The following is a 56357-nucleotide window of genomic DNA, read 5'->3' as shown; positions in this document are numbered from 1 at the left end:
GCCCGTGGGGGCGGGCGACGGGAGAAGACCGTCCTCGCCACCAAGCTCTACGGCGACATGGGCGACTGGCCCAACGACGGCAAGCTCAGCGCGTTGAACATCAGGCGCGCGCTCGACGCGAGCCTCACGCGTCTGCAGACCGACCACATCGACCTCTACCAGTTCCACCACGTCGATCGTGAGACGCCGTGGGACGAGATCTGGCAGGCGATGGAGGTCGCGGTCCAGCAGGGCAAGGTCCTCTACGTCGGCAGCAGCAACTTCGCCGGCTGGCACATCGCGCAAGCCCAGGAGGCTGCGAAGACGCGACACGTCACCGGTCTCGTGAGCGAGCAGTCGATCTACAACCTGATCGTCCGCGACGTCGAACGCGAGACGTTGCCGGCCGCGCGTCACTACGGCCTCGGGATGATCCCGTGGTCGCCGCTCAACGGCGGTCTGCTCGGAGGCGTCATCGAGAAGACCGAAGAGGGGTCGCGCCGACTCGAGGGCCGGAGCGCCGACTACGTCGCCGAGCACCGCGACCAGCTCGAGGCCTACGAGGCCTTCGCCCGCGAGCTCGGACACGCCCCGGGCGAGGTGGCCCTCGCCTGGTTGCTGCACCAGCCGGGCGTCACCGGGCCGATCACCGGCCCGCGGACCATGGCGCAACTGGAGTCGGCCGTCGCGGCCGTCGACGTGGAGCTGGACGAGGCCGCGCTGGCGCGGCTCGACGAGATCTTCCCCGGGCACCAGACGTCGCCCGAGGACTACGCGTGGTGAACCGGAGGACGACATGAAGACCAGGACCATCGGAGACGTGACGGTCAGTGCCATCGGCCTGGGCGGCATGCCCTTGTCGATCGAGGGCCGACCGGACGAGAGACAGGGCATCGCCACGATCCACGCCGCACTCGAGCAGGGCATCACCCTGATCGACACGGCCGATGCCTACCACCAGGCCGGCAAGGACGAGGTCGGCCACAACGAGTCGCTCATCGCCAAGGCGCTGAAGAGCTACCACGCCGACACGGACCAGGTGCTCGTCGCGACCAAGGGCGGTCACCTTCGACCCGAGGCCGGGGCCTGGGCACAGAACGGCGATCCGTCTTATCTCAAGGAGGCCGCCAAGGCCTCGGCGAAACGGCTCGGCGTGGAGACCATCGGGCTGTACCAGTTCCACCGACCGGACCCGGCGGTGCCCTATGCCGACTCGATCGGGGCGCTGGCCGAGCTGCTCGACGAAGGCGTCATCCGCATGGCGGGCATCTCGAACGCCACGCCCGACCAGATCCGTGAGGCCAACGACGTCCTGGACGATCGTCTGGTCTCGGTGCAGAACCAGTACTCGCCCGCGTTCAGGTCGAGTGAGGCGGAACTCGTGCTGTGCGACGAGATGGGGATCGCGTTCTTGCCGTGGAGCCCTCTCGGCGGGATCACGAACGCGGCCGAGCTCGGCGCGAAGCACGCCGTGTTCGCCGAGATCGCCAACGCCCGCCGGGTCACCCCCCAGGTGCTGACGCTCGCCTGGGAGCTGGCGAAGTCCGAGCTGGTCGTCCCGATCCCGGGGTCGACCCGGCCGCAGACGATCATGAACTCGGCGACGGCGACGTCGATCAAGCTCTCGGCCGACGAGATCCAGCGGCTCGACGCCGCCTGATCCGACACCGGTGCGCCCGCCCCACGGGACGGGCGCACCGTCACGACCACCCGAACGAACAGGAGACCCCATGGCCGACGCCAACCTGACCCGCCCCTACGACATCATCGGCATCGTGCCCGAGTTCGAGCTCACGAGCACGGACCTCACCGACGGGGGCGAGCTGCAGCGCGCCCAGGTGAGCGGCATCATGGGCCCCGGTGGCGACGACGCCAGCCCGCAGTTGAGCTGGTCCGGAGCACCCGAGGGCACCAAGAGCTTCGCCGTGACGATCTACGACCCCTATGCCCCGACGGGTTCGGGCTTCTGGCACTGGGCCGTGGCGGACCTGCCCGCCGACACGACCACGCTGCCCTCCGGCGCGGGAGACGACCGGGGTTCGGGTCTGCCCGACGGCGCGATCCAGCTGAAGAACGACGGCGGGCTCGCGCGCTACGTCGGAGCGGCACCGCCCGAAGGTCACGGACCGCACACCTACTTCGTCGCGGTGCACGCCCTCGACGTCGAGACGATCGGGGTGGACGAGACGGCCAGCCCGGCATACCTGGGCTTCAACCTGCACTTCCACACCCTGGCCCGCGCGGTGATCTCGGCCACGTTCGAGGTCCCCGCGGCCTGACCTGGGACGCGACGACGACGCCCCGCCACGATCTCGTGGCGGGGCGTCGTCGTGTCGACCGGCAGATCGATCAGGCCTCGCGGCCGCTCGGCATCTGCGTCTTGCGCGGGTCGGTCTCGGCGAGTCCGTCGAAGATCGCCTCGATGCGCGACAGCACGTCGGCCTCGAGGGTGACGCCCGACGCCTTCGCGTTCGACTCGACCTGCTCGGGGCGCGAGGCACCGATGATCGCCGAGGCCACGTTCTCGTTCGACAGCACCCATGCCAGCGACAGCTGGGCCTGCGTGAGGCCCAGGTCGGCCGCGATCGGCTTCAGCTGTGCCACGGCGTCGAGGACGTCGTCGCGCAGCCAGCGCTCGATCATGCCCGCGCCGCCCTTCTGGTCGGTCGCCCGACTACCCGCGGGCAACTCGGCCCCCACCGTGTACTTGCCGGTGAGCACCCCCTGCGCCACGGGCGACCAGACGATCTGCGAGATGCCGAGCTCGGACGAGGTCGGGACGACCTCGTCCTCGATGACACGCCAGAGCAGCGAGTACTCGGGCTGGTTGGAGACGAGTTGGATCTTGAGGTCACGGGCGAGGGCGTGCGCCTCACGGAGCTGCTCGGCGTTCCACTCCGAGACGCCGATGTACAGCACCTTGCCCTGGCGGACCAGGTCGGCGAAGGTCTCCATCGTCTCGTCGAGGGGCGTCTCGACGTCGTATCGATGGGCCTGGTACAGGTCGACGTAGTCCGTCTTCAAGCGCGTCAGCGAGCCGTCGATCGACTCGGTGATGTGCTTCCGGCTGAGCCCGGTGTCGTTGTGCCCCTTGGGCCCGGTGGGGCCGTAGACCTTCGTGAAGATCTCGAGCGACTCGCGTCGCTCGCCCTTCAACGCCTCGCCGAGGACCGTCTCGGCCTGTGTGTTCGCGTAGACGTCGGCCGTGTCGAACGAGCTGATGCCGACGTCGAGAGCGGCACGGACGCAGCGCGTCGCCGTGTCGTTCTCGACCTGCGAACCGTGGGTGAGCCAGTTGCCGTAGGTGAGCTCGCTGACCTTGAGTCCGCTGTTGCCGAGGTACCTGAACTTCATGGACGACCTTTCTCGGTGGTGCCGCGTCGATGCGGCACCCGGTCGACGCTACGCGCCGACGACGCGACGGGGCGTCCGACCGCACCCGCGCCTCCTGCACCGGTTACGCTCGCCCGGTGGCGGTGATCGGGGAGTTATTCGGTGGGGTGGGCCTCCTGGGGCAGGGGCTTCGACTGTGGGCGACGTCTCCGCGGCTGATGCTGCTGGGCGCCGTCCCGGCCCTCGTCGTGGGCGCGGTGTTCGTCGCGGCGCTCGTGGGCGTGGGTCTCGCCGCCGACGACGTCGCCCGCGCCGTGACTCCCTTCGCGGACGACTGGCCCGAGTGGTCCCGCGGCCTCGTCCGCCTCGGCGGTGGTCTGGCCGTCGCGGCCCTGGCCGTGCTGCTCGCGGTCGTGGCGTTCACCGCCGTCACGCTGCTCGTCGGCGATCCCTTCTACGAGCGCATCTGGCGTCGCGTCGAGCAACGCGCCGGCGACGCGCCCGCCGACCTCGACCGGGGCTTCTGGCGCGGACTCGCCCGCAGCGCCGGAGACTCGCTGAGACTGCTGCTCGCCACGGCCGGCGTCGGTGTGCTGCTGTTCGTCGGCGGATTCGTGCCGGTGCTCGGCCAGACCGTCGTCCCGGTGCTCGGCGCGCTCACCGGCGGGTGGTTCCTGACCGTCGAGCTCACCGGCTACGCCTTCGACGCGCGGGGTCGGTCGCTCGCCGACCGTCGCCGCGGGCTCGCCGTCAACCGGGCGCGCACCCTGGGGCTGGGCACCGCGACCTACCTGCTGTTCTTCGTGCCGCTCGGGGCGGTGCTCGTGATGCCGGCGGCCGTCGCCGCAGCGACCCTGCTCGCCCGCGAGGTCACGACAGGGCCGACCGCGGCGCCGTCCGTCGGACCGACCGGACCGACCGCCGGCCCGACCGGCGACTACCATCCCCCGGCATGACCACCCCCGCCACACCGACCAACCCCGCCGTCACCCTGCCCGACGGGCGCGTCGTCCCCGCCCTCGGCCAGGGCACCTGGAACGTCGGCGACGACCCGAGCCGCCGCGACGACGAGATCGCCGCCCTGCGCGCGGGCCTCGACGCCGGGCTCACCATGATCGACACCGCCGAGATGTACGGCGGCGGGCGGTCCGAATCACTGGTCGGCGAAGCGATCGCCGGTCGGCGCGACGAGGTCTTCCTGGTCAGCAAGGTCCTGCCGGGCAACGCCTCGCGGCACGGTACCGTCGACGCCTGTCACGCCAGCCTCGAGCGGCTGGGCACCGACCGCCTCGACCTCTACCTGCTGCACTGGCGGGGACGTCATCCCCTCACCGAGACCGTCGACGCCCTGGAGGCGCTGGTCGCCGAAGGCGCGATCGGCGGCTGGGGCGTCAGCAACTTCGGCGTCGACGACCTGCACGAGCTGCTCTCGGTTCCCGGCGGCCAGAACGTCCAGACGAACCAGGTGCTCTACAACCTGGCCCGTCGCGGACCGGAGTTCGACCTGCTGCCCTGGGCGCGGGAGCACGGCGTGCCCCTGACCTCGTACTCCCCCGTCGACGGCGGTGAACTGCTCGGGCACCCCGTGCTCGAGCAGGTCGCGACCGACCTCGGGGTCTCGTCGGCCCAGCTCGCCCTGGCCTGGGTGCTGCGCCTGGCGCCCGACCTGATGGTCGCCGTCAAGGCGGGCTCGGCCGAGCACACCCTCGAGAACGCGGCGGCGCTGGCGATCGACCTCGACGACCAGGCGTTCGTGCAGCTCGAGCGCGCGTTCCCCGCACCGACGACCGCGGTGCCGCTCGAGATGCGCTGACCCGCGCCTCCCGGGCTCGCCTCGTGCTCACGCATGCGCCAGAGTGGTGGGACCAGCCCGGGTGACATCGACGTCACCCGGACGCGAGCTCCAGAGGACACCGCATGATCATCGACAGAGCCGACGTGATCGTCACCAGCCCCGACCGCAACTTCGTGACGCTGAAGATCACGACCTCCGACGGCGTCACCGGGCTCGGCGACGCCACCCTGAACGGGCGCGAACTCGCCGTCGTCGCCTACCTGACCGAGCACGTCGTGCCCCTGTTGATCGGGCGCGACCCGGCCCGTATCGAGGACACCTGGCAGTTCCTCTACCGCAGCGCCTACTGGCGACGCGGGCCCGTCACGATGGCCGCCATCGCCGCCGTCGACGTCGCCCTCTGGGACATCAAGGCCAAGGTCGCCGGCATGCCCCTCTACCAACTGCTCGGCGGGGCCTCGCGCACCGGGCTGCTGACCTACGGCCATGCCTCGGGGAAAGACCTGGAAGAGCTCTTCGACAGCGTCCGCGACCACCAGGAGCAGGGCTACCAGGCGATCCGGGTCCAGACCGGCGTGCCGGGGCTGAAGTCGATCTACGGCATCGCCTCGAACGCCACCTTCGACGCCAACAGCGGCGTGCGCTACGACCACGAACCCGCGCAGCGCGGCGCCCTGCCGAACGAGGAGGACTGGGACACCCGCTCGTACCTCCGGCACGTGCCGACCGTCTTCGAGGCGGTGCGGGCCGAGTTCGGACCCGAGATCCCCCTGCTGCACGACGGGCACCACCGCATGACGCCGATCCAGGCGGCGCGGCTCGGCAAGAGCCTCGAGCCGTACGACCTGTTCTGGCTCGAGGACGTCACCCCGGCCGAGAACCCCGAGGCCCTCCGGCTCGTCCGCCGGCACACGACGACCCCGCTGGCCATCGGCGAGATCTTCAACACCGTCTGGGACTACCAGCAGATCATCCGCGAGCAGCTGATCGACTACGTACGGAGCGCCGTCACGCACACGGGCGGCATCACCCATCTCAAGAAGGTGCTCGACTACGCCTCGCAGTACCAGATCAAGTCGGGCATGCACGGCCCGACCGACATCTCTCCCGTCGGCATGGCGGCCGCGATGCACCTCGGGCTCGCGATCCACAACTTCGGCATCCAGGAGTACATGAAGCACGGCGCGAGGACCGACGAGGTCTTCGAGCAGAGCTTCACCTTCGAAGGCGGCATGTTGCACCCCGGCGAGCAGCCCGGCATCGGCGTCGAACTGGACGAACGCGCCGCCGCGGCGTACCCGTACGCGCAGGCCTACCTGCCCTACAACCGGCTGGCCGACGGGACCGTCCACGACTGGTAGTCGTCAGGGCCGGGCCGGCGTCGCGAGACCCGGAGGCGCGGCGCGGGCGAACGCGTCAGTCGCCCCTCGTCGGCAGCCGCGCCGGGCGTCGAGGTCGAGGAGTCACGACATGCCGCTCACCTTCGAAGGTGAGCGGCATGTCGTGACCTCTCGGGGAGGCGAGCCGGTGGGGTCAGCCCAGCAGGGCCTCGATCGGACCGCGGACGAAGTAGACCAGGAAGCCGGCGGCGACGATCCACAGCAGGGGGCTGATCGTGCGGGCCTTGCCCGCGAACGCCCCCACGACGACCCAGCTGACGAAGCCGACGCCGATGCCGTTCGCGATCGAGTACGTCAGGGGCATCGTGATGACGGTGAGGAACACCGGGAGCGCGACCGAGAAGTCGGTCCAGTCGATCTGGCTGATCTGCGACACCATCAGCGCGCCGACGATCACCAGGGCCGAGGCCGCGACCTCGAGCGGCACGACCTGGGTCAACGGCGTGAAGAACATCGCGAGGAGGAAGAGCCCGCCCGTCACCACGGAGGCGAAGCCCGTCCGGGCACCCTCGCCGATGCCGGAGGCCGACTCGACGAACACCGTGTTCGACGACGAGCTGGTCGCTCCGCCGGCGACCGCGCCGACGCCCTCGACGATCAGGGCCGAGCGCAGGCGGGGGAAGGTGCCGTCCGCGTCGGCGACGTCGCCCGCCTTCGCGAGGCCGGTCATCGTGCCCATGGCGTCGAAGAAGTTCGTGAAGACGAGCGTGAAGACGAGCATGACGGCCGAGAGCACGCCGATGCGGGCGAAGGCTCCGAAGCTAAACTCGCCGACCAGCGAGAGGTCGGGCAACGCCACGATCTGGGTGGGCAGCACCGGGGCGTTGAGGTTCCAGTCGTCGAGGTTCTGCCCGTTCGACGGCGGCACCTGGAAGATCGCCTGCAGGGCGATGGCGACGACCGTCGTTGCGACGATGCCGATGAAGATCGCCCCGCGCACCTTGCGGGCCATCAGCACGCCGATGACGAGCAGCCCGATGACGAAGGTGATCGTCGGCAGGGTCGCCACCGACCCGGCGTCGCCGAGCTGCACGGGGGGCGACGACGTGCCGCTGGTGCGGACGAAGCCCGAGTCGACCAGGCCGATGAACGCGATGAACAGGCCGATGCCGACCGTGATCGCCGTCTTGAGGGCGGCCGGCACGGCGGTGAAGATCATGCTGCGCAGGCCGGTGACGGCCAGGATCGTGATGACGAGGCCGTTGATCACCACGAGACCCATGGCCTCGGGCCAGGTGACGTCCTGCACGACGTTGACGGCGAGGAACGAGTTGATGCCGAGGCCGGCGGCGAACGCGAACGGGAGGCGCGCGACGGTGCCGAAGAGGATCGTCATGACCCCGGCGGTGAGGGCCGTGACCGCGCCCACCTGGCCGTTCTGCAACCAGTTCCCGGCCACGTCCTTCGCGGCCTGGTCGGCACTGAACCCACCGAGGATGAGCGGGTTGAGGATGACGATGTAGGCCATCGTGACGAACGTGACGACGCCGCCCCGGATCTCGCGGGCCCAGGTCGAGCCGCGCTGGCTGATCTCGAAGAACCGGTCGAGGGCGCCCGCGCCTCGGGGTCTCGGCGGCGTGGTGGCGGGAGCGTTCGTGGCCATGGCGATGCGTCTCCGGTGAGATCGGATGTCGAGGGGGAAGAGAACAGGATAGGGCGTGCGCAGGTGCACCCTGCAACGACCCCGCCCCGTGACCGCCGACGCGATCGGCCGCCTAGGAGGCGCGGTGCACGCCGAGCGCGCGCGTCACGAGGGGCACCTGCAACGGCAGCCGGACGAGGGTGACGGCCGTGCGACCAGTCGTGGCCCGCTCGCTCTTCAGAGCTCGCAGGGCCATCGAGACGTTGGCCGGGAAGACGGCCACGAAGAGCACGGCGGCGGCGAGGCCGCCGGCCGGACGCGTCCTCGGGGCGAGGAGGGCGGCGGCGATGCCGACCTCGGCGAGACCCGAGCTGATCGTCCAGAACCGGGCCGGACCCGGGACGCTCCGGGGGACGACGGCGTCGTACGCGGCGGGCTTCGCGAGATGCAGGAGGCCGGAGCCGCCCAGGATCGCGGCGAGGACGCGCGCGTCCCGACGGGCGGCGGACTTCTGGCGGCGTGTGGGGCGGTGACTCATGCGACCATCTTGCGCGCGCCTCCCGGGGCGGGGTGTGGGCGGCGCGCCGGAAGGCTCGGACCGTTCGTGGGCTCGGCCCGGCTCAGACGGCCCTGCTGACACCTCGGCTGGTGATCGCCGACATGAGGGCGTCGACGGGCTCGCGAGCGGCGCCCGGGTTGGCGACGAGCACGTAGTCGACGTCGCCGAGGGTGGGCAGCGTGAACCGGTCGCTCACCTTGACGAGGTCGGTGGGGATCAGTGAGAACGGGAACACGGCGACACCCATCCCCGCCCGGACGGCGGCGAGGACGCCGTTGACGTCTCGGGTGTTGCAGGTGATGCGCCAGGTACGACCGGCTCGCTCGAGGGCGTCGATGGCCATCTGACGGCTGAGGCTGGGCGCCTGGTACGCGATGAGCGGCACGGGCTGGCCGGGCTCGACGACGAGCTTCTCCTGGCCGATCCAGACCATGGCGTCGCCGGCCACGCGGGTGCCCTCGTCGGACTCGCCGGCCGTCTGCTTGACGAAGATGAGGTCGAGGTGACCGGCCGCGAGCCGGCGGCGCAGAGGGGCGGACTGGTTGACGGTGAGTTCGAGGTTGATCTGCGGGTAGAGCTGGCGGAAGTGGCGCAGGATGCGGGGCAGCTGGGTGATGGCGAGGTCGTCGGCCGCGCCGAAGCGGAGCCGGCCCCGCATGGCCGAGCCGCTGAAGTAGCTCTCGGCCGCGGCGTGGGCGGCGAGGATCGTCCGGGCGAAGCCGGCCATGGCGTCGCCGTTGTCGGTCAGGCGCACGTCGCGGGTGTCGCGGGCGACGAGGGTGCGTCCGGCGGCCTTCTCGAGCCTGCCGACCTGCTGGCTGACCGTCGGTTGGCTGATGCCGAGGCGCTGCGCGGCCCGGGTGAAGCTGCGGGTCTCGGCGACGACCAGGAACGTCGTGAGCAGCGTGGGGTCGTACACGGCGCCTCCTTCGTCGAGCGGGCCGGAGGCGCCGTCATTCACGAAGCCAATGCGACCCATCATCTCCCACCGGGGTCCGAATGACCAGGTCGGCCCTACCGTTGATGCAGACCGTGAACCGAACCACCAGCGCAGGAACAGTGATGTCCGCCCCGCCCCGCACCGACTTCCCCCCGACCGCTCCCCTTCCGATCAGCACGACCCGTCCGCCGTGGCGGCACACCTTCATCGCCTTGAGCGTGCCGAACTTCCGCCTCTGGACGGCGGGCAACGTCGTCGCGATGACCGCCGGCTGGATGCAGCGCATCGCCCAGGACTGGCTCGTTCTCGAGCTGACCGGCAGCGCGACCGCCGTCGGCATCACCGTGGCCATGCAGTTCGCCCCCATGCTCTTCTTCGGCCTGCTCGGCGGGGTGATCGTCGACCGCTTCTCGAAGCGCGCCCTCATGCTCGTCACCCAGAGCGTCTTCGCGATGCTCAGCCTGGGGCTCGCCGCCCTGACGCTCGCGGGCGTCGTCGAGGCCTGGCACGTCTTCGCCATCGCCTTCGCCACGGGCCTCGTGACGGTCGTCGACAACCCGGCCCGCCAGGTGATCGTCACCGAACTCGTCGGCCACACCCACCTGCGCAACGCCATCAGCGTCAACTCGAGCGTGTTCCAGCTCGGCGGGATGGTCGGCCCCGCGATCGCCGGCGTGCTGCTGCTGGCCGTCGGGGCGGGCTGGGCGTTCGTCGTCAACGGCGTCGCCTGCCTGGTGGTGGTCGTGATGCTGACGATGCTGCGGACGGCGCAGATGACGCGCGTCGCCTCGTCCGCCCGAGGACGAGGTCAGCTCAGGCAGGGCCTCGCCTATGCGCGTTCGAAACCGACGATCGTCGTACCCGTGCTGCTCGTCGGCGTCTACGCCGTGTTCGGCCTCACGATGCCCGTGCTGCTCGCGTCCTTCGCGGCGGACGTCTACGACGTCGGCCCGGGCGGCTACGGACTCTTCAACTCGATGATCGCCGTCGGAGCCCTGACCGGTGCCCTGTTGTCGACGCGACGCGCGACGATCCGGCTGCGCACCATCGTGTCGGGCGTGCTCGTGACGGGCGTGCTGCAGGCCGTGGCCGGGTCGATGCCGTCGCTCGTGCCGTTCGCCGTCGTGCTCGTCGGCGTCGGGCTCGCGTCGCTGCTGTTCTTGACGGCGGCGAACCAGCTGGTGCAGATGTCGAGCAACATCGCGATCCGCGGGCGGGTGATGTCGCTGTACATCCTCGTGCTGCTCGGCGGCCAGGCGATCGGGGGGCCGCTGATGGGCGTGATCGTCGAGACCTTCGGCACGCACGTCGGCATGATCGTCTCGGGCGGCGTGCCGGCGGTCGCTGCCGCCGTGACGGCCCTCGTGCTCGCTCGTCGCGGACAGCTGACGCTGCAGGTGCGCACCCGGTGGCACGTCCCGGTCGTCACCATCGAGCAGCGCTAGGCACGGACGGCGCGCCGGGTCGCCTAAGCGGGCTAGTTCGTCGGTCCCGGTCGTGCGCGAGCGCCCGTCCGGCACGGACTCGCCCGTGTTTGGCGGGCGTCAGGCCGTCAGGCCGCGGGTGAGGGCGGCGACGACGTCGCCCATGAGCTCGCCGGCCGCCTGCTCACCCGTGGCGGGCCAGTCGAAGGCGACGCCCAGCGTGATGCAGATGAGCACACGGGCCAAGGTCCGCGGCTCGAGCCCGGTCACCTGGACGGCCTGCCCCTGGAAGACCTCCTCGACGAGACCGTGCAGGGCGTCGAGCACCTCGCGGCGCTGACGGACGAAGTCGGCCATCACCTCGGGGTGGGAGAGGGCGTGGGCCCGGAACTCGCTCATCAACGCGAAGTCCTCGACCTGGCCGGGGCCGTAGGGCGCGAACGCCGTGCCGATCTTCTCGGGCAACTGGTCGAGCGAGGTGCCCGGGAAGAACATGCCCTGCAGGGCACCCAGCGCACCGTCGGTCTCGCGACGCATGAGGCTGCGGACCAGGTCGTCCTTCGAGGAGAAGTTCGAGTAGACGGCACCCTTGCTGAAACCGGCCGCCCGCGCGACGTCGTCCAGCGTGGTCGCGTGCACCCCGCGCCGTGAGAACAGGTCGGCCGCCGCGTCGAGGAGTCGCTGCTTGACCTCGGCTCGAGGGATGCGGGGAACGGGAGCCCCGGCGGTGGTGGCCATGCTGCGACCCTAACGGGTGCGGGTGATCCTCAGAAGTCACCCGCCACGCCCCCGCCCGAGGCGCATACCCACCGGTATCGAGGCGCTAGCATCGTGATCGCCTGGTGGACCCGAATCATCAGGAGACCGCGCGGGTGCGCGACCGTCCGACCCTCACCAGGTCGTCAGGCCGGTCGCGCACCCCGCACCCCACTCGTCGCCCGGGGTCGTCCCCGGGGCTCGACCCGCGCCTCCTGGTGTCGACCGCGACCAGCGTCAGATCGCGGCGCGTCGCCCCGAGCCGCCGAAGCCGATCGAGACGTCGAGGCGCCACGCCTTCGGCTCGCCCGAGAGGTGGGTCGTGCCCACGAAGCGCAACCGGTCACCGGCGCCGAGGCTGAGCACCCCGTGCACGTCGAGGTTCTCGCCGAGCCGGAAGACGATCTCGTGCTCGTCGAGCAGCTCGTCGTCGACCGTGGCGCCGAAGGCGGCGCCGTCGAACCTCATCGGCACGTCACGGAAGGTCAGCGACGGCGGCTCGTCCGACCAGTCGGCCACCTCGGGCACCCGGGCCGCGACGATGCGGGCGTCCACGACGCCGTCGTCGTCGAGGGTGACCGAGGAGGCGCGCAGGTCGACTCCGAGGTCGTCACCGTCGAGGCGAAAGCGGTTCTCCACGGCACCACGCTACCCAGCACGGGCCCCGGGCGGAATGGCCGGACCGGGTCCGGGGTTCGCCCGGTCATGAAGAAGCGCATCGGGTTCCTGTCGTTCGGTCACTACCAGGACGTGCGCGGCTCGGCGACACCGACCGCCCGGGAGGCGCTGGTCCAGTCGATCGAGCTGGCCGAGGCCGCGGAGGAGATCGGCATCGACGTCGCCGCGGTGCGCGTGCACCACTTCGTGCGCCAGGCCGCCACCCCCTTCCCCCTGCTGGCCGCGATGGCCGCCCGGACGAGCCGCATCGAACTCGGCACCGGCGTGATCGACATGCGCTACGAGAACCCGCTCTCGATGGCCGAGCAGGCCGCGGCCGCCGACCTGATCAGCGCGGGCCGGTTGCAGCTCGGCGTGAGTCGCGGGTCACCCGAACCCGCCCTGCGCGGGTGGGAGGCCTTCGGCCACGTCCCGCGCGACGGCGAGAGCGACGCCGACCTGGCCCGCCGGCACACCGAGGTCTTCCGGGCCGCGATCGACGGCGCCGACGTGGCGGAGTCCGACCCGACGATGACCGGCTGGTCGCACGGGCTCTCGGTCGAACCCCGCTCCCCCGGCCTCGGCGAGCGCATCTGGTGGGGTTCCGGCAGCCGCTCGACGGCCGTCTGGACCGGTGAGCAGGGCATGAACCTGATGAGCAGCACCCTGCTGACCGAGGACACCGGGGTGCCGTTCGACGAGCTGCAGGCCGAGCAGATCGCGCTGTACCGCGAGGCCTACCGCGCCGCCGGTCACACGCGCGAGCCCCGGGTGTCGGTGAGCCGGAGCGTGATCCCGATCACGACCGACGAGGACCGTCGGTACTTCGGCGTCCGTGCCCAGGCCGACTCGCAGGACCAGGTCGGGCTGCTCGACGGCGTGCAGTCCCGCTTCGGCAAGAGCTACGTGGGCGAACCCGACGTCATCGCCAAGCAGTTGGCGGCCGATGCCGCGGTGCGGGACGCCGACACGATCCTGCTGACGGTGCCGAACCAGCTCGGGGTCGCCTACAACGCGCGCCTGCTGCAGACGGTGGCCGACCACGTCGCCCCGGCGTTCGGCTGGGTGCCGAACCTGGCTCGCGCGAGCTGAGCCGCGCCTCCTGCACCGCGCCTCCTCGGCGGCCGTCGCGGGCTGCGGTAGACAAGGGGCATGTTCACCGACCTGCCGGAACCCGCGCTGCGGGAGTACCGCAGCACCCAGACCGATCCCGACGACTTCGACGAGTTCTGGGCGACGACGCTCGCCGAGACACGGGCGCACCCGCTCGACCTGCGGGTCGAACGGGTCGACACGGGGCTGACGACGGTCGACGTGTACGACGTGACCTTCGCCGGCTGGGCGGGCCAACCCGTGCGGGCCTGGCTGCGCGTGCCCGCCGGAGCGGAGGGACCGTTGCCGGCGGTCGTGCAGTTCGTCGGCTACGGCGGAGGGCGGGGCGCGGCGGTCGAGAACCTGTTCTGGTCGTCCGCCGGGTTCGCCCACCTGCAGATGGACACCCGCGGTCAGGGCTCGGGGTGGAGCCTCGGCGCCACCCCCGACCCGGACGGCTCGGGCCCCGCGCATCCCGGCGTCATGACGCGGGGCATCGACTCGCGTGAGACCTACTACTACCGGCGGGTGTTCGCGGACGCCGTCCGGGCCGTGGAGGCCGCTCGGGGGTTCGACGTCGTCGACGCGACCCGGGTGTCCGTCGTCGGCGGCAGCCAGGGCGGCGGCATCGCCCTCGCCGTCGCCGGACTCGTCCCCGACCTCGCCGCCGTCGCGGCGTACGTGCCGTTCCTCTGCGACTTCCGCCGGGCGACCGTCATCACCGACGCCGACCCGTACAAGGAGATCGGACGTTACCTGGCGGTCCACCGGCACCGCGCCTCCTCGGTGCACGACGTCCTCGCGTACTTCGACGGCGTCAACTTCGCCCGGCGGGCGTCGGCATCCGCCCTCTTCACGACGGCGTTGATGGACCCGACCTGCCCGCCGTCGACGGTGTTCGGCGCGTTCAACGCGTACGCCGGAGCGGCCGACATCACGGTCTGGCCGTACAACGGGCACGAGGGCGGCGGGTTCGAGGACGACCTGCTGGCGCTGGCCCTGTTCCGCGGCGCCGGGGCCTGAGCCCTGGTCGGCTCGCCGAGATGTCACGACTGGCCGCTCATCTCTGAAGGTGAGCGGCCAGTCGTGACATCTCGGCGCAGCCGGCAGGAACACGACGGGGCCGGGTCTGGTTGGCTCCGGGCATGAAGTCGATCGTGTACTCCGAGACCGGACCCGCCCCCACCGTGCTGCAGCTCGTGGACCGCGACCTACCCGAACCCGCCGCCGGCGAGGTGCGGGTGCGCGTCGTGTTCTCGGGCGTCAACCCCACCGACTGGAAGTCCCGTGCGGGCGGCGGCCCCGGCGAACCGCTGCCGTTCGCCGAGGTCACGCCGAACCAGGACGGCTCGGGCATCGTCGACGCCGTCGGCGAGGGCGTCACCGGCCTGTCGGTCGGCGACCGCGTCTGGACCTACCTCTCGGCCCACCAGCGCCCGACCGGCACCGCGCAGGAGTTCACCGTCCTGCCCGCCTCGCGCGTCGTGCCACTGCCCGAGGGCGTCGGCCTCGACGTCGGCGCGAGCCTCGGCGTCCCGGCCATGACCGCCCACCGTGCGCTGACCGTGTGGGAGGACGGCCCGAACCGCCTGACCCCCGGCAGCCTCGACGGCGCCGTCGTCCTCGTCGCGGGAGGCGCGGGCGCGGTCGGTCACGCCGCCATCCAGCTCGCGCGCTGGGCGGGTGCCACCGTCATCACGACGATCAGCAGCGACGAGAAGGCCGCCCTCGCCACGGCCGCCGGCGCTCACCACGTCGTCAACTACCGCACGGGCGACGCCGCCGCCGAGATCCGCGAGATCGCTCCCGACGGCGTCGACGTCGTCGTGGAGGTCGCGATCTCGCAGAACGCGGACCTGCTCTCCGAGGTCGTCGCGCACCGCGCCTCCGTGGCGATCTACGCCGACAACGGCGGCGACACGACGACCATCCCGATCCGCGCGAACATGATCACCAACACCCGGTTCCAGTTCGTCCTGCTCTACACCGTGGGCGAGGAGGCGCTGCAGGCGGCCGTCGAGGACGTCACCGCGGCCCTGCGCGACGGGGTCCTGCCGGTCGGCGAGGCCGCAGGCCTGCCGCTTCACACCTTCCCCCTCGCCGAGACGGCCGCCGCCCACGAAGCCGTCGAGGGCGACGTCGTCGGCAAGGTGCTGATCGAGGTCTCCGCCGAGTGACGGACGGGCCCGGGTCGCGGGCGGCGCTGGCTAGGCTCGCGGGGTGACCGACGCCGCCAGCCGACCCGCGCCTCCCCCGCCTCCCGTCCCGCTCAGCCGCGTGCAGGCCGACACCGTCCGGCGTGGCGGCCTGCCGCCCGTCGAGGAGGTCCGGCACGGCGTCTGGTCGGTCGCGTTCGAGTTCGGCGACGGCATCGACGACCACTCGCTGGGGTACGTCGTCGAGGGCTCGGACGGCGCACTGACCGTCATCGACCCCGGCTGGGGAGTCGACGCCAACCTCGACCGGCTCGAGGCCGCCCTCGCCGACGTCGACCACTCGCTCGCCGACGTCGACCTGATCGCCGTCACGCACCTGCACGCCGACCACCTCGGCGGGGCGGAGGCACTGCGGCGGGCCTCGGGGGCCCGGATCGCCCTGCACGCCGCCGAGCAGCGCGCCCTCGGCGAGCGGACGTCCGATGCCACGGCCGCCGACGCCGACATCGCCCGCTGGGGCGCACCCGGGCACGACCAGGAGGCGCTGGTCGCGTCCTGGGGGTCGGGTCGCCACCTGCCCGCGGTCACCGCCGACCTGCTGCTCGGCGACGGCGACGTACTGCCGGTCGCGGGACGGCTGCTGCGCGCCCTCCACACCCCGGGCCACACCGGCGGTCACCTCTCCTTCGTCGAACCCGAGCAACGCCTCGTCTTCACGGGCGATCACGTACTGCCCCGGATCAACCCCGGCATCGGCCTCGGCGGTCGGACCGGCACGAACCCGCTGACCGACTACCTGGCCTCGCTCGACCGCATGGTGACGCTCGACGTCGCCGGGCCCGACGCCCTCGAGGTCTGCCCGGGCCACGAGTACCGGTTCACCGGCCTGCGCGAGCGGGCCGAGGCGCTGATCGCCCACCGGGCCGACCGCAGCCGCGACGCGGCGGCCGCCCTCGACGCCCTCGACCGACCGACGGTGTGGCAGGTCGCCGAGCGCATGTCGTGGAGCGGCGGCATCTCGTCGCTGCACGGCTACCGGCTCGGCTCGGCCCTGGCGCAGACCGAGTGGCATGTCCAGGCGCTCGGACGAGCCGACGAACTGCGAGGCGCCTGACACCTGCCCGAGGACGTCGCGAGTCGACGGGCCTACTCTCGGGCGCGGCCCCGGGGGACGCACCGCGCCTCCTGCCCGGGCCGCCACCACGACCGAGGAGAGACATGAGCACGACCACGACCACGACCCCCACCCGCACCGCCCTCGTCCTGGGCGGCGGCGGCATCACCGGCATCGCGTGGGAGCTCGGCGTGCTGTCGAGGCTGCTCGAGGCGGGCGTGCCCGTGGGCGACGCCGACCTCGTCGTCGGCACCTCGGCCGGGTCGGTCGTCGGGACGATGGTGCGACTCGGCCGCGTCGACGAGGGCCTGCGCGAACAGTTCGAGGACGTCGACGACCTGCCGTCGGGTTCGATCGACCCCGAGGTGTTCCAGCAGACCCTCGGTCAGGCGCTCGCGGGGGCGACCACCCACCAGGAGGCGCGTGCTCGGATCGGCGCGTTGGCCCGCGAGACGCCCGTGGTCGCCGACGAGCCCGAGCTCGTCACGGCCATGCGCGACCGCTTCGGAGGCGCGGCCTGGCCCGACGCCGCACTCACCGTCTGCACCGTGGACGCCACGGACGGCACGTTCCGACCGCTGGACGCCGGCTCGGGCGTCGACCTGTACCGCGCCGTGGCCGCGAGCTGCTCGGTGCCGGTCGTCTGGCCGACCGTCGAGGTCGACGGTCGGCCGACGATGGACGGCGGCGTGCGCTCGGGCACCAACGCCGACCTCGCCGACGCCTACGCCCGCGTGCTGGTGCTGTCGTGCGGCCCCGAGCTCGACGTCTCGCCGCTCGGCCCGTCGCTGCCGCAGGTCGTCGCCGCCCGACGCGCCGCCGGGCACGAGGTCTTCGTGGTCGAGGCCGACGCCGAATCGCTGCGGGCGTTCGGCACCGACGTGCTCGCCACGAACACCCGCCGTCCGGCCGCCGAGGCCGGTCGCCGACAGGCCGAGGCCGTCCTCGACGACGTCCGCGCCTTCTGGTCGGGAGTCGCCGACTGAGCGCCGCCGGACCGCCCACGGGCAGGCCGTGGGTCCACCGGGCAGGTAGCCTCGGCTGGTGACCACCGCCTCCCCCACGCTCCGCATCGCCCTCGTGTCGTTGCACACGTCCCCCGGTGCCGAGCCCGGGTCGGGTGACGTCGGCGGCATGAACGTCGTCGTGCGCAACCAGGCCGAGGCGCTCGGGGCCGCAGGGCACGAGGTCGAGATCCTGACCCGACGGTCGTCCCCCGACGAGCCGGCGAGCCACCCGCTCGCGCCCGGTGTCACGCTGAGGTTCGTCGACGCGGGCCCGGCCGAGCCGGTCACGAAGGGGCGCAACGAGCTGTTCGTCGACGAGTTCCGCGACCGCCTGGCCGACCTCGGGCCCTGGGACGTCGTGCACTCGCACCACTGGTTCTCGGGCATGGCGGCCCTGCCCGTGGCCCGCGCCCTCGGCGTGCCCCACCTGCAGAGCTTCCACTCGATCGCCGCCCACGACTCGACGCCCCTCTCGCACGGCGAACGCGCCGAGTCGCCCGGCCGCATCGCCGGCGAAGAGCTGCTGGCCCGCGAGTCGGACGCCGTCGTGGCCATCAGTCACGCCGAGGCCGAGACCGTCACGTCCCGTCTCGGTGGCCGGGCCGACCGGGTCCACGTCGTCCTTCCGGGCGTCGACGGCGAGCTGTTCCACCCCGCGGCGGCCGACCACCCCACGCCCGTGCGCCCGTACGTCGTCGTGGCCGGCCGGCTCGAACCCCTCAAGGCCCCCGACCTGGCGATCCGCGCCGTGGCCACCGTGCCCGCCGAGGTGCGCCCCGAACTCGTCATCGCCGGCGGCGCCTCGACCGAGTTCGCCGGTTACGAGGCCGAGCTGAGCGCCCTGAGCGACGAGCTCGACCTCACCGTGCACTTCCTCGGCCCGCGCTCGCGATCGGGCCTCGCCGCGCTGCTGCGGGACGCCGCGCTCGTGCTCGTGCCCTCGCACTCCGAGACCTACGGGCTCATCGCCCTCGAGGCCGCGGCGAGCGGGGTCCCGGTGATCGCCGCGGCGTCGGGCGGCCTCCGCGAGTCGGTGGTCGACGGCGTCACGGGCATCGTCCTCCCGAGCCGCGATCCGCGGACCTGGGCCCGCGCCCTCACCCAGGTGCTCGCGGACGAGGGGCTGCGCGACCGGCTGTCGCGCGCCTCCCGGTCCCACGCGCTCGACCACCCGTGGTCGCGCTCGGCCACCGACCTCGTGGGCGTGTACTGCGGTCTGCTGGCCCGGCAGGGCTCGCCCTGCGTCGCCGCGTCGGCCTGACGCCCCGCGGTCCGTCGCGCGGCCGGGCCGCCACCAGCCCGTTGACGGGGGCCGGGCCTAGGCTCGCACCGTGCCGCGCCGAGGCGCCGGTGCTCCCCCGTGCAGTCCGCCCATTTCCTCCAGGAGACCACCGATGACCGACGACACCCTGCTGCAGACCCTCATCCGGCAAGAAGAGCGTCTGGTCTTCCGGCGGTTCACGCTCGACGTCGCGCTCGACCTGGGTGCCCACCTGCTGGCCGAGGCCCGACGCCGCGACCTGGCCGTCGCGGTCACCGTGCGACACGGCCGACAGCGCGCGTTCCACGCGGCCCTCCCCGGCAGCAGCCTGGACAACGACGAGTGGCTCGACCGCAAGGCCCGCGTCGTCGAGCGCTACGGGCAGAGCTCGTACCGGGTGGGCGAGTCGTTCCGGGTGCAGGGCGCCAGCTTCGACGAGAAGTCCCGGCTCGACACCGGTCTCTACGCCGCGCACGGCGGGCTCTTCCCCGTGCGGGTCCCGGGTGTCGGCGTCGTCGGCTCGGCCGGTGTGTCGGGCCTGCCGCAGGCCGACGACCACGCGTTCGTCGTCGACGTGATCGAGGACTTCCTCGACCACGGCTACGACGCCTGACCCGACCGCCGACGATCCCGTGAGCGTCCCGACCGCAGGAGGCGCGGTGCCGGCCCCCGAGACCCCGTCCGACGACGAGGCTGCCGCGTCGCTGCGCCGCCTCGTCGAGCACGCGGCCGCCGACCTCGCGGCCCGTGACGCCCGGACGGAGGCCCTCGCCCGTTACAAGCCGGCCCGACGCATCGTCGTGGTGAAGACGGCGGAGTCCCTCGAACCCGCCGGGCGGGCCTGGCGCCTCGGTGTCCTGCTGCTCGCCGCCGACGGCCGGGTCTTCGAGACCGGGCGCATCACGAGGGCGGTCACGCCGACCCGGTCCCAGCACCTGTCCGCCCAGGTCGAGCAGCGTAAGGCCGAGCGCCGGGCGGCCGTGCGCGGCCACTTCGCCGAGGGCGAGGTCGTCAACTACGGCTACGAACCGGTGGACCTGTCGACCGGGGCGTTGCAGGGCGGCGAGCAGCGCCTCCTCGTCCGCGACCGGCGTGCCCTCGTGCGCTGGGGCACGGCGGCCGACGAGGTCCGCGACCTCGCCGCGTACCTCGCCGACCGGGCCGAGCTGCTCTAGCGCTCGGTCCTCTGCGCGGGGTCGGCGGTGACGGCGGGCTCGGCGTCGACGAAGGGCAGGTCGCCGAGGTCGATGTTCGGGTTGGCGTCCTGCGTCTCGACGAGCTCGTGCGCCTCGGCCTCGGTGGCCACGCTCGGCATCGAGCCGGGCAGCGGGCGTTGCGAGGACTCCTTCATGAACCAGACCGCGACCGCACCGACCAGCGACGTGGCCATGAGGAAGAACGCGGGCACGAGCTCGTTGCCCGTCGCCTGCAGCAGCGCCTGGATGATCAGCGGGGTGGTGCCGCCGAACACGGCGATCGCGACGTTGTACGACACCCCCATCGCGCCGTAACGGCTCGCCGTCGGGAACAGCGCGGGCAGCGACGACGCCTGGCTCGACACCCACAGCGCCACGCTGACGGCCAGCAGTGAGAGACCGGCGAGCGTCGTCCCGATGCTGCCGAGGCCGATCAGCAGAAACGCGGGCAGGGCGAGCAGCAGCACCGACGCGGCGCCGAGCCACATGACCGGCCGTCGACCGATGCGGTCGCTCAGGCGTCCGGCCACGGGCAGCAGCAGGGCCAGCAGCACGAGCACCGGGATCGTCAGCAGCGTGCCGTGCAGCGGGTCGTAGCCGAGCGAGTCGGTCAGGTAGGTCGGCATGTAGCTGGTCAGCGCGTAGCCGACGGTGTTCGAGGCGGCGACGAGACCGATCGCGATGACGATCGGGCGCCAGTGCTGCCGGATGAGGGCCAGGGTGTTGCGCGGACGGCCCTGCGCGTCGGCGATCTCGCCGACCTTGCTCTCTTGCGCGTCCTGGGTGGCCTGGAACGCGGGCGACTCCTCGATCTTCAGGCGGAAGTAGATGGCGACCACACCGAGCACGCCGGCCAGCAGGAACGGCAGGCGCCAGGCCCACTCGAGCATCTGCTGCTCGGTCGTCAGCAGCTGCAGCACCGACACGACGGCGGCACCGAGCGCGAAGCCCAGGTAGCTGCCGAGGTCGAGGATGCTCGCGAAGAAACCGCGCCGCTTGTCGGGCGCGTACTCGCTGACGAAGGTCGTGGCCCCGGCGTACTCGCCGCCGGTCGAGAAGCCCTGCAGCAGCTTGAGGACGACGAGGGCGATCGGGGCGAGGGCACCGATGGCGGCGAAGTCGGGCAGCACGCCGATCAGGAACGTCGCGCCCGCCATGAGGATCAGGGTGGTCGCGAGCACCTTCTGGCGTCCGACCCGGTCGCCGAGACGTCCGAAGACGACCCCGCCGAGCGGACGCGCGACGTAGGTCGAGGCGAAGACGCCGAGACTGAACAGGATCTGCAGCGACGGGTCGGCCTCGGGCAGGAAGACCCGGCCCATCGTGACGGCGAGGTAGCCGTAGACGCCGACGTCGTACCACTCCATGGTGTTGCCGACGACGGTGCCGCCGATGGCGCGCTTCATCATCGCCGGGTCGACGACCGTGACGTCGTCGACGCGCAGGCGCCTCGGGCGCCGCCGTCCGGAGGCGCGGGCCGGGCGGTCGGGACGGGTCTCGCGGGCAGGGGTGGGTGGGGTTCCCATGAACGACGTTCCTCTGGATCTCGGGCGCCGGCCGGTCGGACGGGCGCCTCGGCGATCGAGCCACGGAGGGGCGGTGCCCGGCTGCCGCGGCCCGAGTGGTCGGGTCGACGGCGGGCAACGTTACCGGCATCTCGGCGGCGGATTGCCAGGGCATTCGGAGGGAGTCCCACCGGCCGCCCAGCCCACGCGGGAGGAACTGCCGACGAGATCGCCTATCCTCGACGACGACTTCCGTGCCGGTCGACGCCCCTGATCGCCACGCCACCCGACCATCAGGAGGCCTGCCGTGCGCCGCGTGCTGATCGTCGTCTCCGTCGTCTTCGGCGTCGGGCTCGTCGCGTTCGTCGTCGCGATCGCCCTGGTCGTCTCGGCCCTCACGGCGCCTCGCGACGAGAGCGTCACGGCGATCACGTCCACGCCGGTCCCGGCGTGCCCCGAGGTCGACCCGGTGATGGTCGGTGACATCGAGGTGCCGGCGGGGCCCGTCGCCGGCTACTGCCAGGACCGCCTGGTCAACGCCGCCTACATCATGCTGGCGGCCCGGGCGCAAGGCATCGGCGAGCACACCCAGGCGATCGGCGTGATGACCGCGATGGGCGAGTCGAGCTTGCGCAACATCGACTACGGCGACGCCGTCGGGCCCGACAGCCGCGGGCTGTTCCAGCAGCGCGACAACGGCCTGTGGGGCACCTACGAGCAGCGCATGGACCCGTACACCGCCGCGACGAGCTTCTTCACCAAGCTCGTGTCGATCCCGGGCTGGAAGGACCTGACGCCGACCCAGGCCGCGCACGCCGTCCAGGTCAACGCCGACCCCGACCACTACACGAGGTGGTTCCCCGACGCCGAGGTGGTCGTGGCCGCCCTCTCGGGCTGAGCCGCGCCTCCCGGGGTCGGGAACCAGTCGCGGCTACTTCGCGCGGCGACCGATGCTGCGGCGGTCGCGCCAGGCGCCCGTCGACCAGAGCGACAGCAGGACGAGCAGCGGCTGGAAGATCAGGCGGAAAGCACGTTTGCCGTCGGTGTCGAGGCCGAACGCGTCGGTGTGGGTGACGAGCTGCGAGATGTTGCCGGGGAAGATCGCGGTGAAGAACGCCGCGGCGACCCAGCCGACCGTCACGCGGTGCTTGGGGGCGACGACCAGGGCCGTTCCGATGCCGATCTCGACCACACCGGACGCGAGCACGACGAAGTCGTCGTCCAGCGGCAGCCACTCGGGAACCTGCGCCTGGAAGGGCTCGCGGGCGAAGGTCAGGTGGCTCGTCCCGGCGAAGATCAGGGCACCGCCGAGGGCGACGCGGCCCAGGGTGCGGGCGAGGGACGTGGGACGGGGGCGGGGACGTTTCGGCATCCGGCCAGTCTGCTCCTGTCCGGGGCCCGGCCGTCACCAGCCCATCGTGCCGGGCGCGCCCTTGAACGGGCCGACGAGGTTCGCGGTGATCCAGCCGCCGTAGAAGTCGCCCTCCTGCGCCTGGACGACCTCGCCGTCGATCTCGCACGAGTCCATCGCGCCGGGGTAGATCGCGACGTGGTCGACCAGCGACTCGTAACCGGGCCAGGGCTCCGCGTAGAACCAGCCGGAGCGCCGGGCGGTGACGCCGCCGCCGGAGACGTCGACATAGCCGGCCTGGCCTTTGAACTCGCACAGGCTGCGGCCCTCGGCGCGCGACAGAGCCCCCGGGGCGAAGTCGGCGCGCGGCAGGTAGTAGACGGGCGGGTGGCTCGTCTCGAGCACGCGGATCGCGGCCGTCGTGTCGGCCACCACGACGCCACCGAGGCGGACGACGACGCGCTCGTTCCGGGGCTCGACCCGCGGGGGTCGCGGGTAGTCCCAGACGGATTCCTGGCCCGGCCCGGGCTCGACACGGACGGGGTGGGCGGGGCGGGGCGGGCGACGGAAGGCGGGCATGAGCCCATGATGCGCCGCAGGGCTGGGACGCCGCACCGGGTGGCCCGAGCACGCACGGCACTGCCGTCCGGCGACCGATCGCGATGGCCGGACGAGCCCCGACTCCACCACGAGGCTGATCCCCGACCGACGAACCGCACGTATCGCACGCACCGTCGAAGGATGGACACGAGCTCGATGATCATGGGGGCCGCCATCGCGTCGGTGGCCTGGATCGGCTTCTACCCCTGGGCCGAGCTTAGGAAGCTGAAGGCGTTCGAGGAAGAGCAGCAACTGGCTCCTGATCCGCCCGAGAGGCCCCGCTAGATGATCGGCTGACGGACGCCCTTGTGCCGCTGCATCCTGGGAGCGATGACGGCTTCCCAGAGGGTCTCGTCGTCGACGACTGTCGACGTGGGTACGAGCCCGAGCCGTTCGGCCACCAGGGCTGACGCCGCGTGGTCGGGGTGGACGTAGGCCTGAGGACGCCCGACACCCATCGAGGTCAGCCACGTCACGACAGCTGTCGCCGCCTCCACAGCGAGACCACGACCCTGTTCCGAGGCCGTGACCAGCCACGCGACATCAGCGACGAGGTCAGCGCCCTCGCGGGTGAGCGTCGCTTGGACGAATCCGACGGCCCGCCCACGCCCAGCACATCGGATGATCCAGTTCAACCACCCGGCACGTCCATCCTCGGACTGACCCCGCGACTGACGGCGGTAGCGCGCTTCGAGTTCCTCGAGCGTCGGAGGCTCCCCATCCGTGAACCGGTACAGATCCTGTGGTGCCAGAGCGACCACCATCTCGCTCGCGTGCTCCACGGCGAGCGGCTCCAGAGAGAGACGATCCGTTCGGAGGGCTTCAGCCCGGGGCCACGACATGACCCGAGCTTCGCAGGTCGACAGGACACCCGTATCCCGGCGAAACGATGTGCCTACCCGCTCGTCGCCTCGTCCGGGGCGGCACGGGAGAGGGGATAGGCGCGGTCCAGGCGCGGGCTGAGGACGACGAGGAACAGGAACATCGACAGCAGCCACCCGGCAATCCAGTACGCGGGAATCAAGAAGATGGCCACGTTCGGCACGACGTCGGTGGCGACTGCGACGACCACGGCGATCGTGAAGAGCACGCCCACCCCGTAGTACAAGGCTCGGAAGCCCTCCTCGACACGGCCCCGCCGTTCCTGCTGGCGACTCGTTCGCTCATCGAGGGCGGTGACCGAGCGGCCGTAGCCGTCCTCAGCGACGGTGACGAAGAGATCACGAACCGGGACACCGAACGCCGTCGCCACCCGAGACAGCGTGTCGAGGCTCCCCTCGTTGCCCGCCTCGAGCCTCTGGACGGTGCGGACGGTCACGCCGCTCTCGTCAGCGAGGCGTTCCTGGGTCCAACCCACCTGGGTGCGGAGATCGACGATCCGTGTCTCGTTCATGAACCTCACACTAGGAACGACCAGCCCCGAGGTCCACGACACCGACCCGACAGGCACCCGACACCTTCACGACAGAACACTTCGGGGCACCTCGTCCCCATCCTGACCTCCACCGAAGCCGCAGCCGCAGGTCTCAGACGGGGTCTATCAGCGATCGGCTAACGGGCACGCAAACTGCTCGTCGAGTGTCGGCGCTATCGGGTACGGTTCTCCAAAATACCGAACGATACTCATGGAGTGCGACAGTGAAGTTGACCCGCATAGATGTCCGGTTCTACAAGTCGTTCAATTTCGACTTCGAGCTGAAGGCTCGACCCAACGCGGAGCGCGAGGCTTGGGAAGATCAGGAGGGACCCTGGTATCCGTTTGTACGCATTCCCATCGATGGGAATGTGACCGCGATCGTCGGCGCAAATGAGTCCGGGAAGAGCCACCTTTTGGGGGCGATTAAGTCCGCGCTCGGAGTCGCCGCCATCGATCGAGCTGACTTCTGTCGTTACTCGGAGCAGTACTCGGTTCAGGTCGATCAGCTGCGCTTTCCGGAATTTGGTGCCTGGCTTGAATTGGAAGCAGACGAAGCCCCAGTGGCCCTCGCCGCATTGCAGGGCGTGTCTCGGTTTGCCCTCTTCCGCCCCGGCAACCGCCCTGCGTTCCTGGTTGTTGATGGCCAGCGAGTCTCGATTTCCCAGGAATATCTAGTCGTTATCGAAGCCCGGTTGCCAGGGGTGTTCGAAATGTTGACCGACCTTGCGATCCCCGACAGCGTTTCGATTAGACGCCTCACCGGCCAAGACCGCCGCGCGCTCCAACGGTCGCAACGCGCTGAACTGCTGGATGGGATTGACGCCTCTGATAAAGGCGAAGCCAGTCTCGGCCGCCTACTCGTGGGCTTGATCTTCGGCACCGAAACCGGCACTACCTTGAGCAGGGCTGGTCAGGATGCTGAATTCGAGCTCGCGAGGAAGCTGCTCGTTGACGCCGCAAAAATCGCACCTGCGTCCTTCGTTGAGTTGCAACTGGGTCTGGCGGACGGCCGAGAGGGTTATGTCGAAGGACTCGTTGGCCGCATGAACGCGGCCATCAAAGAGAATCTCAACATTCAGCGCTGGTGGACCCAGGACAAGCAGTTTGACCTTCTCGTCGAAGCCCGAGAACACGAGATCGCCCTCACGATTCAGGACCGGACTGCGTCGACGTACTCATTCAAGGAACGCAGCCAAGGCCTACGGTTCTTTCTCAGCTACTTCGTCCAGCTCACCGCGCACCGACTCGCCGGCGACGGATCGGACATTCTGCTGCTCGACGAGCCCGACGCGTACCTCTCCAGCGTGGGCCAGCAAGACCTCCTGCGCATCTTGCACGACTACTCAAAACCCGAAGACGGAGGCCAGGGCGGGCAGGTCGTGTACGTCACCCACTCGCCGTTCCTGATCGATAAGAACGCCCCCCAGCGCATTCGTGTCCTCGACAAGGGCGCAGATGAAGAGGGCACCCGTGTCGTGAAGGATGCGGCGAATAACCGCTACGAACCCCTTCGATCGTCGCTGGGCGCTTACGTAGCGGAAACGGCGTTCATCGGCGGGCAGAACCTGTTCGTCGAAGGCGCCGGAGATCAAGTCCTACTTGCGGGGCTATCCTCACACATCTCCGATCGTGAGCAGAGCACAGCCTCGGTCCTTGATCTAAACAAAGTAACCATCGTTGGAAGCGGCGGCGCCGACGGGGTTCCGTACATGGTGTACCTCGCCAGGGGACGCGACACCGTCAAACCGGCGTGCGTTGCTCTTCTTGATGGAGACACTGCCGGCCAACAAGCAGAACGTGTCCTCAAGCGCGGAGACATGCGCAAGCAACGCATTCTGCAAGACGCCTACATTGTCCGGATCGACACCTGGGCTTCGGGGCGTGACATTCACACGGACTGGGACACCACACCAATCGAGATCGAGGATCTCGTTCCTGTCGCAATCGCTCGACGGGCCGCTCTAAATAACATCGCCCGGTTCGTCGAACTTTCAGAGGAGGACGGAGCGAAATTCTCGGTGGAAAGCATTCAGAATCGTGCTCAGCAGAAGGACAGCCTGTGGGACGCAATCGAAGACAGCGTCGCGGAAGTGTTCCCCGACGAACACGTCGAGAAGGCCGGATTCGCGAGAGAAATCGTCAAGCTGCTCGACATCTCAGCTGACCTCGACGGGGCGGATGAGTTGCGCCGCCGATTCTCTCTCCTTCTTCGTGATCTCGCCGAGCGCCTCGAGGATGCAGCCGATGACGAGTTCGACGAACGCGCAAACGATCAGCTTGCTCGCCATATCCAGGGCTTCCTCCGCGACCACCCGGTCGGCACCGGAATCACGAAATACGACGCTGGACGAGTGCTCCGCCAGGTCGGTCTCGCTATGCCCAAGGACGCGCATTCCGATCAGGCCCGATTGGCGCTGGCGGAAATCGAGCGTAATTTCGAGCTCGAAGATCGTGCGCACCCTCGTGTTCCTCGTTTCGACGAGTTCCGAAATGCCGTGGCCGCTCTCGGGCAATTGGACCGGTTGCAGTACCAGGACGACACTCGTGTTGACCCGTCGGCCGCAGTCACACCTGCACCCGTAGAGAGCACGGCCAGTAGTCCGGCCCCAAAGAAAAACACGGCGTCGACGAAATCAAGCTGAGTAGCTGGCTCGAGCGCACCCACTGGCGTATGTTCTAGCAAGGAGTCGCGCGACCCTAGGGATGCGGAACACCTCCTCATGCTGGCTAACTCCCAGACCGATGCGACGCCGGCAGCGTCTCGCGAATCTGGCTCGCAACCGCAGAGGCATCGGCGACCACGAAGGTCAGTATCAAGACAGACCCCGCCGACGCCCGCCCGCCCGCCGATCGTCTATCGGGACGCAGCGGGGTTGCAATTACTTGGGCTACTGGGCCCCCGGCTGCAGCGCTGGCTTCATGTCGTAGGTCACCCAGGGAGTTGCGGTTGCAACGCCGTCGTCTACACGCCGGGCTGGTGCGTTGTCAGCCGCTGTGATCCACCGGACGACACTCGCTCCCTCTCTGGAGGCGGCAGCTGCAGCCTCCCGTAAGAGTACCGTTGCAACACCTGTTCCCCTCGACGCTGGCGAGGTGAAGAGGTCTTCGAGGTAGAGCCCGGCAGTGGCGGTCGAGGGCCGGGCGAAGCGCCTGAGATTGGCAAGGCCGAGCAGCGCGTCGTCTGAATCGGTCGCGACGAGGCCGATCAGTCCATTGGCGCCCGTGACTACCCACTGCCAGGTTACGGCGACGGCGTCGCCGTCCTCAGGCAACTTCTAGAACGAGCGATAGCCGGCGTAGAGCACGGACCACTGCGACTCGTCACGGGCGACGACCGGGCGAACACGAACAGTCATCTTGTGAGCCTAGAAGTCTGCAGCAAGTCCTTGCCCGCTGACAGATCCCCAAGCGGGCACGCGCACCGAATGCAAGGCCCCGATGCTACTGCAGCTTGAAATCGGCGGGAGAGTCGAGAACCCGATTAGCATCGCGCCGCCTACCTTTGACACCTGCGTAAAGAGTCTCATGGCCCGACGACGTTCTAAAGATCCAGCCCTGCGAAATAAGCTCTTCTACGACAGCTGGAACAGCAGGGCGGTCGCTAAGACTGAGACCTCGGCTCAAAGCACCTTCTTTGCGAGCCGAGCCGCGCTGGCCGAATATCTTCTTCAGAATGGAGAGGGCAATTCGGGACTCGCGATCAATGCCAAGAGTCATAATTCCCGCGGTCGTCTGTGTTGCGACACTAAAGCGGTCGATCTCGCAGCTGGCGAAGTGGGACGCAAGCCAGTCCGGTAGTGACGCAACTCCGTCGATAAACCCAACGAGAGCCTTCTCGAAATGAGGAATTGAACTGCCTTCGTCCAGGCCGCTGAGGTCAAGTCGCTCCACAACGCAGTTCTGAAGGGTGCTGACTTGAAAGAGAGGGTGGTCGCTAAGGACTAGCTGCTCGAAGTAGACACCGGAGACAAGGTAGGACTTGGTTAGCTTTCGTCCATCCCAGGGCAGCTCGACTGCCAGACGAATGAGATCGGCCATAACCGCATCGAACTGACTTGCTTTCTCGCGTGCCGACAGAGCGGCAAGAGTCGTACCCACAGAAAGTTGGAGGTTGAGGAGAACTCCGGCCGCCACCTCAATGGCTAAATCGCTAGCAGCTGCGACCCAAGACGCAACGGACCCTAGAGGATGTAGCTCCTCGAATGGATCCACGGCGTATGCAGCTAGATCTAGGCCATAAGCCGTGTCAGCCAGGTCCCGATCAACGAACTGCCGAACTTCAGCCTCGTCGCTTGGATCAGCGACTGCGAGGCCGGGCAAGCGCATTAGAAGCTGAACTCCCTCTTCGTCCGGCTGACGACCATTGACTGCGACAAAGGCCGACCGCAGTAGATCCATATCGACAGGGCCGGTGACGTCTGAACGAGAACGGGCAAGGGTGGCCACCCTCGAGACAATATTTTTGATTGTCTCGGGACGCACAGCAGAAAACATCTGAGCTTCACGTTCGCAGATCGCCTCTATGAAGAGTCGCCAGCCCTCCGACCTGGAGACGGAGCCGGCGACACTTTCAGCGTCGCTCGCGTCGATTGCGATGAGGTATCCGAGCAGCAAGGGGCGCATCGGTACCCAGTCGGGAACTGACCATTCGACACCCGCCTGACGGAAGAACTCGCGAAGTTGATCTTCGTCGAAGTCCGGGACACTGAATTGGTCGAGTGCGGAGAACCCGAGAGCTGAAACCATTTCCGATTGACCCGAAAAATAGTGTGATCTTCCGGCGACGATGATGCCCGCATGGGGTGGTGTCTCGCTTACGAGTCGACGTATAGGGCTGAGCGCCTCCCAACGAACTGTGCGGAGGTCAACAGCTCCTCCGAGCCACCGACTGGGGACGACTTCGTCAAAGCCGTCAAGAAGGAGCACGCACGAACCGGCGCGCCAGGCAGAAATGAGACCATCCGCATGCTCAAATCCGACTTCTTCTGCATGGCGCCGCAGAATCTCTGCCGGCGTCCGGAGGCCAGCGCAGTCACGCAGATTGATGTGGACAGGAAAGGGAGTTAATTTCCCGCTCTTAAAGTGTGATTTGCGAAGCTGCCCGTACAGCTCACGCAGCGTGTGGCTCTTACCGACTCCATAGTTACCGACGAGAAGTGCCCGCCCACCTTGTTGCAAACGAGAGGTCATGGCTTCCAACGAGAGCAAGCCCGCCGCCCCAGGACCTACAAGCTGCACAGGAACGTTCTGAGGCGCGCTGTCCAGACGTGACTTGTAGCTGATACTTCCGAATGGGGCGTTACCCCGAGCTTGCAGGTACATCTCCGAGTTGCAGATGCGTTGATGAAGGACAGCGATGCTAATTGCGTGAATTCGCTCGCTTCGTGCCTTGGCAATAGCCATCACTGCTGATCGCTGATCGGCGGTAGGTTCGTCCCTTGTTACGAACCAACCCGTCCGAGATTTGAACGTATTGTCTGAGAGTCCACCAACTGCGGCCAGAAGCTCTGCGAGCTTTTCACCATCCTTGACGGCCTTGTCTTTCTGGCCCAGGGTCGTGAATTCGTAGGCGTGAATTTCTTCATGATTGACAAACAGACCGTCTCGCTCCCGGGCGCGAAACATGACAGCCCCCTGGACACCCAGAGGGTCATGAAGTGCGCGAGCTAGGGCCAAGCCCCTGAGTTCAAAATCCGGCCCAGATTCGAACGGCGTAGTCAACGTATGACCCCCTGGCTAAACCGAGTCCAAGTTGGACCAGGTAGGAACATTTTATAGCCGCTGCGCGCGACTCAGGCATCCCCTTACCTGCGACCGAGCAAGTGCACATGAGCCCGAAGCAACTCACGGCTCTCGAGTGGCCCTCTTCATAGCCCGATAGACCGTGGACCCGGCGACGCCGAAGAGGTCGGCGATCTCGCTACTCGTGTGTTCGCCAGCACGAAGCAGCTGCACGAGGTGCTTCTCCTGCAAGGGGGTGAGCTTGGGCTTCCGGCCTCGGAGCTTGCCGGCGGCCTTGGCGATCGCCATGCCCTCTCCGTCCGGGCACGGATGAGGTCGGCTTAGAACTCGGCCACCATGCCGAGGGCGTTGGAAAGGAGCCGCCCAACGGGATCGTTGGGGTCGTAGACCGCTCCCCCGAGGTTTAGTGAGACACCCTTCTTCGTGAGCTCGTCCGCAAAGTTGGTGGCCTCGCGGAGTGATCGGGCGAGGCGCTCAAGCTTCGTGACGACTACTACGTCACCGGCACGGCATGCGGCCAACGCTTCGCGGAGGCCGGGTCGCGCTCGAGCCGTGCCCGAGAGCCCGTGGTTAACATGCACGTATTGATCGTCAACAACCAGAGCTGCGAGACCGTCACGTTGTGCTGCGAGATCTTGTCCCGAGGTCGACACCCGCGCGTATCCGATGAGCATCAGATGCCTGTAGCTTTTAGACCCCGCATCACCAGGCCTTTTTGCGGGACAGGAAAACGCGAATCCGCAGGCCAGGAACTAATTGGCCTCCGCAGGCCAGGAACTAATCGGCTTCCGCCGGCCAAGAACGACCCGGGCAGGTGTCCCAATGAATGACCGGCGAACAGGCGCCGGTGACACGCACGACACGTGACGCACCCGACCTGCGTAGGATCGCTCACCATGAAGCTCGCCGAAGCCCTCCTGCAGCGATCCGACGCCCAGCGCCGGGTCGACCAGCTGCGCGACCGCGTCACCGCGAACGCGCGCTACCAAGAAGGCGAGGAGCCCACCGAGGACGCCGCCGAGCTGCTGCGCCAGGCAGTGGACACCCTCGACGTGCTCGAGTCGCTCGTCGTCCGCATCAACCTCACCAACGCCCGCACGATCCTCGGCGACGGAAGCACCATGACCGCCGCCCTCGCTCGACGCGAGACCCTGCGCAGCACCCACGCCCTGCTCGTGGCCGCGTCGGACGCGGCCCGCGGCGCCTCGGGCGGCTACCGACAGCTGCGCAGCGAGCTGCGCATGTTCTCGGCCCTGCCCGTCGCCGAGCTGCGGGACCGCGCCGACGCGCTCGCCAAGGACCTCCGCGAACTCGACGTCGAGATCCAGAAGACCAACTGGGAGGCCGACCTGCAGAACTGACCAGCGCGGTGAGTCGGTAGACGTCACCGGGGCGAGCACGAACCGAGACCGGCGGTCATCCCGGTCACCCTGCAGGCGCGGAGGGCAGCGCCACGACTAACGTCGTCACCACTCAGCCCCGCACCGATCACCGGTGACCGCGCACCCTGCACTGTTCACCACCGTGTGCTGACCGGAGACGTCGAGGGCGGGATCGGGGACCTCACCGCGCCTCCTCGCATCGTCGCCGCCGTCGCGCTCGCGCGTCACGGTGGGTCCTGCGTCGGGCCCGACCCTCGGTAGGCTCGTCGGGTGACCGATCAGGCAGCCCGTGGGGCGTTCATCGTGTTCGAAGGCATCGACGGGTCGGGCAAGTCGACCCAGGCCCGGCTGCTCGCGGCCCGCCTCGGCGACGCGGGCGTGCCCGTGCACCAGACGGCCGAGCCGACCAACGGCCCGGTCGGCACGCTGATCCGCAACGGCTTCAACCGCCGGGTCGACCTCGACGACCGGGTCATCGCGTCGCTCTTCGTCGCCGACCGGCTCGACCACATCACGAACGCCCACGACGGCATGCTCGGCATCGTCGAGCGCGGCACGACGGTCGTCTGCGACCGCTACCACCTGTCGTCACGGGCCTACCAGGCCTCCGACGTCGGCAGCGACTGGATCGCGTCGTCGAACTCGATCAGCACCTCGCTGATGCTGCCCGACCTCACCGTCTACCTCGACGTCTCGCCCGAGGTCGCCCTCGAGCGCCTCGCGAGCGGACGCACGACGACCGATCGGTTCGAGGTCGACGAACGTCTGAGGGCCGCGCGCGAGCGCTACGCCGAGGCGATCGCCGCAGCCGCCGAGGTCGTCGTCACGGTCGATGCCGACCGCGCGACCGACGAGCTCGCCGACGCCGTCTGGCACGAGGTCTCGACCCGGCTCGACCTCGGGTCGCTGGCCCGTCCGCGGGGCTGACACCGCGCCTCCTCGGGCTCGCGAGATGTCACGGCCTGCCGCTCAGCTCTGGACGTGAGCGGCACGTCGTGACATCTCGGCCGGGTCAGGAGGCGCGGGCCGCGTCGAGCGAGGACGGCACGTCGGCGGCCCCGCCCCCGTCGCGGGTGATCTCGGTCCAGACGTCGTCGAGCGACAGGCCGACCACGCCGGCGATCGCGGCGATGGTCGAGAAGGCCGGGGTCGCCACGCGCCCGGTCTCGATCTTGCGCAGGGTCTCGGGCGAGAGCCCGGCGTCGAGCGCGACCTGCAGCATGGGCCGGGGGCCTCGGGCGAGCCGCAGCAGGGTTCCGAGACGACGGCCGCGCTCGATCTCGGCGGGGGTGAGCGGCAGTCGGACCATGCCCCGAGCGTAGTGCGCACGAGCACCGAGTGGGATACCTTTACCGGGATGATCTTCGGCACGAGAACGGCAGGACACCCATGATCGAGATCTTGAACCCCTCCGAGATCGAGCGGGCCCGGGCGACGGGCGCGCTCGTCGGCACCATCTTGCAGACGCTGCGCGACCGGGTGACCGTCGGCACGAACCTGCTCGACATCGACTCGTGGACCAAGACGATGATCGACGAAGCCGGAGCGGTCTCGTGCTACGTCGACTACGCGCCCTCGTTCGGGCGGGGCCCCTTCGGGCACTACGTCTGCACGGCCGTGAACGACGCCGTGCTGCACGGGCTGCCGCACGACCGGCGACTCGTCGACGGCGATCTGCTGACCCTCGACCTCGCCGTCGTACTCGACGGGGTGGCAGCCGACTCGGCGGTGAGTTTCGTCGTGGGCGACTCCCGTCCGGCCGAGAGCGTCCGACTGATCGAGACCACCGAGCGGGCGCTCGAGGCCGGCATCGCGGCCGCCGGCCCCGGGGCGCGCATCGGCGACCTCTCGCACGCGATCGGCAGCGTGCTGTCGGAGGCGGGCTACCCGATCAACGTCGAGTTCGGCGGCCACGGCATCGGCTCGACCATGCACCAGGACCCTCACGTGTCGAACACCGGGCGCCCGGGGCGGGGCTACCGACTGCGGCCCGGGCTCTTGCTCGCGCTCGAGCCGTGGGTGATGACCGACACCGACGAACTCGTCACGGACTCAGACGGCTGGACGCTGCGCAGCGTGACCGGCTGCCGCACCGCGCACAGCGAGCACACGATCGCCATCACCGAGGACGGCGCCGAGGTGCTGACGCAGCGACGCGGCCGCTGAGCCGGGCCCGGGGGCACGAGATGTCACGACGTGCCGCTCACCTTCAGACGTGAGCGGCACGTCGTGCCATCTCGGCAGGACCTCAGGGGCTGAGAGCGGGGCCGGGCAGGGTGCGGCGCCTGTCAGACCTCGACGGCCGGCTGGCCCTGCCCGGTCAGCCGCAGGAAACCGCTGAGCAGGCCGAGACCCGGGATCGAGGTCGGCAACCCCGTGGCGAGCAGCGGGGAGTGCACCAGGAATGCCGCCCACTTCGCCCGCGACAACGCGACGTTGAGCCGGTTGGGCATCAGCAGGAAGTCCAGCCCACGCGGGATGTCCGCCGCACTCGACGCCGCGAGCGACACGACGGCCACGACCGCCTCTTGCCCCTGGAACAGGTCGACCGTGCCGACGGGCGTCTCGTCGAAGCCGGCGGCGTCGAGGTGCTCGCGCAACACGGCCCCGTGGGCGTTGTAGGGGGCGACGACGATGACGTCGGCCGGGGTCAGCGGTCGGGTGCCGTCGTCGTCCGACCAGGCGAGACCGACGACGGAGCGCACGATCTCGACCACCACCCGGGCCTCTTCGGCCGACGAGGTCGTGTTGCCGACGTGCGTCACGGGTTCGACGTGCAGGCCGGGCGTCACCCCGTCGAGGCGGCGGTCGGACGCGTGGGCCGTCAGCGCCCCGGCGTACGACAGCTCGCTGACCGGGGCGCAGAGCGCCGGGTGCATGCGCCAGGTGGTGGCGAGGAAGTAGCCGAACTCGGCCGGCAGCACGTCGTGGCCGTCGGCCAGCCAGCCGAGCGCCGATTCGTCGACCGGCTCGGGGTGGCTGCCCTGGCTGACCTGGGGCAGCTGCTGCGGGTCGCCGAGCAACAGCAACCGCGTTGCCGCGACCGAGGCCGCCACGGTCGACGCGAGCGAGAACTGGCCGGCCTCGTCGACGACGAGCAGGTCGAGGGAGGCGCGGGCCACCTTGTCGGCGTTCGCGAACCCCCAGGCGGTCGCCCCGAACACGGCCCCGACGGCCTGCCCGCCACCGTCGGCCCCGGCACCGCCCGCCCCACCGTCGGCCTCGGCGAGGAACGCGGCCTCTTCGCCCGACGTCAGGGTGCGCCAGGGCTGCTCGTCGGCCTGGTCGGCCGTGGTGCCCGACTTCGGCACCTTGCCCACCCGTTCGGGATCGACCCCGGCGGAGATCGCCGCGCGCAGGACGTTCTCGACGACGGCGTGCGACTGCCCGACGACGCCGACCCGCCAGCCGTGCTCACGCACCAGTCGCGCGATGACCCGCGAGCCGACGTAGGTCTTGCCCGTGCCGGGCGGGCCCTGCACGGCGAGGTACGACCGGTCGAGGTCGAGCAGGGTCTCGACGACGGCCGAGACGGTGTCGTGCCCGGCCACGGGTGCGGGCCCACCGCCCGACCGGAGCCGAGGGGGCTGACGCCGCAGCAGGTCGAACGCCGGATCGGGCAGCATCTCGGGTAGGGCGTCGAGCACGCGCCCGCCCCACTCGGCGATGGCCTCGGGCTGCGGCGTGGCCCGGGGAGGCGCGGCGGGCGTGAGCGCGACCGGGAACGAGTCGTGCCGGTCGTCGTCACCCGCGACCCGTTCGAGCAGCACGACCTCGTACCGGTCGCCGTTCGTGCCGGCCTCGACCACGGTCGACCCGACGGCACCGCGGAGCCCCGGGCCGAGCGAGGCGACCCCGGCCGGAACGGGGGCGTCGTAGACGGCGTAGGGCGCGCCTCCTTCGCCGAGACGACTGCCCGGCGCGAGTCGACCGCGCAGTCGCACCTCACGGCTGAGCTTGCGGGCCCGGGGCAGCTTCTGCCACTCGCGCTCGACGGACGCCGTCTCGACGACGAACACGTCGCGGGTGTCGGCCCAGTCGTCGACCGGGTTGCGCAGCCGGTCGAAGTGCTCTTGCCAGAACGTCTTCGCCTCGCGACGGTGGTAGTCGATGGCCGACGCCGCGAGGGCGATCGCCGTCTGGTCGGCGGTGCGCTCGAGTGGGTCGACGTCGGCCACGTATGCGGCGAGACCGACGGCGACAGGGTCGGGTTCGCGCGGCACCCGCGCGAGTTCGAGCGGATCGGGCGCGGTCGGGCCGTCGGGGTCGTCGGCCCGGATGCCGTGCCGGCCGGCGAGCTCGAGCAGCCAGTCGCGCAGCCGGAGGGTCGACCGGCAGTCGTACTCGTTGTAGTCGCGGACCTCGTCGAGCATGCGGTCACCGCGGTCGGGGTCGCCCGTGGTGCGTTCGGCGATGGCGTCGACGTACATCGTGATGCTCGCGGTCGCGGTCTTGACGTCGCTCTGCCGCAGGTCGTCGCCCATGTAGAGCGGCTCGAGCTTCTTGAGCGAGTAGCTGTGCGACCCGACGAGCAGCGCCTGCCGCACGACCGGGTACAGGTCGACGAGCACGCCGTCGCGCAGCAGGTCGTCGACGGCGTCCTCGCCGACACCGTGCCGGGCGGCGAGCGAGAGCAGGTGGCTCCGCTCGTAGGCGGCGTAGTGGTACACGTGCAGGTCGGGGAAGCGCCGCCGTCGCTCGGCGAGGTAGTCGAGGAAGTCGATGAGCGCCTGCCGCTCGCCCGCGAAGTCGTGCGCCCAGAACGCGCGGAAGGCGCCGTCGGCCTCGACCAGCCCGAAGAGGTAGTCGAGACCCCAGGCCCGCCCGTCGCCCTCGGTGTGGAGCGGGTCGCCCTCGAAGTCGAAGAACACGTCGCCGGCGTCGGGCCGCGGGATCGTCCGCAGGGCGTCGGCGTCGACGACCTCGACGGCCGGGGCACCCGTGTGGTCCCGCTCGGTTGCGAGCTGCACCCGGGCCTGGCCCCGCAGCCGGGCGAGGGCCGTCGCACCGATGCCGGCGACGGGACCGGACGACGCCGCGAGGTCGTCGATGGTGCCGACCCCGGCCCGGTGCAGCCGCTGGCGCTGCTCGCCGCGGAGGCCGGCGACGAGCACGAGGTCGCGGTGCTCGTCGACCTGCGCCTGGCACGCCGCGCACCGGCCGCAGGCCGTGACGGTCGGGTCGCCCCAGGCGAGCGGCGCGTCGGCGGCGACCCGCTCGGCGAGGGCGGCGCGCAGCCGGTCGCGCTGGACGCGGTAGACCGGCAGGACGTCGGCGACGTCGTGGACGCTCTCGCTGCCGTCGCCGAGCACGAGTCGCACGGTGTCGGCCGACGGCAGGCCGAGTGCGCGGATCTGGTCGGTGTAGGCCGCCACCTGCAGCAGGGCCGGGATCTTGGCGTGGCGGGCGAGCTTGGTGTCGTAGACCTCGTACGCGCCGGCGTCGGTGCGCACCACGAAGTCGCTGAAGCCGATGAACGATCCGTCGAAGAAGGTCGCCTGGAAGAGCACGTCGGCCCCGGAGGCCATGGCGAGCCGTGCCTCCTCGGCGGCCGCCGCGTAGCCCGACGGCACCGGCCGCTCGAACTCGACCACCTGGCGGGTCGCGCGCAGCTCTTCGAGGTAGCGCAGTTCGTGGGCGTCGCCGAGCCGGGCCGTGCGGTCGAGCATGTCGTCGGAGGCGTCGGCGACGGCCGCGACACGGCCGAGCTTCGCGTCGAGGCGTCGCAGGAACGACCACTCGCACGCGGCCCAGGTCGTCAGGTCGGACGGGCTGGTGACCACCCGGTCGTCGTCGAGGTACACACGGACTCCTTCTGTCGGGACGCGGCCTGGACGCCCGCCCCGAGCCTAGGAGGCGCCACCGACACCCCGGGACGCCTCACCCGGGCGAGCCCGGCGCGGTGCGCAGGTGCAGCCGCTCCCCCTGGCGGCCGAACAGGCTGAGCACCTCGACGGCGTGCTCGTCGGCGCGGCCGAACCAGTGCGGCGTGCGCGTGTCGAACTCGGCCGCCTCGCCTGCCGGCAGAACGAGGTCGAGGTCGCCCAGCACGAGTCGGACGCGCCCGCGCAGCACGTACAGCCAGTCGTAGCCCTCGTGCGTGCGGAGCACGGGCTCCGTCCGGGGCGAGTCGGCCGGGATGACCATCTTGAACGCCTGGATCGCGCCCCCGCCGCGCGAGAGCGGCACGACGGTCATGCCGTGCTGCTGCCGTGGCTTGAGGTGCACGCGCGGGTCGCCGGTCTCGGGTGCCCCGACGAGGTCGTCGAGGGGCACCCCGTGCTCGCGGGCGAGCGGCAGCAGCTGCTCGAGGGTCGGTCGACGGTGGCCCGACTCGAGCCGCGAGAGGGTGCTGACCGAGATGCCGGTGCGCTCCCCCAGCTCGGCGAGGGTCACGCCTCGGCGCGTCCGCAGGGCCCGGAGGCGCGGGCCGACCGCGGCGAGGACGTCGTCGGTGCCCGCGGCGTCGGCACCGGGGGTGTTCGTGGGGTGGCTCATGCCCGTCATCTTGCCACTTCGGCAAGGAAGATTGCCAGAGTGACGCTCCACGTCGGAGGATCGAGTCAGGAGGTCACACCATGAACCAGAACACCCAGCCGGTCGACACCGTCCACGACGTCGTCGTGATCGGCGGCGGCGCCGCCGGGCTCAGCGGCGCCCTGTCGCTCGCCCGCGCCCGACGCGACGTGCTCGTCGTCGACGACGACCGGCCCCGCAACGCACCCGCCGAGGGCGTCCACGCGTTCCTCACCCGCGACGGCGTCGCGCCCCGCGAGCTCACGCGGCTCGGCAGGGCCGAGGTCGAGGGCTACGGAGGCGCCGTGGCGTCAGGCACCGTGACCGGCGTCCGGCGCGACGACACCCCCGACGCGCCGTTCGTCGTCACGGTCACCGCCCCGGGCGCCGACGACCGCGAGGTCCGTGCCCGGCGCCTCCTCGTGACCTCGGGACTCGTCGACGAGCTGCCCGCCGTCGACGGGCTCGCCGAGCGCTGGGGCCGCGACGTCGTGCACTGCCCCTACTGCCACGGGTGGGAGGTGCAGGACCGCGTGATCGGCGTGCTGGCCACCAGCCCCTTCGCGATGCACCAGGCCCTGCTCTTCGGGCAGTGGAGCCGCGAGATCGTCCTGTTCACGAACGACTCGTTCGCCCCCGACGACGAGCAGGCCGAGCAGCTCCGCGCGCGAGGCGTCACGGTGGTCGACGGACCGGTGGCCCGCCTCCGGGTGGAGGACGACGCCCTGACCGGGGTGACGCTCGCTGACGGCCGGACCGTCGACGTCGGCGCCCTGGCCGTGATGGCCCGCGTGCGCTCGCGAGCCGGTTTCCTGGCCGACCTCGGGCTCGAGGCCGCCGAGCACCCGGCCGGTGTCGGCACGCACCTCGGCACCGTCGAGCCGTTCACCGGTCGGTCGGCCGTCCCCGGTGTCTGGCTCGCCGGCAACGTCACCGAGCCGATGGCGCAGGTCGTCGCCGCAGCCGCCGCGGGCACGATGGCGGGCGCGGCGATCAACATGGACCTGATCACGGCCGAGGTCGCGGCGTCCGTCGCAGCCCTCCGCGCCGGAGGGAGGGTCGACCCATGAGCGAGTCGGAGCAGCAGCACCAGCACGACGGGCACCGCCACCCCGTCTACGACCGCGACTACTGGGAGGACCGCTACGGGCAGCCCGGCCGTGCCTGGAGCGGCCGCCCCAACGCCGCCCTCGTCGCCGAGGCCACTCCCCTGAGCCCCGGTCATGCCCTCGACGTCGGCAGCGGAGAAGGCGGCGACGCCCTCTGGCTCGCCTCGCGGGGCTGGCAGGTCACGGGCGTCGACATCTCGCAGAACGCCCTCGACAAGGCGGCCGCCCTCGCCCGCGAGCGGGAGGACGTCGACCACGATCGGCTCACCTGGCAGCAGGCGGATCTGACGGCGTGGAGCCCGACCCGCTCCTCCTTCGATCTCGTCACGGCGCACTTCATGCACCTGCCGCTCGCCGACCGCGAGCGGCTGTTCCCGGCACTGGCGGACGGCGTGGCACCGGACGGCACCCTGCTCATCGTCGGCCACGACGCCGACGCCCTGCCGGGCGGAGCCGGCAGGCACGGTGACCCGGGGATGCTCTTCACGGTCGACGAGGTGGTCGGCCGGCTCTCCGCCGACGCCTGGCAGGTCGAGGTGGCCGAGGTGCGGCCACGCGACATGACGGGCCCCGACGGTGACGTCTGGCACGTGGCCGACGTGATCGTCCGCGCCACCCGCCGCGCCGGCTGAGCACGTCGCCGCGCCGGCTGAGAGCAGAGCAGGCGGCACGCAGAACGGGCGGGTCCGGCCGGACCGGGCGTCCGAAGACGCCCGTCCGACACGGACCCGCCCGTTCTCGGCGACGAACCGACTACAGCGCGCTGAACTTCAGTCGCAGCTGGTGGGCACCCGGGCGCAGCACGTGCCGCGACGCCACGTCCGGCCCGCACGCCCGCGACCCGACGCCGTGCTGGGCGGCGTCGAGGTACAGGTAGGTGCGGTCGCTCGCGGGCAGCTCGTGCGGGTGCTCGGCCACGCCGATCTGCTGGGCCGTGTGGCGGCTCAGCGTGAAGCCGGGGCGTTCACCCGTGGCGCTCGGCACGGCCTCGACCCGCAGCCACGGCCGACCGGCCGGCCCGAGGTCGATCGTGCGCAGGTCGCTCCGGTGCCCCGTCTCTTGCGGGCGGGCATACCCGGCCGCCAGCTCGTCGACGCCGGATTCGTAGCGCCCGACGAACGCCGAGTGGCGACTGTCGGGGTACGACTCGCGCGGCCCCGTGCCGAACCACGAGGCGTGGTCGACGTCGCCCGGCAGGTCGAAGCGCACGCCGACGCGGGGCCACACCATGTCCCACCAGCCGGTCGGCACGATGTCGACCGACAGCCAGAGGTCGTCGCCGACCAGCTGCCATTGCTCGTCGGTCGTGACGGCGTTGCGTGTGTCGGCCGCGGCGTAGCGGGTCCTCACCCGGACCGACCCCGGTGCGATGCTCACCGACTCGACACGCGCGGTCAGCCGGTCGAGCCCGGCGAGCAGCCAGGTGTCCTGCGAGCTGGGCAGCACGCCGACCTCGTACAGGTCGACACGGTGCCGGTTGCGCATCACGTCGCGGTCGCGGTCCTTCGGCGTGAGCCATTCGCCGCGGTCGTTGTCGGTCGGTGCGCGCCACAGCTCGAGGCGGGCACCGTCGACCGGGCGTCCGGCCAACGAGACCAGTCGTCCGTCGTCGAACACGGCCGGGCCGAGCTCGACGCGCCCCGAGGAAGCAGGCACCGAGGAGGCGCGGGCCGAGCGGTCGCGTCCGTCGCCGGCGACCACGGGGCGGGGTGTCGCGACCTGCCCCGGTGCCGGCGTGAGGTCGAGCTGCTGGGTCGAGAGCACGTGACCGGCGTCCGCCCACACGGTGGCGTCGGCGAGCTCGGCCGTCACCGTGAGCCAGGTCTCGCCGGTGCGCGACACGGGCACCTCGGGCAGCGAGACGAAGACCGTCTCATGGGCGGACAGCGCACCGCCGTCGAAGCCGACGACGTCGAGGGTGCCCGAGCGTGCCTCCTCGCCGTCGTGCGACGCGACCCAGCGGAAGACGACGTCGGAGGCGTCGGCCGAGTGCCGCAGGTTCGACACGACGAGCACCGGCGGGCCGTCGACGGTGGGGGTCTCGAAACGCAGGCGGATCGGGGCGACGACCTGTGCCCACTCGTACAGACCGGGTGACGGGGTGTCGTCGCTCAGCACCATGCCGTCCATGACGAAGTTGCCGTCGTGGACGACCTCGCCGAAGTCGCCGCCGTAGCCGAAGTACTCGACTCCGTCGGCGGTGTGGGTCCGCAGCCCGTGATCGCGCCACTCCCAGACGAAGCCGCCGTGCAGGCGCGGGTAGGCGTCCACCAGGTCTTCGTAGTCGTCGATCGCCCCGGGGCCGTTGCCCATCGCGTGGACGTACTCGCAGAGCAGGAACGGCTTCGACCGCTGACGCGCGGCCTCGGCCGGCGTGCAGCCGAGGAGCGTGAACGACTCGTCGCCCGAGCCGATGGCCCGCGTCTCGTCGATCCAGGAGTACATGCGCGAGTAGACGTCGGTGTAGGCACCCGTGTAGTCGCCCTCGTAGTGCACGGGACGGCCGCCGTCGCGGGCGTGCGTCCAGGCCGCCATCGCGGCGAGGTTGTGCCCGGTGCCCGACTCGTTGCCGAGCGACCACAGGACGATGCTCGGGTGGTTCTTGTCGCGCTCGACCGTGCGGACCATGCGGTCGACGTAGGCGTCGTGCCAGGCCGGGTCGTCGCTGGGGTTGCCGATCCACTCCTGGCGCTCGAACGCGTGGGTCTCGAGGTCGCACTCGAGGACGACCCAGAAGCCCAGCTCGTCGGCGAGGTCGAGGAGGCGCGGGTGCGGCGGGTAGTGCGAGGTGCGGATCGCGTTCACGTTGAAGCGCTTCATCTGCGCGAGGTCGCGACGCGACCACTCCTCGTCGAAGACGCGGCCGCGGTCGGGGTGGGTCTCGTGACGGTTGACGCCGTGGAAGACCACACGGCGGCCGTTGACCTCGAACTGGTCGCCCACGACGCGGACGGTGCGGAAGCCGAGGCGCAGCGAGATCGTCTCGGCACCGCCCGTGCTCGAGACGGTCGCGTCGTAGAGGCGCGGCGTCTCGGCCGACCACGGCTCGACCGCGTCGAGCTCGACCGGCGCGACGTCGGCCGGGGTGGCCCAGGTGACCTCGACGCCCAGCTCGGGCACCGAGAGGGTGACCGGGTAGGCGGCGTCGGCGGCGGTGATCTCGGGGACGATCGCCGCGCCTCCTCGGCTCTGACCGGCCGCGCCGTGGAACGGCGTCTGCAGCCAGACGTCGTCGAGCCCTCCGACGGGGCGGGCCTGCAGCGTGACGCTGCGGAAGATTCCGGGCAGCCACCACTGGTCTTGATCTTCGACGTAGCTCGACGCCGACCACTGGTGGACGCGCACCGCCACGACGTTGTCGCCGGGACGCACGGCGTCCGTCACGTCGAACTCCTGTGCGAGGCGGCTGCCGACCCCCATGCCGATCTCGACGCCGTTCAGCCACACGACGTAGCGCGACTCGACGCCGTCGAAGCGCAGCAGCACGCGCTCGGCGCCGTCGAAGGACGACGGCAGCTCGAACGTGCGGCGGTGGTCGCCGGTCGGGTTCGCGTCGGGCACGAACGGCGGCTCGGTCGGGAACGGGAACTGCACGTTGGTGTAGATCGGGGCGCCGCGCGAGCCGTCTCCGCCGAGCACCCAGTGCGACGGAACCTCGATCTCGCCCCAGGACGAGTCGTCGAGCTCGAGGGCGCCGACGCCGTCGACGGGCTCGCCCTCTGGCAGGACGCCGCGTCCGCCGAGCGTGCCCGGCGCACCGGGCAGCAGGCGGAACGACCAGGTGCCGTCGAGCGAGAGGGTCGGGGCGTCGGTGTGCAGCCAGGAGCGCGCGGGGGTGCGCGCACCCTGACCCGGGCCGGTGTCGGTGAGGTAGTCGGCGGAGACGGTGGGAGTGGTGCCGGTGGCGGGGCTGGGGGTCACTTGACGCTTCCTTCGGTGAGGCCGCCGCGCCAGAAGCGCTGCAGGACGACCATGGCGATGACCAGCGGGATGATCGACAGCAGCACGCCACCGGTCGTCAGCTGGTAGAACTCGGGCAGGCGGTCGGTCTGGCTGAGCCAGTTGTTGAGACCGAGCGTGACGGGGAACTTGTCGACGTCGCTCAGCATGACCAGGGGCAGGAAGTAGTTGTTCCAGATGCCCACGAGCTGGAACAGGAACACCGTGACGAGCGCCGGCGTGAGGATGCGCAGGCCCAGGGTGTGGAAGATGCGCAGCTCGCTGGCTCCGTCGAGGCGCGCGGCCTCCATGAGCGACGTGTCGACCGTGGCCTGCGCGTAGATGCGGCAGAGGAACAAGCCGAAGGGCGACACGAGCGAGGGCAGCAGCACGCTCCAGTAGGTGTTGGCGATGCCCATCTGGCTGAACAGCAGGAAGAGGGGCAGGGCCGTCGCCGTGCCGGGCACGAGCACGCCGCCGAGGATCGTGCCGAAGACGACGTTGCTCCCGCGGAACTCGTACTTGGCGAGCGCGTAGCCGCCGGCCGCGGCGAAGTAGGTCGCGATGAGCGCGCCGACGCCGGCGTAGAGCACCGAGTTGAGCACCCAACGCACGAAGATGCCGTCGCCGTAGGACAGCACCTGGCCGAGGTTGTCCCAGAGCGAGAACGTCGGCGCGAACCAGAAGCCGAAGGTGCCGAACAGGTCGGGTGTGGTCTTGGTCGCTGCGACGACGACCCAGTAGACCGGCACCAGGAAGTACAGCGCCACGACGACCAGCACGGCCGTGACGATGATGGTGGACGCCTTCGAACGTCCGGCCGTGCGGTCCGGGCCGGCACTGCGGGCGCGGCGGCGGGCGGGCCTCTCGGCACCCCGGCCGCGACCCTGCGACGTCACGATCGACTCGGTCTCGGTGGCGTGCTCGGCACCTTTCGTCGAGATGCTCATTTCTGCTTCCTGTTCGTGATGCTGAGGAACGTGATCGACAGCGCGAACGCGACGAGGGCGATCAGGACCGACTGGGCGGCGGCGACGTTGTAGTCGTTGTAGGCGAACGCCGTGGTGTACGCGCTGAGGTTGGGCGTGTACTGGCTGTCGATCGCCGGAGAGACGCGTTGCAGCACCTGCGCCTCGGCGAACAGCTGCAGCGTGCCGATGATCGAGAAGACGGCGGTGAGCAGCAGGGCGGGGCGGATCAACGGCAGCTGGATGCTGAAGGCCACGCGCAGCGACGACGCGCCATCGACCTTGGCCGCCTCGTACAGCTCGACCGGGATCGACTTGAGCTGGGCGATGATGATCAGCATGTTGTAGCCGGTGTAGCTCCAGGTCACGATGTTCGCGATCGACCAGAGCACGGTGTTCGCGCCCAGGAAGTCGGGGGTGACGCCGAAGACTTCGCCGATGTCGATGATCGGGCTGAGCCCTGGCACGTAGAGGAACGACCAGAGGATCGTCGCGATGACGCCGGGCACGCCGTACGGCAGGAAGTAGGCGGCGCGGAACAGGCCCGGCCACTTCGCCGAGGCCGACTCGAGCAGCAGCGCGAGGACGGTGGCGAGGACGAGCATGACCGGCACCTGCACAATGCCGAAGAGGAACATCCGGCCGATCGACGCGAGGAAGTTCGGATCTCCGAGCACCTGGGCGTAGTTGTCGAAGCCGGCGAACCCGCTGGTCACGCCACCCTCGCCGAAGAGGCCGCTGCGGGTGACCTTCGTGAAGCTCGAGAAGATCGCGATGACGATCGGGATCACGAACGTCAGGGCGAACAGCGCGAGGAACGGTGCGAGCAGCACCCACGGGGCCCGCTTGACGGCGCCCTTCGAGCTGCTGCGGCGAGGACCCGAGGAGGCGCGGGTCGAGTCGGTCACGGCCTCCGGTCGCGTGTCGGTCGCGGCGCTCATGCGTTCGCCTTCCGGATCGTGAGGCCCTTGTTCTGGAAGACGGCCATGATGTCCTTCTCGGCCTGGGCCACGGCGTCGACGAGCGTGCCGCCCGACGCTTTGCCGCGGAAGCCGTCGCTCAAGATGTTGAAGGACTGCTGGGTGATGGGCCACCAGCTCCAGTCCTGGTTCTGCGAGGACTCCTTCGTCGCGGGCACGAAGACCTCCTGGTTGTAGTTCTGGCCGCTGAAGAACGGGCTGGGCTGCTCGCGCAACGTGCCGACGACGTCGCGGGCCGGCGACCAGCCGATGCCGCAGAACTCGATCAGGGCGTTGATGCCCTCGGGCGTCGTGGTCATCCAGACGGCGAAGTCGAGCGCCTCCTTCGGGTGCTGGCTGTTCGCGAGGATGGCCGCGGTCGAACCGCCGAGGAAGCTCGAGGCGTAGCCGGTCTGCCAGGTCGGCAACGGCGCGCACTTCCACTTGCCCTCGGCGCCGCTGACGCCCTCGATCAGGGCGTCACCCCACGAGCCGGTCGCGACGGAGGCGATCGTGCCCGCGCTGGCGGCCGAGAACCAGGCCGGCGTGTAGGCGCCGTAGGCGGTCGTCACGATGCCGTCGTCGATCGCCTTGTCGAAGAAGCGGGCGACCGTGAGGGTCGCCTCGTCGGTCATGTCGATGACCCAGCCGTCGTCCTCGGCACGCAGCCACGAGGCGCCGGCCTGGGTGGCGTAGGCGGCGAAGAGCGAGGCGTCGGCGAGCGGGAACGAGTCCATCAACACGCCGGCCCCCTTCAGCTCGGCGCCGACGGCGGCCCACTCGTCCCAGGTGGTGGGGACGGCGGCGCCGACCGTGTCGAAGACGGCGGGCTGGTAGAACATGCCCATCGGGCCGCTGTCCTGGGGGATCGCGTAGATGCCGTCGGTGTAGCTGACCTGGTTCCAGAGCGTGGGGTCGTAGAGGTCGGCGTACTGCTCGGCGCCGTAGCGCTTGAGGTCGACGACGCCGTTGGCCAGCAGGAACTCGGGCAGCGAGCGCAGCTCGACCTGGGCGATGTCGGGCCCGGCCCCCGCGGCGAGCGCCGAGTACAGCTTCTGGTAGCCGCCCGCGTTGCCGCCGGGGATGAAGACCGTCTCGACCTGTACGCGGGACTGGGTCTTGTTGTAGAGGGCGGTGACCTGGTCGAGGCCCTTGAGCCAGGCCCAGTACTGGAGCTTGACGGGGCCGTCGGCCGGAGGGATGGTCGGCAGGGTGTTGACCGAGGCCGTCCCGGGTGTGGCGCAGCCGGCGAGCATCGCGGTGGCGCCGGCGGTCACCCCCAGGCCGAGCAACTGCCGTCGGGACATCGGGCTCATGTTCATCTCACTTCGTCGTGGGGCCGTGGCGTGAGTGACGCTAACACAAATTCGAGTGGTCGTTCGATTTTCACCGCCGGGGTGTCCGGGAGGTCGTAGAGTGACCGATCATGACGACGACCGACTCGACGACGAGCGACCCCGACCGAGGGCCTGCGGACTCTGCCGCTCCCGGTCGTCCGGCGCGTCGCGGGCCGTACGCGAAGTCGGCCGAACGGCGCGTGTCGATCATCGACGCGGCCTTCGAGGTGTTCTCGACGAAGGGCTACGTCGGCGGGTCGCTCCGCGACGTGGCAGAGGTCGTCGGCATGAGCCAGACGAGCTTGTTGCACTATTTCCCGTCGAAGAGCGCGCTGCTGCTCGCCGTCCTCGAGCGACGTGACGCGGTCTCGGATCGCTCCGCCGCACCTCCGGACTGCGGGGGTCTGGTCGAGACGGTCCTCGGACAGGCGCGGCACAACGAGTCGGTGCCCGGGCTCATCGCGCTGTACGCCGTGTTGGCCGGCGAAGCGGTCACCGCCGACAACCCCGGCAGCGGGTACGTCCGCGAGCGCTTCGAGAACCTGCGGGTCGAGTACGGTGACGCCTTGCGAGCCCTGGAGGCGCGGGGCCGGTTGCGCTCCGGGGTCGATCCCGACCGCGCGGCGTCGGGGCTCGTGGCCCTGTGGGACGGCATCCAGCTGCAGTGGCTGCTCGACCCCGGGCGCATCGACGTGGTGCAGCAGTTGCGCGACTACCTCGAGCTGGTGATCCTGCCCGACGAACCGGCCGACCGGGCGTGAGCGGCCCCGTTCCCGCCCGTGGCGCCGTGCCCGCCCGAGGCGCCGTGCCGGTCGGCTCCGCCGTGCCGGTCCGGTGGTACGAGGCGTGGCCGGGGTCGGCGGAGGCCCATGGACCGACACTGCTCTGGCTGCACGGTGGCGGGTTCTTCCGCGGAGGGCTCGACCAGCCGGAGGCGCACGACGTCGCGCGGTCGCTCGCGGCACGCGGGGTGACGGTCGTCACGGTGGACTACCGCCTCGCGCCTCCCCCGGGTCTGCATCTCGCCGCCAACCGGCTGATGCCGTCCCGCGGGCGGTACCCGCTGGCGCTCGACGACGTGGTCGCGGCGTACGGCGACGTGTCCGACCGGTCGCCCGCGGGCGTCGTCCTGGGAGGCGCGAGCGCGGGGGCCTGCCTGGCCGCGGCGGCCACCCTCCGCACGATCGACGAGGGTCGCCCTCCTGTCGGCGCCGTCTTCGCCTACGGCTTCTTCCACGCCGCGCACCCCCGGGTGGCCGACGCGCGCCATCGGTCACGGGGCCACCGCGGCCTCAGCCACGCGAGACGAGCGCTCGACGTGATGAACCGCAACTACGCCGGCACGCGGAGCGCGCTGGCCGACCGGCTCGCGTTCCCCGGCGGGCACGGCCTCTCGGGATTCCCCCGGACCCTCGTGGTGAACGCCGAGCGCGACAACATGCGCGCCTCGGGCGACCTGTTCGCCGCCGAGCTCGTCGAGGCGGGGGTGGACGTGCGGCACCACGTCCTGCCGGACACCCGCCACGCCTTCTTGGACCGGCCCCGGCTGCCCGAGTACGCCCACGCGGTCTCGCTCGTCGCGGAGTGGACTCGCGACGGATAGCCTGCCGTCGAGGGACGGGGGTATCCGATGTCGAGGACGACGGTGTCGAGTGCGGTGACGCTGGTAGCCGGGGCGTTCGTCATCGCGGCCGGTCTGGCGGGCCTGTGGCAACTCGCCGGGGCCTCGACCGCGGCGCTCCTCGCGACACGTCTCGCTTTGCTCGTGGGCATCGCGCTCCTGGTCGTCGGTCGGCGATCGCGGCCCGGGCTCTTCCGCGCGTCCCCGGCCGCTGCCCTGGCGCTCGTGCTGCTGCCGGTCTGTGATCTCGTCTCGGGGCTGTCCCTGGCGATGGTCCGAGGCCTGGACCAGCTCGCAGTGCTCGGGCCCGTCCTGTTCGCCGTGCAGGTCATGGGGCTCGCCGGTGGTCTGGTCGCCGCCGTCCTCGTCGTGCGGAGGCGCCTCCTCGACCGCGGGGCGGCGTGGTCGCTGGTCGCCGTCGTGGGCCTCCGCGTCGTGTTCGCCGTCGCGAGCGTGGCCCCGCTGCTCGACGAACAGCTCGCCCTGGGCCTGGCACGGGCCTACGTCGTCGTGCCGCTCGCGGTACTCGCGTTCGGCGTAGGGCTGCTTCTGCACGGCCGGGCCACCGGTGTCAGGACCCGGATCGACGGCATGGTCGACGCCTGGCGCTCGAGCACCGACGTGTCGTAGCCAGGCGCGTCCCCCTCGTGACGCCACGTCGGTGTCGAACGGATGGATCGCCCAGCGGGAGCCGCTTGGCTGGGTGCCGTGAACACGCTCATCGTCACCACCCACCCCGATCACGAGTCACTGACCGTCGGCATCGCCCGACGACTGGAGCAGGCCCTGCCGCCGGACTCGGTCGAGGTGGCCGATCTGACGGCGGAGGGTTTCGACCCGCGCTTCGGCACCGCGGACCGTGAGGCCTACCGTGGTGACGGAGAAGCTCCCGCCGAGGTCCTACGCGAACAGGAGCGGATCGACCGAGCCGAGCACCTCGTCCTGGTGTTCCCCGTCTACTGGTGGTCGATGCCCGCCCTGATGAAGGGGTGGATCGACCGGGTCTTCGTCAACGGGTGGGCGTTCGAGATCGACCCCGAGGGTGGCACGAACCGCAAACTCGGACGGTTGACCGTTCACCTCCTCGCTGTGGCCGGCGACTCGGCCGGCACGTACGAACGGCACGGCTACGAGACAGCGATGCGGACGCAGATCGAACACGGCATCGTCGACTACGTCGGCGCGCGGCGCGGCACGACGGTCGTCCTGCACGAATCCGAGCGGGACGACGCCGCAACCCGAGGCGCGCTCGTCGAGGACGCCGTCGCCACGGTGGCCCGCGCCGTCCTCGGGAACGCGCCCCGCGCCTCCTCGGCCTCGTAGTCAGCGGAAGTCGCCGACCTGACGGTCGACGGGCACGGTGCGCTCGACGACGACGTCACCCGTGTGGGACGTCGTCGTCGTCTCGATCAGGACGATCTCGACCTCGTCGTCGGCGACGGGGTTGTGCTGCACGCCCCGGGGCACGACGTGGAACTGGCCGGGGGTGAGAACCACCTCGACGTCGTCGGGCAACTGGATGCGCAGGGTGCCCGACACGACGAGGAACATCTCGTCCTCGGCGTCGTGGGCGTGCCAGACGAGTTCGCCGAGCAGCTTCGCGACCTTCACGTACTGGTCGTTGACCTGCCCGACGACCCGAGGCGTCCAATGGTCGGTCACCTGTCGGAGTTCGGCCGCGACGTCGATTCCCTGGAGAGCAGTCATGAAGCCATTCTCCCCGCACGGCCGGCCGGGAGGGCCACCGGTGCCCGTCAGAACACGGCCACCGTCATACCGGCCGTGACCGCCGGTCGATCCATGGCGGCCAAGGCGTCGGGCAGGTCGTCGAAGGCGATCGTGCGGCCGAGGGACTCCTGTGGTCGCAGTCGGCCCGCGACGACGTCGTCGATCATCGCGGCGTACTCGCCGACCGAGATGCCGTGGCTGCCCAGCAGTTCGAGCTCGTCGGCGATCACGCGGCCCATCGGGATCACCGGGGCGGCCTCGTCGTCGAGCAGCAGGCCCACCTGGACGTGCCGGCCCCTCGGCCGAAGGGACGCGACGGACGCCGCCGACGTGACCCGGCTGCCGAAGGCGTCGAGGGCCACGTCGGCCCCTCCGCCGGTGACGGCGCGCACCCGGTCGACGGCGAGGTCGTCCATGGGAACGGCCTCGGCGCCCAGTGCGGCGGCCCGCTCGAGCGCAGCGTGGGAGATGTCCGACGCCACGACACGGGCACCGGCGGCGACCGCCACGGCGACCGCGGAGAGACCCACCCCACCGCAGCCGAAGACGGCGACCCACTCCCCCGCCTCGACCCGGGCCCGGGCGTGGAGCGCATGGTAGGCCGTGCCGAATCGGCAGCCGAGCGCCGCCGCCTCGACGAAGCCGACCTCGTCGGGCAGGGCGATGACGTTCACGTCGGCGTGCGGGACGACCAGGGACTCGGCGTACGACCCGGCAAGGGTGAAGCCCGGCTGCTGCTGGCGGGAGCACACCTGGGTGGCACCGGCACGGCACTGGTCGCACGTGCCGCACGCGAAGACGAAGGGGGCCGTCACGCGGCTCCCCACGACGACCCGGGCGACGTCCGCGCCGACGGCCGTCACCACGCCCGCGAACTCGTGGCCCGGCACGTGGGGAAGACGCACCGAGTCGTCGTGGCCCTTCCAGGCGTGCCAGTCGCTCCGGCACACCCCCGTGGCCGCGACGCGGACCACGACGCCGTGAGCAGGAGGCACGGGTGCGGGGAGGTCGACGATGGACGGAACCGACCCGAACTGGTCGTACTGAACGGCGCGCATCCCTCGATACTGACACGAGCCGGCGGGCCGGACGCTCCCCCACCGGCCGGCGAGGACCTGCAGCGGGTAGGAACGGTGCATGAGCCTCGCATCCACCCTCCTCCGCATGACCGTCGGCGGTTTCTTCGTCGGCCACGGACTCCAGAAGCTGACCGGCGCCTTCGACGGGCCGGGCCTCGCCGGCACCGAGCAGATGATGGCCGGCACCGGCATGCACCCCGCAGCCCGGAACGCCCGCCTGGTCGCCGTCACCGAGACCGCCGGCGGCGCCGCCCTGGCCCTCGGCGCGGCGACCCCGCTCGCCGCCGCCGGCCTCGTCGGCACGATGGTCACCGCCGTGCGCAAGGTCCACCTCGCCAAGGGCCCGTGGAACACCGAGGGCGGCTACGAGTACAACGCCGTCCTGATCGCGGCGGCCGCGGCCGTGGCCTCCGGTCCCGGTGGCCCCTCGGTCGACCAGCTCTTCGGCAAGAAGTCGTGGGGGGCCGGCGGAACGGTCTTCGCACTGGTGGCGGGTGTCGTCGCGTCGTTCGTCGCGGTCGAACTGGGCAAGCGCGCGACGCCACCGGCCGAACCGGGCTCGGACTCCCCGGCGGACTGACCCGCCTCCTCGTCTCGTCCCCAGGGCGCGACCACCCGGCGACGGGTGGTCGCGCCCTCCGTCCGTCAGCCGGGTGACGGTGGCCTCTGCGACCATGGGCCCATGACACCGACGAGCACCGCGACCGACATCGACGCCGAGGCCCTCGAGCTGCTGCGTGCTCTGACCGGCCGCGACGACGCCGTCTTCCACGAGGGGCAGCTCGAGGCCATCCGGGCGCTCGTCGCCGACCGTCGACGAGCCCTCGTCGTGCAGCGCACCGGGTGGGGCAAGTCCGCGGTGTACTTCATCGCCACCCTGCTGCTGCGCCGACGCGGCACCGGCCCGACCCTGCTCGTGTCACCCCTGCTCGCCCTGATGCGCGACCAGGTCGCCGCCGCCGCTCGCGCCGGCGTGCGCGCCGTCGCGGTCAACTCGGCGAACGCCCACGAGTGGTCCGACGTCCAGCAGCAGCTCGTCGACGACGAGATCGACGTGCTGCTCGTCTCGCCCGAGCGACTCAACAACCCTCGGTTCCGCGACGAGCAGCTGCCCGTCCTCATCGCCCGCCTCGGCATGCTCGTCGTCGACGAGGCGCACTGCATCTCCGACTGGGGCCACGACTTCCGACCCGACTACCGACGCCTGGCCGACCTCATCCGCACCCTGCCCTCGGGCGTGCCCGTCCTCGCCACCACCGCCACGGCCAACGCCCGCGTCGTGGCCGACGTCGCCGAGCAACTGGCCGTGGGGCCGGGCGACGAGGTGCTGACGATCCGCGGGTCGCTCGCGCGCGCCTCCCTCCGCCTCGGCGTGCTGCAGCTGCCGACCTCGCGCGATCGTCTCGGCTGGCTGCTCAGCCATCTGACCGACCTGCCCGGCAGCGGCATCATCTACACGCTCACGATCTCGGCGGCCGACGACACCGCCCGACTGCTGCGCGAGGCCGGGCACGACGTCCGGTCGTACTCGGGCCGCACCGACCCCGAAGAACGCGAACAGCTCGAGCAGCGCCTGAAAGACAACGACCTCAAGGCCCTCGTCGCCACGAGCGCCCTCGGCATGGGTTTCGACAAACCCGACCTCGGCTTCGTGATCCACCTCGGCGCCCCGTCGTCACCCGTGGCGTACTACCAGCAGATCGGCCGCGCCGGCCGGGCCACCGACAACGCCGACGTGCTGCTCCTGCCCGGCACCGAGGACGCCGAGATCTGGCAGTACTTCGCCACGGCGTCGATGCCGTCCGAGGCGCGGGCCTCGGCCGTGCTCGCCGAGCTGGGCGAGACGCCCCTCTCGACCCCCGCACTCGAGGCCCGGGTCGACGTCAAGCGCACCCCGCTCGAGCTCATGCTGAAGGTGCTCGACGTCGACGGCGCCGTCCGCCGCGTGCAGGGCGGCTGGGTCAGCACCGGGCAGCCCTGGGTCTACGACGCCGAACGCTACGAGCGCATCGCCACCGCCCGGGTCGCCGAACAAGAATCCATGCTCACCTTCGAACGCGGCGAGACCTGCCGCATGCAGATGCTGCAGCTCGACCTCGACGACCCGGCCGCCGAACCCTGCGGGCGGTGCGACGTCTGCGCAGGGGCTTGGTACCCGACCGACATCGCCGGCGAGGCGGCCACCTCGGCAGCCAGCACGCTCGACCGGGTCGGCGTCGAGATCGACCCCCGCGCCCAGTGGCCCACGGGCGCCGACCGGGCCGGGGTCGCCGTCAAGGGCAAGATCCCCGAGGGCGAACGGGTCGAGCCGGGTCGGGCGCTCGCCCGACTGACCGACCTCGGGTGGGGCAACACCCTGCGCGAGGTCTTCGCGGCGAACGCACCCGACGCTCCCCTGTCGACGCATCTGCTCGACGGGGTGGTGCGCGTCCTGAAAGAGTGGCCGTGGGCCGAACGTCCCGTGGGCGTGGTGGCGATGCCGTCGACGTCACGCCCCCAGCTCGTCGGGTCGCTCGCCGAGGCCATCAGCACCGTCGGGCGTCTGCCGCTGCTGGGTACGCTCGGCAGCGCCCGCCCGTCGACCGGCCGCGGCCAGGGGGGCAACAGCGTCTACCGGTTGGCCGACGTGTGGCAGTCGTTCGAGGTCGGCCCCGAGCTCGCCGCGGCCCTCGCCGACGTGTCCGGGCCGGTGCTGCTCGTCGACGACCTGGTCGACAGCCGGTGGACCCTCACCGTCGCCGGTCGCGAACTGCGCCGCGCCGGCGCCCCGACGGTCCTGCCGTTCGCCCTGGCGATGGTCGGCTGAGCCGTTCAGCGCTCGAACCGCATGCCGTCCCGGGTCAGGGTGCTGTGCCGCATCAGCCAGACGTCCCGCGGGTAGTTCTGGTGCATCCGCCAGGGCGACCGTGCCCCCTGCCTCGGCATCAGGTGCACCCCGCGCGACACGTACCCGCTGGTCAGGTCGATCAGCGGGCTCGTCGGCCCCGGTCGCGTCGGCGCGACCGGGACGACCGACCGGTACCCGTGGCGATCGGCGTGACGCAGCAGCCGCGTGACGTAGTGCACGACGAGGTCGATCTTCAGCGTCCACGACGCGTTCGTGTACCCGATCGCGAACGCCAGGTTGGGCACGCCCGAGAGCATGAAACCCTTGTAGGTCAGTCGTGTCGCCGGGTCGACCTCGACCCCGTCGACCGACAACCGGATTCCGCCGAACAGCAGCAGGTTGAGCCCGGTGGCCGTCACGACGACGTCGGCCGCCAGCTCCTCCGTCCGCTGGCCGTCGCGACCGGCGACCCGGACGCCGGCCGGCGTGAACGAGTCGATGTCGTCGGTCACGACAGACGCCGAACCCGAGCGCAGCGCCCGGAACAGGGCACCGTCCGGAGTGATGCAGAGGCGCTGGTCCCACGGGTCGTAACTCGGCTGGAAATGTCGGTCGACGTCGAAGTCGTCGGGCAGGCGGCGCGCGACCTGAGCGCGGAGGAACGCCTTCATCTTCTCGGGCGAGCGCCGACTCGTCTGGAAGCTGAGCAGGGCCATGGCGATGCTCCGCCACCGGATGAGCCGGTCGTCGACGCTCCGGGGCAGCAGACGCCGCCAGGCCCAAGGCTCCTTCCGGCGCGAGGGCAGCGACAGCACGTAGGTCGGCGACCGCTGCAGCATCGTGACCTGCTCGGCGGTCTCGGCGAGGGCGGGCACGAGCGTCACCGCCGTCGCGCCCGACCCGATCACCACGACCCGCTTACCGGTCACGTCGAGGTCTTCCGGCCAGTGCTGGGGGTGCACCACGCGGCCGGCGAACGACTCCTGCCCCGGGAACGCGGGCGACCACCCCTCGTCGTATCGGTAGTACCCCGAACAGACGAACAAGAACGAGCACGTGATCGTGACGCGACGGGACGCCGGGGCGGCACCCGCGCCTCCTTCGCTCGACGCGTCGGCGGCACCGGCCGACCCGCCCGGCCCGGCCGCGGTCGCGACCTCGATCGTCACGGTCCACCGGGCGTCGGCCGACGACCAGTCGGCGGCGACCACGCGGTGCCCGAACCGGATCAGCGAGGCGATGCCCGTCTCGGCGGCCGTCTCGCGCACGTAGTCGCGGATCGCCGCCCCCGGGGCGATCGCCCGGCGGTCCCGCCAGGGCCGGAACCCGTAACCGAGGGTGAACATGTCGCTGTCCGAGCGGACGCCCGGGTACCGGAAGAGGTCCCAGGTGCCACCGATCGCGTCGCGTGACTCGACGACCGCGAGGCTGCGGCCCGGGAAGTCCCGGTGAAGCTGCGCGGCCACGCCGACGCCCGAGAGGCCGGCACCGACGACGAGCAGGTCGACGTGCTCGACGTCACGACGGGTGGCGTGGGCATCGCCGTCGCCGGGAGCCGAGGAGGGGCGGGTCGTGTCGCTCACGGGACGAGCACGATCCGGATCGGGTCGCCTTCCTTGCGTTCGAGCATCCCGACCGCCCGCTCGGCCTCGGCCAGCGGAACGGTCGCGCTGACCGACTTCGAGAACTCGAGCCTGCCCCGCGCCGTCAGGTCGACGAGCGTGGTGACGTCGGCGGGCTCGGAGCCGTAGTGGCCGAGGACCTGCTGCTGCAGGTAGCTGAACCTCGTCCCGTCGGTGATCGTGATCGGCTTGTCCGACAGGCCGACGAGCGTGAGACGGCCGCGGTACCCGAGGCAGGCGATCGCCTGCTCGCGTACGGCGGGCACGCCGGCGAAGTCGAACGCCCGAGCGAGTCCGCGCCCGCCGGTGGCCCGACCGAACGCCGTGGCGAAGTCCGGATCGGCGGGGTCGAGGGCCAGATCGGCACCGAACTCGAGCGCCCGCTCGCGAGCCCGGGGCAACGG

General features: G+C 70.7%; 53 protein-coding genes and 1 pseudogene (2 of these 54 cut by a window edge). 29 read left to right on the top strand and 25 right to left on the bottom strand.

Annotation, left to right across the window (positions count from 1 at the left end):
- From EDF50_RS01375 to EDF50_RS01365, 3 genes are all read left to right on the top strand, one after another.
- A protein-coding gene (locus EDF50_RS01375; RefSeq protein ID WP_123517584.1) for an aldo/keto reductase crosses the window boundary here: on the top strand, positions 1-762 show its 3' portion. Its footprint begins 210 nt before the window's first position; 762 of the gene's 972 nt are visible here — the last part of the coding sequence; its start codon lies beyond the left edge, outside the window; the stop codon is at positions 760-762.
- 13 nt (positions 763-775) lie between these two features.
- On the top strand, positions 776-1639 hold the full coding sequence (locus EDF50_RS01370) for an aldo/keto reductase (RefSeq protein WP_123517582.1): 864 nt from the start codon (positions 776-778) through the stop codon (positions 1637-1639).
- Between the two features lie 70 nt (positions 1640-1709).
- Positions 1710-2258, top strand: coding sequence for a YbhB/YbcL family Raf kinase inhibitor-like protein (locus EDF50_RS01365; protein WP_123517580.1), 549 nt, complete (start codon positions 1710-1712; stop codon positions 2256-2258).
- A 70-nt stretch (positions 2259-2328) separates the two neighbouring features.
- On the opposite strand, the gene EDF50_RS01360 is transcribed toward EDF50_RS01365, so the two are convergent.
- Positions 2329-3333, bottom strand: coding sequence for an aldo/keto reductase family protein (locus EDF50_RS01360; protein ID WP_123517578.1), 1005 nt, complete (start codon positions 3331-3333; stop codon positions 2329-2331).
- Between the two features lie 116 nt (positions 3334-3449).
- Here EDF50_RS01360 and EDF50_RS01355 point away from each other — a divergent pair, with 116 nt between their 5' ends.
- The 3 genes from EDF50_RS01355 (at position 3450) to manD (ending at position 6468) form a co-directional block, all read left to right on the top strand.
- On the top strand, positions 3450-4268 hold the full coding sequence (locus EDF50_RS01355) for an EI24 domain-containing protein (RefSeq protein WP_199738536.1): 819 nt from the start codon (positions 3450-3452) through the stop codon (positions 4266-4268).
- Positions 4265-5125 (top strand): aldo/keto reductase, encoded by an 861-nt coding sequence (locus tag EDF50_RS01350; protein WP_123517575.1) that lies wholly within the window; start codon positions 4265-4267, stop codon positions 5123-5125. Before EDF50_RS01355 ends, EDF50_RS01350 begins: the two co-directional genes overlap by 4 nt.
- A 104-nt stretch (positions 5126-5229) precedes the next feature.
- The gene (manD, locus tag EDF50_RS01345; RefSeq protein WP_123517573.1) at positions 5230-6468 is read left to right on the top strand and encodes a D-mannonate dehydratase ManD; all 1239 of its coding nucleotides are present in this window, start codon (positions 5230-5232) and stop codon (positions 6466-6468) included.
- 172 nt (positions 6469-6640) lie between these two features.
- On the opposite strand, the gene EDF50_RS01340 is transcribed toward manD, so the two are convergent.
- From EDF50_RS01340 to EDF50_RS01330, 3 genes are all read right to left on the bottom strand, one after another.
- Positions 6641-8110, bottom strand: a complete 1470-nt coding sequence (locus EDF50_RS01340; RefSeq protein WP_199738528.1) for an NCS2 family permease — start codon at positions 8108-8110, stop codon at positions 6641-6643.
- 112 nt (positions 8111-8222) lie between these two features.
- A complete protein-coding gene (locus EDF50_RS01335; protein ID WP_123517571.1) occupies positions 8223-8627 on the bottom strand; it encodes a hypothetical protein in 405 nt (134 codons plus the stop codon).
- Between the two features lie 82 nt (positions 8628-8709).
- Entirely contained in the window at positions 8710-9567 is an 858-nt protein-coding gene (locus EDF50_RS01330; protein ID WP_123518362.1) for a LysR substrate-binding domain-containing protein, read from the bottom strand.
- 143 nt (positions 9568-9710) lie between these two features.
- Here EDF50_RS01330 and EDF50_RS01325 point away from each other — a divergent pair, with 143 nt between their 5' ends.
- A complete protein-coding gene (locus EDF50_RS01325; protein WP_123517570.1) occupies positions 9711-11033 on the top strand; it encodes an MFS transporter in 1323 nt (440 codons plus the stop codon).
- 99 nt (positions 11034-11132) lie between these two features.
- Here EDF50_RS01325 and EDF50_RS16875 read toward each other — a convergent pair whose 3' ends face one another.
- Entirely contained in the window at positions 11133-11750 is a 618-nt protein-coding gene (locus EDF50_RS16875) for a TetR/AcrR family transcriptional regulator (RefSeq protein ID WP_123517568.1), read from the bottom strand.
- Between the two features lie 255 nt (positions 11751-12005).
- On the bottom strand, positions 12006-12407 hold the full coding sequence (locus tag EDF50_RS01315; protein WP_123517567.1) for a hypothetical protein: 402 nt from the start codon (positions 12405-12407) through the stop codon (positions 12006-12008).
- A gap of 66 nt (positions 12408-12473) precedes the next feature.
- Between EDF50_RS01315 and EDF50_RS01310 the strand changes: the two genes are divergently transcribed.
- The 8 genes from EDF50_RS01310 (at position 12474) to EDF50_RS01275 (ending at position 20230) form a co-directional block, all read left to right on the top strand.
- Positions 12474-13517: an LLM class flavin-dependent oxidoreductase gene (locus tag EDF50_RS01310; RefSeq protein ID WP_123517565.1), complete on the top strand. Its 1044-nt coding sequence runs from the start codon at positions 12474-12476 to the stop codon at positions 13515-13517.
- A gap of 60 nt (positions 13518-13577) precedes the next feature.
- Positions 13578-14540, top strand: coding sequence for an acetylxylan esterase (locus EDF50_RS01305; protein ID WP_123517563.1), 963 nt, complete (start codon positions 13578-13580; stop codon positions 14538-14540).
- Between the two features lie 122 nt (positions 14541-14662).
- Positions 14663-15694, top strand: coding sequence for an NADPH:quinone reductase (locus EDF50_RS01300; RefSeq protein WP_123517560.1), 1032 nt, complete (start codon positions 14663-14665; stop codon positions 15692-15694).
- A gap of 43 nt (positions 15695-15737) precedes the next feature.
- A complete protein-coding gene (locus EDF50_RS01295; RefSeq protein WP_123517559.1) occupies positions 15738-16787 on the top strand; it encodes an MBL fold metallo-hydrolase in 1050 nt (349 codons plus the stop codon).
- A 104-nt stretch (positions 16788-16891) separates the two neighbouring features.
- Entirely contained in the window at positions 16892-17773 is an 882-nt protein-coding gene (locus tag EDF50_RS01290; protein ID WP_123517557.1) for a patatin-like phospholipase family protein, read from the top strand.
- A gap of 58 nt (positions 17774-17831) precedes the next feature.
- Positions 17832-19055: a glycosyltransferase gene (locus EDF50_RS01285; protein WP_123517555.1), complete on the top strand. Its 1224-nt coding sequence runs from the start codon at positions 17832-17834 to the stop codon at positions 19053-19055.
- 133 nt (positions 19056-19188) lie between these two features.
- Positions 19189-19668, top strand: coding sequence for a heme-degrading domain-containing protein (locus EDF50_RS01280; RefSeq protein WP_123517554.1), 480 nt, complete (start codon positions 19189-19191; stop codon positions 19666-19668).
- A 19-nt stretch (positions 19669-19687) separates the two neighbouring features.
- Positions 19688-20230, top strand: a complete 543-nt coding sequence (locus EDF50_RS01275) for a hypothetical protein (RefSeq protein ID WP_123517552.1) — start codon at positions 19688-19690, stop codon at positions 20228-20230.
- Here EDF50_RS01275 and EDF50_RS01270 read toward each other — a convergent pair.
- On the bottom strand, positions 20227-21777 hold the full coding sequence (locus EDF50_RS01270; protein WP_123517550.1) for an MFS transporter: 1551 nt from the start codon (positions 21775-21777) through the stop codon (positions 20227-20229). The genes EDF50_RS01275 and EDF50_RS01270 overlap by 4 nt on opposite strands.
- Before the next feature lie 286 nt (positions 21778-22063).
- Here EDF50_RS01270 and EDF50_RS01265 point away from each other — a divergent pair, with 286 nt between their 5' ends.
- Entirely contained in the window at positions 22064-22654 is a 591-nt protein-coding gene (locus EDF50_RS01265) for a hypothetical protein (RefSeq protein WP_123517548.1), read from the top strand.
- A gap of 33 nt (positions 22655-22687) precedes the next feature.
- Here EDF50_RS01265 and EDF50_RS01260 read toward each other — a convergent pair whose 3' ends face one another.
- Both EDF50_RS01260 and EDF50_RS01255 read right to left on the bottom strand, forming a co-directional pair.
- Positions 22688-23128, bottom strand: coding sequence for a hypothetical protein (locus EDF50_RS01260; protein WP_123517546.1), 441 nt, complete (start codon positions 23126-23128; stop codon positions 22688-22690).
- Positions 23129-23161: 33 nt separating this feature from the next.
- Positions 23162-23686, bottom strand: a complete 525-nt coding sequence (locus tag EDF50_RS01255; protein WP_123517545.1) for a DUF427 domain-containing protein — start codon at positions 23684-23686, stop codon at positions 23162-23164.
- Between the two features lie 162 nt (positions 23687-23848).
- Between EDF50_RS01255 and EDF50_RS16535 the strand changes: the two genes are divergently transcribed.
- The gene (locus EDF50_RS16535; RefSeq protein ID WP_158612606.1) at positions 23849-23992 is read left to right on the top strand and encodes a hypothetical protein; all 144 of its coding nucleotides are present in this window, start codon (positions 23849-23851) and stop codon (positions 23990-23992) included.
- On the opposite strand, the gene EDF50_RS01250 is transcribed toward EDF50_RS16535, so the two are convergent.
- Together EDF50_RS01250 and EDF50_RS01245 are read right to left on the bottom strand one after the other, a co-directional pair.
- Positions 23989-24549: a GNAT family N-acetyltransferase gene (locus tag EDF50_RS01250; RefSeq protein WP_123517543.1), complete on the bottom strand. Its 561-nt coding sequence runs from the start codon at positions 24547-24549 to the stop codon at positions 23989-23991. The genes EDF50_RS16535 and EDF50_RS01250 overlap by 4 nt on opposite strands.
- 53 nt (positions 24550-24602) lie before the next feature.
- Positions 24603-25100: a helix-turn-helix transcriptional regulator gene (locus tag EDF50_RS01245; protein WP_123517542.1), complete on the bottom strand. Its 498-nt coding sequence runs from the start codon at positions 25098-25100 to the stop codon at positions 24603-24605.
- Positions 25101-25345: 245 nt separating this feature from the next.
- Here EDF50_RS01245 and EDF50_RS01240 point away from each other — a divergent pair, with 245 nt between their 5' ends.
- Positions 25346-27766, top strand: coding sequence for an ATP-binding protein (locus EDF50_RS01240; protein ID WP_123517540.1), 2421 nt, complete (start codon positions 25346-25348; stop codon positions 27764-27766).
- A gap of 246 nt (positions 27767-28012) precedes the next feature.
- Here the strand turns inward: EDF50_RS01240 and EDF50_RS17080 are convergent, their stop codons facing one another.
- From EDF50_RS17080 to EDF50_RS01225, 3 genes and pseudogenes are all read right to left on the bottom strand, one after another.
- Positions 28013-28396, bottom strand: coding sequence for a GNAT family N-acetyltransferase (locus tag EDF50_RS17080; protein ID WP_123517539.1), 384 nt, complete (start codon positions 28394-28396; stop codon positions 28013-28015).
- Between the two features lie 169 nt (positions 28397-28565).
- Entirely contained in the window at positions 28566-30749 is a 2184-nt protein-coding gene (locus EDF50_RS01230) for an NACHT domain-containing protein (protein WP_123517537.1), read from the bottom strand.
- 219 nt (positions 30750-30968) lie between these two features.
- Positions 30969-31540, bottom strand: a pseudogene (locus tag EDF50_RS01225) (recombinase family protein).
- A gap of 222 nt (positions 31541-31762) precedes the next feature.
- On the opposite strand from EDF50_RS01225, the gene EDF50_RS01220 reads away from it, so the two are divergent.
- Positions 31763-32227: a DIP1984 family protein gene (locus tag EDF50_RS01220; RefSeq protein ID WP_123517536.1), complete on the top strand. Its 465-nt coding sequence runs from the start codon at positions 31763-31765 to the stop codon at positions 32225-32227.
- Between the two features lie 291 nt (positions 32228-32518).
- Positions 32519-33175, top strand: coding sequence for a dTMP kinase (gene tmk / locus EDF50_RS01215; protein WP_123517535.1), 657 nt, complete (start codon positions 32519-32521; stop codon positions 33173-33175).
- An 85-nt stretch (positions 33176-33260) separates the two neighbouring features.
- Here the strand turns inward: tmk and EDF50_RS01210 are convergent, their stop codons facing one another.
- A complete protein-coding gene (locus tag EDF50_RS01210; RefSeq protein ID WP_123517533.1) occupies positions 33261-33557 on the bottom strand; it encodes a helix-turn-helix transcriptional regulator in 297 nt (98 codons plus the stop codon).
- A gap of 80 nt (positions 33558-33637) precedes the next feature.
- Here EDF50_RS01210 and map point away from each other — a divergent pair, with 80 nt between their 5' ends.
- Entirely contained in the window at positions 33638-34414 is a 777-nt protein-coding gene (gene map / locus EDF50_RS01205; protein WP_123517532.1) for a type I methionyl aminopeptidase, read from the top strand.
- A 122-nt stretch (positions 34415-34536) separates the two neighbouring features.
- On the opposite strand, the gene EDF50_RS01200 is transcribed toward map, so the two are convergent.
- Positions 34537-38052 (bottom strand): bifunctional RecB family nuclease/DEAD/DEAH box helicase, encoded by a 3516-nt coding sequence (locus tag EDF50_RS01200; protein WP_123517530.1) that lies wholly within the window; start codon positions 38050-38052, stop codon positions 34537-34539.
- Positions 38053-38128: 76 nt separating this feature from the next.
- On the bottom strand, positions 38129-38746 hold the full coding sequence (locus tag EDF50_RS01195) for a helix-turn-helix transcriptional regulator (RefSeq protein ID WP_123517529.1): 618 nt from the start codon (positions 38744-38746) through the stop codon (positions 38129-38131).
- 80 nt (positions 38747-38826) lie between these two features.
- Here EDF50_RS01195 and EDF50_RS01190 point away from each other — a divergent pair, with 80 nt between their 5' ends.
- Both EDF50_RS01190 and EDF50_RS01185 read left to right on the top strand, forming a co-directional pair.
- Positions 38827-39834, top strand: a complete 1008-nt coding sequence (locus EDF50_RS01190; protein WP_123517527.1) for an NAD(P)/FAD-dependent oxidoreductase — start codon at positions 38827-38829, stop codon at positions 39832-39834.
- Positions 39831-40505: a bifunctional 2-polyprenyl-6-hydroxyphenol methylase/3-demethylubiquinol 3-O-methyltransferase UbiG gene (locus tag EDF50_RS01185; RefSeq protein WP_123517525.1), complete on the top strand. Its 675-nt coding sequence runs from the start codon at positions 39831-39833 to the stop codon at positions 40503-40505. Before EDF50_RS01190 ends, EDF50_RS01185 begins: the two co-directional genes overlap by 4 nt.
- 121 nt (positions 40506-40626) lie before the next feature.
- Here EDF50_RS01185 and EDF50_RS01180 read toward each other — a convergent pair whose 3' ends face one another.
- Genes EDF50_RS01180 through EDF50_RS01165 form a run of 4 tightly spaced genes read right to left on the bottom strand, consistent with a single transcriptional unit; the run spans position 40627 to position 47055 of the window.
- The gene (locus tag EDF50_RS01180) at positions 40627-43794 is read right to left on the bottom strand and encodes a glycoside hydrolase family 2 TIM barrel-domain containing protein (RefSeq protein ID WP_123517523.1); all 3168 of its coding nucleotides are present in this window, start codon (positions 43792-43794) and stop codon (positions 40627-40629) included.
- Positions 43791-44762 carry a carbohydrate ABC transporter permease gene (locus tag EDF50_RS01175; RefSeq protein ID WP_123517521.1) on the bottom strand — a complete coding sequence of 324 codons (972 nt, stop codon included), beginning with the start codon at positions 44760-44762 and terminating at the stop codon, positions 43791-43793. Before EDF50_RS01175 ends, EDF50_RS01180 begins: the two co-directional genes overlap by 4 nt.
- Positions 44759-45721: a carbohydrate ABC transporter permease gene (locus tag EDF50_RS01170; protein WP_123517520.1), complete on the bottom strand. Its 963-nt coding sequence runs from the start codon at positions 45719-45721 to the stop codon at positions 44759-44761. The genes EDF50_RS01175 and EDF50_RS01170 overlap by 4 nt, the downstream gene beginning before the upstream one ends.
- The gene (locus EDF50_RS01165) at positions 45718-47055 is read right to left on the bottom strand and encodes an ABC transporter substrate-binding protein (protein WP_123518361.1); all 1338 of its coding nucleotides are present in this window, start codon (positions 47053-47055) and stop codon (positions 45718-45720) included. Before EDF50_RS01165 ends, EDF50_RS01170 begins: the two co-directional genes overlap by 4 nt.
- A gap of 110 nt (positions 47056-47165) precedes the next feature.
- Between EDF50_RS01165 and EDF50_RS01160 the strand changes: the two genes are divergently transcribed.
- The 4 genes from EDF50_RS01160 to EDF50_RS01145 all read left to right on the top strand — a co-directional run bounded on the left by EDF50_RS01160 (position 47166) and on the right by EDF50_RS01145 (position 50020).
- Complete coding sequence (locus tag EDF50_RS01160) at positions 47166-47837, top strand: TetR/AcrR family transcriptional regulator (RefSeq protein ID WP_123517518.1); 672 nt, start codon at positions 47166-47168, stop codon at positions 47835-47837.
- The gene (locus tag EDF50_RS01155) at positions 47834-48679 is read left to right on the top strand and encodes an alpha/beta hydrolase (RefSeq protein WP_158612605.1); all 846 of its coding nucleotides are present in this window, start codon (positions 47834-47836) and stop codon (positions 48677-48679) included. Before EDF50_RS01160 ends, EDF50_RS01155 begins: the two co-directional genes overlap by 4 nt.
- Before the next feature lie 54 nt (positions 48680-48733).
- Positions 48734-49327 (top strand): hypothetical protein, encoded by a 594-nt coding sequence (locus tag EDF50_RS01150; RefSeq protein ID WP_148076735.1) that lies wholly within the window; start codon positions 48734-48736, stop codon positions 49325-49327.
- 78 nt (positions 49328-49405) lie between these two features.
- The gene (locus tag EDF50_RS01145) at positions 49406-50020 is read left to right on the top strand and encodes an NAD(P)H-dependent oxidoreductase (RefSeq protein ID WP_123517513.1); all 615 of its coding nucleotides are present in this window, start codon (positions 49406-49408) and stop codon (positions 50018-50020) included.
- On the opposite strand, the gene EDF50_RS01140 is transcribed toward EDF50_RS01145, so the two are convergent.
- On the bottom strand, positions 50021-50404 hold the full coding sequence (locus tag EDF50_RS01140) for a cupin domain-containing protein (protein ID WP_123517511.1): 384 nt from the start codon (positions 50402-50404) through the stop codon (positions 50021-50023). It abuts the gene before it with no gap.
- 47 nt (positions 50405-50451) lie between these two features.
- Positions 50452-51483: an alcohol dehydrogenase catalytic domain-containing protein gene (locus EDF50_RS01135; RefSeq protein WP_123517509.1), complete on the bottom strand. Its 1032-nt coding sequence runs from the start codon at positions 51481-51483 to the stop codon at positions 50452-50454.
- 79 nt (positions 51484-51562) lie between these two features.
- Here EDF50_RS01135 and EDF50_RS01130 point away from each other — a divergent pair, with 79 nt between their 5' ends.
- Together EDF50_RS01130 and EDF50_RS01125 are read left to right on the top strand one after the other, a co-directional pair.
- Positions 51563-52084 (top strand): DoxX family protein, encoded by a 522-nt coding sequence (locus EDF50_RS01130; RefSeq protein ID WP_123517508.1) that lies wholly within the window; start codon positions 51563-51565, stop codon positions 52082-52084.
- Between the two features lie 102 nt (positions 52085-52186).
- Entirely contained in the window at positions 52187-54310 is a 2124-nt protein-coding gene (locus EDF50_RS01125; protein ID WP_123517506.1) for an ATP-dependent DNA helicase RecQ, read from the top strand.
- Between the two features lie 5 nt (positions 54311-54315).
- Here the strand turns inward: EDF50_RS01125 and EDF50_RS01120 are convergent, their stop codons facing one another.
- Positions 54316-55914 carry an NAD(P)/FAD-dependent oxidoreductase gene (locus EDF50_RS01120; protein ID WP_123517504.1) on the bottom strand — a complete coding sequence of 533 codons (1599 nt, stop codon included), beginning with the start codon at positions 55912-55914 and terminating at the stop codon, positions 54316-54318.
- A protein-coding gene (locus tag EDF50_RS01115; RefSeq protein ID WP_123518360.1) for a zinc-binding dehydrogenase crosses the window boundary here: on the bottom strand, positions 55911-56357 show its 3' end. Its footprint extends 555 nt past the window's final position; 447 of the gene's 1002 nt are visible here — the last part of the coding sequence; the start codon falls outside the window, past its right edge; the stop codon is at positions 55911-55913. Before EDF50_RS01115 ends, EDF50_RS01120 begins: the two co-directional genes overlap by 4 nt.

Origin of the sequence: Frigoribacterium sp. PhB24 (assembly GCF_003755185.1) — a bacterium.
Taxonomy (GTDB): domain Bacteria; phylum Actinomycetota; class Actinomycetes; order Actinomycetales; family Microbacteriaceae; genus Frigoribacterium.
This window is presented reverse-complemented; position numbering and strand designations above follow the sequence as displayed.

Excerpts from the sequence above, each read along its gene's own strand:
- EDF50_RS01370 (WP_123517582.1), top strand. The coding sequence starts at position 776 with ATGAAGACCAGGACCATCGGAGACGTGACGGTCAGTGCCATCGGCCTG.
- EDF50_RS01365 (WP_123517580.1), top strand. The coding sequence starts at position 1,710 with ATGGCCGACGCCAACCTGACCCGCCCCTACGACATCATCGGCATCGTG.
- EDF50_RS01360 (WP_123517578.1), bottom strand. The coding sequence starts at position 3,333 with ATGAAGTTCAGGTACCTCGGCAACAGCGGACTCAAGGTCAGCGAGCTC.
- EDF50_RS01350 (WP_123517575.1), top strand. The coding sequence starts at position 4,265 with ATGACCACCCCCGCCACACCGACCAACCCCGCCGTCACCCTGCCCGAC.
- manD (WP_123517573.1), top strand. The coding sequence starts at position 5,230 with ATGATCATCGACAGAGCCGACGTGATCGTCACCAGCCCCGACCGCAAC.
- EDF50_RS01340 (WP_199738528.1), bottom strand. The coding sequence starts at position 8,110 with ATGGCCACGAACGCTCCCGCCACCACGCCGCCGAGACCCCGAGGCGCG.
- EDF50_RS01335 (WP_123517571.1), bottom strand. The coding sequence starts at position 8,627 with ATGAGTCACCGCCCCACACGCCGCCAGAAGTCCGCCGCCCGTCGGGAC.
- EDF50_RS01325 (WP_123517570.1), top strand. The coding sequence starts at position 9,711 with ATGTCCGCCCCGCCCCGCACCGACTTCCCCCCGACCGCTCCCCTTCCG.
- EDF50_RS16875 (WP_123517568.1), bottom strand. The coding sequence starts at position 11,750 with ATGGCCACCACCGCCGGGGCTCCCGTTCCCCGCATCCCTCGAGCCGAG.
- EDF50_RS01310 (WP_123517565.1), top strand. The coding sequence starts at position 12,474 with ATGAAGAAGCGCATCGGGTTCCTGTCGTTCGGTCACTACCAGGACGTG.
- EDF50_RS01305 (WP_123517563.1), top strand. The coding sequence starts at position 13,578 with ATGTTCACCGACCTGCCGGAACCCGCGCTGCGGGAGTACCGCAGCACC.
- EDF50_RS01300 (WP_123517560.1), top strand. The coding sequence starts at position 14,663 with ATGAAGTCGATCGTGTACTCCGAGACCGGACCCGCCCCCACCGTGCTG.
- EDF50_RS01290 (WP_123517557.1), top strand. The coding sequence starts at position 16,892 with ATGAGCACGACCACGACCACGACCCCCACCCGCACCGCCCTCGTCCTG.
- EDF50_RS01280 (WP_123517554.1), top strand. The coding sequence starts at position 19,189 with ATGACCGACGACACCCTGCTGCAGACCCTCATCCGGCAAGAAGAGCGT.
- EDF50_RS01270 (WP_123517550.1), bottom strand. The coding sequence starts at position 21,777 with ATGGGAACCCCACCCACCCCTGCCCGCGAGACCCGTCCCGACCGCCCG.
- EDF50_RS01260 (WP_123517546.1), bottom strand. The coding sequence starts at position 23,128 with ATGCCGAAACGTCCCCGCCCCCGTCCCACGTCCCTCGCCCGCACCCTG.
- EDF50_RS01255 (WP_123517545.1), bottom strand. The coding sequence starts at position 23,686 with ATGCCCGCCTTCCGTCGCCCGCCCCGCCCCGCCCACCCCGTCCGTGTC.
- EDF50_RS16535 (WP_158612606.1), top strand. The coding sequence starts at position 23,849 with ATGGACACGAGCTCGATGATCATGGGGGCCGCCATCGCGTCGGTGGCC.
- EDF50_RS01250 (WP_123517543.1), bottom strand. The coding sequence starts at position 24,549 with ATGTCGTGGCCCCGGGCTGAAGCCCTCCGAACGGATCGTCTCTCTCTG.
- EDF50_RS01245 (WP_123517542.1), bottom strand. The coding sequence starts at position 25,100 with ATGAACGAGACACGGATCGTCGATCTCCGCACCCAGGTGGGTTGGACC.
- EDF50_RS01230 (WP_123517537.1), bottom strand. The coding sequence starts at position 30,749 with ATGTTTCGCGCCCGGGAGCGAGACGGTCTGTTTGTCAATCATGAAGAA.
- EDF50_RS01220 (WP_123517536.1), top strand. The coding sequence starts at position 31,763 with ATGAAGCTCGCCGAAGCCCTCCTGCAGCGATCCGACGCCCAGCGCCGG.
- EDF50_RS01210 (WP_123517533.1), bottom strand. The coding sequence starts at position 33,557 with ATGGTCCGACTGCCGCTCACCCCCGCCGAGATCGAGCGCGGCCGTCGT.
- map (WP_123517532.1), top strand. The coding sequence starts at position 33,638 with ATGATCGAGATCTTGAACCCCTCCGAGATCGAGCGGGCCCGGGCGACG.
- EDF50_RS01195 (WP_123517529.1), bottom strand. The coding sequence starts at position 38,746 with ATGAGCCACCCCACGAACACCCCCGGTGCCGACGCCGCGGGCACCGAC.
- EDF50_RS01190 (WP_123517527.1), top strand. The coding sequence starts at position 38,827 with ATGAACCAGAACACCCAGCCGGTCGACACCGTCCACGACGTCGTCGTG.
- EDF50_RS01185 (WP_123517525.1), top strand. The coding sequence starts at position 39,831 with ATGAGCGAGTCGGAGCAGCAGCACCAGCACGACGGGCACCGCCACCCC.
- EDF50_RS01175 (WP_123517521.1), bottom strand. The coding sequence starts at position 44,762 with ATGAGCATCTCGACGAAAGGTGCCGAGCACGCCACCGAGACCGAGTCG.
- EDF50_RS01170 (WP_123517520.1), bottom strand. The coding sequence starts at position 45,721 with ATGAGCGCCGCGACCGACACGCGACCGGAGGCCGTGACCGACTCGACC.
- EDF50_RS01165 (WP_123518361.1), bottom strand. The coding sequence starts at position 47,055 with ATGAGCCCGATGTCCCGACGGCAGTTGCTCGGCCTGGGGGTGACCGCC.
- EDF50_RS01160 (WP_123517518.1), top strand. The coding sequence starts at position 47,166 with ATGACGACGACCGACTCGACGACGAGCGACCCCGACCGAGGGCCTGCG.
- EDF50_RS01140 (WP_123517511.1), bottom strand. The coding sequence starts at position 50,404 with ATGACTGCTCTCCAGGGAATCGACGTCGCGGCCGAACTCCGACAGGTG.
- EDF50_RS01135 (WP_123517509.1), bottom strand. The coding sequence starts at position 51,483 with ATGCGCGCCGTTCAGTACGACCAGTTCGGGTCGGTTCCGTCCATCGTC.
- EDF50_RS01130 (WP_123517508.1), top strand. The coding sequence starts at position 51,563 with ATGAGCCTCGCATCCACCCTCCTCCGCATGACCGTCGGCGGTTTCTTC.
- EDF50_RS01125 (WP_123517506.1), top strand. The coding sequence starts at position 52,187 with ATGACACCGACGAGCACCGCGACCGACATCGACGCCGAGGCCCTCGAG.